Annotated in this window: 67 protein-coding genes and 1 tRNA gene (1 of these 68 cut by a window edge); 44 read left to right on the top strand and 24 right to left on the bottom strand. The window is 34.8% G+C overall.

The features are described from left to right. Positions 1-1,017, bottom strand: the 5' portion of a protein-coding gene (locus tag CWO92_RS16740) for a tyrosine-type recombinase/integrase (protein WP_101355354.1). It extends 141 nt beyond the left edge of the window; 1,017 of the gene's 1,158 nt are visible here — the first part of the coding sequence; it begins with the start codon at positions 1,015-1,017; its stop codon lies off the left edge, out of view. A 16-nt stretch (positions 1,018-1,033) separates the two neighbouring features. Beyond that, positions 1,034-1,462, bottom strand: coding sequence for a helix-turn-helix domain-containing protein (locus tag CWO92_RS16735; RefSeq protein WP_101355353.1), 429 nt, complete (start codon positions 1,460-1,462; stop codon positions 1,034-1,036). 248 nt (positions 1,463-1,710) lie between these two features. Between CWO92_RS16735 and CWO92_RS16730 the strand changes: the two genes are divergently transcribed. The 9 genes from CWO92_RS16730 (at position 1,711) to CWO92_RS16690 (ending at position 8,268) form a co-directional block, all read left to right on the top strand. Next, positions 1,711-2,001, top strand: a complete 291-nt coding sequence (locus CWO92_RS16730) for a helix-turn-helix domain-containing protein (protein ID WP_101355352.1) — start codon at positions 1,711-1,713, stop codon at positions 1,999-2,001. Between the two features lie 27 nt (positions 2,002-2,028). Next, positions 2,029-3,888, top strand: coding sequence for a DUF5906 domain-containing protein (locus CWO92_RS16725; RefSeq protein ID WP_235851624.1), 1,860 nt, complete (start codon positions 2,029-2,031; stop codon positions 3,886-3,888). Positions 3,889-4,221: 333 nt separating this feature from the next. Then, the gene (locus CWO92_RS16720) at positions 4,222-4,458 is read left to right on the top strand and encodes a hypothetical protein (protein ID WP_101355351.1); all 237 of its coding nucleotides are present in this window, start codon (positions 4,222-4,224) and stop codon (positions 4,456-4,458) included. A gap of 185 nt (positions 4,459-4,643) precedes the next feature. Then, positions 4,644-4,838: a hypothetical protein gene (locus CWO92_RS16715; protein ID WP_101355350.1), complete on the top strand. Its 195-nt coding sequence runs from the start codon at positions 4,644-4,646 to the stop codon at positions 4,836-4,838. 226 nt (positions 4,839-5,064) lie between these two features. Beyond that, positions 5,065-5,337, top strand: a complete 273-nt coding sequence (locus tag CWO92_RS16710; protein WP_101355349.1) for a hypothetical protein — start codon at positions 5,065-5,067, stop codon at positions 5,335-5,337. Positions 5,338-5,357: 20 nt separating this feature from the next. Further along, the gene (locus CWO92_RS16705) at positions 5,358-6,005 is read left to right on the top strand and encodes a head maturation protease, ClpP-related (protein WP_101355348.1); all 648 of its coding nucleotides are present in this window, start codon (positions 5,358-5,360) and stop codon (positions 6,003-6,005) included. A 4-nt stretch (positions 6,006-6,009) separates the two neighbouring features. Continuing rightward, entirely contained in the window at positions 6,010-6,573 is a 564-nt protein-coding gene (locus CWO92_RS16700) for a hypothetical protein (protein WP_101355347.1), read from the top strand. A gap of 296 nt (positions 6,574-6,869) precedes the next feature. Continuing rightward, a complete protein-coding gene (locus tag CWO92_RS16695) occupies positions 6,870-7,772 on the top strand; it encodes a DUF4238 domain-containing protein (protein WP_101355346.1) in 903 nt (300 codons plus the stop codon). A 157-nt stretch (positions 7,773-7,929) separates the two neighbouring features. Further along, positions 7,930-8,268, top strand: a complete 339-nt coding sequence (locus CWO92_RS16690; protein WP_101355345.1) for a YolD-like family protein — start codon at positions 7,930-7,932, stop codon at positions 8,266-8,268. 144 nt (positions 8,269-8,412) lie between these two features. Here CWO92_RS16690 and CWO92_RS16685 read toward each other — a convergent pair whose 3' ends face one another. From CWO92_RS16685 to CWO92_RS16675, 3 genes are all read right to left on the bottom strand, one after another. Beyond that, a complete protein-coding gene (locus tag CWO92_RS16685; protein WP_101355344.1) occupies positions 8,413-8,709 on the bottom strand; it encodes a hypothetical protein in 297 nt (98 codons plus the stop codon). 201 nt (positions 8,710-8,910) lie between these two features. Next, on the bottom strand, positions 8,911-9,951 hold the full coding sequence (locus CWO92_RS16680) for a restriction endonuclease (protein WP_101355343.1): 1,041 nt from the start codon (positions 9,949-9,951) through the stop codon (positions 8,911-8,913). 22 nt (positions 9,952-9,973) lie between these two features. Next, positions 9,974-10,237, bottom strand: a complete 264-nt coding sequence (locus CWO92_RS16675) for a helix-turn-helix domain-containing protein (RefSeq protein ID WP_101355342.1) — start codon at positions 10,235-10,237, stop codon at positions 9,974-9,976. A gap of 221 nt (positions 10,238-10,458) precedes the next feature. Here CWO92_RS16675 and CWO92_RS16670 point away from each other — a divergent pair, with 221 nt between their 5' ends. Then, complete coding sequence (locus CWO92_RS16670) at positions 10,459-11,046, top strand: DNA-3-methyladenine glycosylase family protein (protein WP_165786696.1); 588 nt, start codon at positions 10,459-10,461, stop codon at positions 11,044-11,046. 97 nt (positions 11,047-11,143) lie between these two features. After that, positions 11,144-13,393, top strand: a complete 2,250-nt coding sequence (locus tag CWO92_RS16665; RefSeq protein ID WP_101355340.1) for an Eco57I restriction-modification methylase domain-containing protein — start codon at positions 11,144-11,146, stop codon at positions 13,391-13,393. 101 nt (positions 13,394-13,494) lie between these two features. Here the strand turns inward: CWO92_RS16665 and CWO92_RS16660 are convergent, their stop codons facing one another. Further along, complete coding sequence (locus CWO92_RS16660; RefSeq protein ID WP_101355339.1) at positions 13,495-14,565, bottom strand: restriction endonuclease; 1,071 nt, start codon at positions 14,563-14,565, stop codon at positions 13,495-13,497. Between the two features lie 1,273 nt (positions 14,566-15,838). Between CWO92_RS16660 and CWO92_RS16650 the strand changes: the two genes are divergently transcribed. From CWO92_RS16650 to yunB, 4 genes are all read left to right on the top strand, one after another. Next, positions 15,839-16,687 carry a DUF72 domain-containing protein gene (locus tag CWO92_RS16650; RefSeq protein WP_101355338.1) on the top strand — a complete coding sequence of 283 codons (849 nt, stop codon included), beginning with the start codon at positions 15,839-15,841 and terminating at the stop codon, positions 16,685-16,687. A gap of 11 nt (positions 16,688-16,698) precedes the next feature. Then, positions 16,699-18,069 carry a bifunctional metallophosphatase/5'-nucleotidase gene (locus tag CWO92_RS16645; RefSeq protein ID WP_101355337.1) on the top strand — a complete coding sequence of 457 codons (1,371 nt, stop codon included), beginning with the start codon at positions 16,699-16,701 and terminating at the stop codon, positions 18,067-18,069. An 89-nt stretch (positions 18,070-18,158) separates the two neighbouring features. After that, positions 18,159-18,461: a YunC family protein gene (locus CWO92_RS16640; protein WP_101355336.1), complete on the top strand. Its 303-nt coding sequence runs from the start codon at positions 18,159-18,161 to the stop codon at positions 18,459-18,461. A 59-nt stretch (positions 18,462-18,520) separates the two neighbouring features. Continuing rightward, positions 18,521-19,246 (top strand): sporulation protein YunB, encoded by a 726-nt coding sequence (gene yunB, locus CWO92_RS16635; RefSeq protein ID WP_158175256.1) that lies wholly within the window; start codon positions 18,521-18,523, stop codon positions 19,244-19,246. Between the two features lie 254 nt (positions 19,247-19,500). Here yunB and CWO92_RS16630 read toward each other — a convergent pair whose 3' ends face one another. Then, positions 19,501-20,484, bottom strand: coding sequence for a M23 family metallopeptidase (locus tag CWO92_RS16630; protein WP_199256850.1), 984 nt, complete (start codon positions 20,482-20,484; stop codon positions 19,501-19,503). A 139-nt stretch (positions 20,485-20,623) separates the two neighbouring features. Then, positions 20,624-21,331, bottom strand: a complete 708-nt coding sequence (locus tag CWO92_RS16625; protein WP_101355334.1) for a YhcN/YlaJ family sporulation lipoprotein — start codon at positions 21,329-21,331, stop codon at positions 20,624-20,626. Positions 21,332-21,516: 185 nt separating this feature from the next. Between CWO92_RS16625 and CWO92_RS16620 the strand changes: the two genes are divergently transcribed. From CWO92_RS16620 to CWO92_RS16610, 3 genes are all read left to right on the top strand, one after another. Beyond that, positions 21,517-21,786 carry a YutD family protein gene (locus CWO92_RS16620; RefSeq protein WP_101355333.1) on the top strand — a complete coding sequence of 90 codons (270 nt, stop codon included), beginning with the start codon at positions 21,517-21,519 and terminating at the stop codon, positions 21,784-21,786. Positions 21,787-21,927: 141 nt separating this feature from the next. Continuing rightward, positions 21,928-22,365 (top strand): DUF86 domain-containing protein, encoded by a 438-nt coding sequence (locus CWO92_RS16615; RefSeq protein ID WP_101355332.1) that lies wholly within the window; start codon positions 21,928-21,930, stop codon positions 22,363-22,365. A 117-nt stretch (positions 22,366-22,482) separates the two neighbouring features. Continuing rightward, positions 22,483-23,247 carry a TIGR01457 family HAD-type hydrolase gene (locus CWO92_RS16610; RefSeq protein ID WP_101355331.1) on the top strand — a complete coding sequence of 255 codons (765 nt, stop codon included), beginning with the start codon at positions 22,483-22,485 and terminating at the stop codon, positions 23,245-23,247. A 28-nt stretch (positions 23,248-23,275) separates the two neighbouring features. Here CWO92_RS16610 and CWO92_RS16605 read toward each other — a convergent pair whose 3' ends face one another. Further along, a complete protein-coding gene (locus CWO92_RS16605; RefSeq protein WP_101355330.1) occupies positions 23,276-23,773 on the bottom strand; it encodes a phosphatidylglycerophosphatase A family protein in 498 nt (165 codons plus the stop codon). A gap of 198 nt (positions 23,774-23,971) precedes the next feature. On the opposite strand from CWO92_RS16605, the gene yutH reads away from it, so the two are divergent. Beyond that, positions 23,972-24,985: a spore coat putative kinase YutH gene (gene yutH / locus CWO92_RS16600; protein WP_101355329.1), complete on the top strand. Its 1,014-nt coding sequence runs from the start codon at positions 23,972-23,974 to the stop codon at positions 24,983-24,985. Positions 24,986-25,047: 62 nt separating this feature from the next. Here the strand turns inward: yutH and CWO92_RS16595 are convergent, their stop codons facing one another. Continuing rightward, positions 25,048-25,284 carry a NifU family protein gene (locus CWO92_RS16595; RefSeq protein ID WP_101355328.1) on the bottom strand — a complete coding sequence of 79 codons (237 nt, stop codon included), beginning with the start codon at positions 25,282-25,284 and terminating at the stop codon, positions 25,048-25,050. A 140-nt stretch (positions 25,285-25,424) separates the two neighbouring features. On the opposite strand from CWO92_RS16595, the gene CWO92_RS16590 reads away from it, so the two are divergent. Both CWO92_RS16590 and CWO92_RS16585 read left to right on the top strand, forming a co-directional pair. Beyond that, positions 25,425-25,751: a YuzD family protein gene (locus tag CWO92_RS16590; RefSeq protein WP_101355327.1), complete on the top strand. Its 327-nt coding sequence runs from the start codon at positions 25,425-25,427 to the stop codon at positions 25,749-25,751. Positions 25,752-25,871: 120 nt separating this feature from the next. After that, complete coding sequence (locus CWO92_RS16585; protein WP_101355413.1) at positions 25,872-26,111, top strand: YuzB family protein; 240 nt, start codon at positions 25,872-25,874, stop codon at positions 26,109-26,111. A gap of 140 nt (positions 26,112-26,251) precedes the next feature. Here the strand turns inward: CWO92_RS16585 and CWO92_RS16580 are convergent, their stop codons facing one another. After that, complete coding sequence (locus CWO92_RS16580; protein WP_101355326.1) at positions 26,252-26,932, bottom strand: DUF2225 domain-containing protein; 681 nt, start codon at positions 26,930-26,932, stop codon at positions 26,252-26,254. 224 nt (positions 26,933-27,156) lie between these two features. Between CWO92_RS16580 and CWO92_RS16575 the strand changes: the two genes are divergently transcribed. Continuing rightward, a complete protein-coding gene (locus CWO92_RS16575; RefSeq protein ID WP_101355325.1) occupies positions 27,157-27,519 on the top strand; it encodes a HesB/IscA family protein in 363 nt (120 codons plus the stop codon). A 157-nt stretch (positions 27,520-27,676) separates the two neighbouring features. Here CWO92_RS16575 and CWO92_RS16570 read toward each other — a convergent pair whose 3' ends face one another. Next, positions 27,677-28,672, bottom strand: coding sequence for an NAD(P)/FAD-dependent oxidoreductase (locus CWO92_RS16570; RefSeq protein WP_101355324.1), 996 nt, complete (start codon positions 28,670-28,672; stop codon positions 27,677-27,679). A gap of 328 nt (positions 28,673-29,000) precedes the next feature. Here CWO92_RS16570 and CWO92_RS16565 point away from each other — a divergent pair, with 328 nt between their 5' ends. The 4 genes from CWO92_RS16565 to spsC all read left to right on the top strand — a co-directional run bounded on the left by CWO92_RS16565 (position 29,001) and on the right by spsC (position 31,953). Continuing rightward, positions 29,001-30,221, top strand: coding sequence for an NAD(P)/FAD-dependent oxidoreductase (locus CWO92_RS16565; protein ID WP_101355323.1), 1,221 nt, complete (start codon positions 29,001-29,003; stop codon positions 30,219-30,221). 187 nt (positions 30,222-30,408) lie between these two features. Then, complete coding sequence (locus CWO92_RS25490; RefSeq protein ID WP_158175261.1) at positions 30,409-30,537, top strand: YuiA family protein; 129 nt, start codon at positions 30,409-30,411, stop codon at positions 30,535-30,537. A gap of 214 nt (positions 30,538-30,751) precedes the next feature. Next, positions 30,752-31,075: a YuiB family protein gene (locus CWO92_RS16560; RefSeq protein WP_101355322.1), complete on the top strand. Its 324-nt coding sequence runs from the start codon at positions 30,752-30,754 to the stop codon at positions 31,073-31,075. 149 nt (positions 31,076-31,224) lie between these two features. Continuing rightward, positions 31,225-31,953 carry a stationary phase survival protein SpsC gene (gene spsC, locus CWO92_RS16555; RefSeq protein WP_233269702.1) on the top strand — a complete coding sequence of 243 codons (729 nt, stop codon included), beginning with the start codon at positions 31,225-31,227 and terminating at the stop codon, positions 31,951-31,953. 86 nt (positions 31,954-32,039) lie between these two features. On the opposite strand, the gene CWO92_RS16550 is transcribed toward spsC, so the two are convergent. Beyond that, a complete protein-coding gene (locus tag CWO92_RS16550) occupies positions 32,040-32,846 on the bottom strand; it encodes a cobalamin-binding protein (protein WP_101355320.1) in 807 nt (268 codons plus the stop codon). A gap of 121 nt (positions 32,847-32,967) precedes the next feature. On the opposite strand from CWO92_RS16550, the gene CWO92_RS16545 reads away from it, so the two are divergent. Beyond that, complete coding sequence (locus tag CWO92_RS16545) at positions 32,968-34,470, top strand: leucyl aminopeptidase (RefSeq protein ID WP_101355319.1); 1,503 nt, start codon at positions 32,968-32,970, stop codon at positions 34,468-34,470. Positions 34,471-34,527: 57 nt separating this feature from the next. Here CWO92_RS16545 and CWO92_RS16540 read toward each other — a convergent pair whose 3' ends face one another. Further along, positions 34,528-34,752, bottom strand: a complete 225-nt coding sequence (locus tag CWO92_RS16540; protein WP_101355318.1) for a YczF family membrane protein — start codon at positions 34,750-34,752, stop codon at positions 34,528-34,530. A gap of 162 nt (positions 34,753-34,914) precedes the next feature. Here CWO92_RS16540 and CWO92_RS16535 point away from each other — a divergent pair, with 162 nt between their 5' ends. From CWO92_RS16535 to ymaG, 4 genes are all read left to right on the top strand, one after another. Next, complete coding sequence (locus CWO92_RS16535) at positions 34,915-36,522, top strand: spore germination protein (protein ID WP_101355317.1); 1,608 nt, start codon at positions 34,915-34,917, stop codon at positions 36,520-36,522. Next, positions 36,512-37,723 carry a Ger(x)C family spore germination protein gene (locus CWO92_RS16530; protein ID WP_101355316.1) on the top strand — a complete coding sequence of 404 codons (1,212 nt, stop codon included), beginning with the start codon at positions 36,512-36,514 and terminating at the stop codon, positions 37,721-37,723. The genes CWO92_RS16535 and CWO92_RS16530 overlap by 11 nt, the downstream gene beginning before the upstream one ends. Positions 37,724-37,738: 15 nt before the next feature. Then, positions 37,739-38,848, top strand: a complete 1,110-nt coding sequence (locus CWO92_RS16525; RefSeq protein WP_101355315.1) for a GerAB/ArcD/ProY family transporter — start codon at positions 37,739-37,741, stop codon at positions 38,846-38,848. 79 nt (positions 38,849-38,927) lie between these two features. Beyond that, a complete protein-coding gene (gene ymaG / locus CWO92_RS16520) occupies positions 38,928-39,110 on the top strand; it encodes an inner spore coat protein YmaG (RefSeq protein ID WP_101355314.1) in 183 nt (60 codons plus the stop codon). A gap of 87 nt (positions 39,111-39,197) precedes the next feature. Here the strand turns inward: ymaG and CWO92_RS26750 are convergent, their stop codons facing one another. Together CWO92_RS26750 and CWO92_RS16515 are read right to left on the bottom strand one after the other, a co-directional pair. Further along, positions 39,198-39,293 carry a hypothetical protein gene (locus tag CWO92_RS26750; RefSeq protein WP_496197111.1) on the bottom strand — a complete coding sequence of 32 codons (96 nt, stop codon included), beginning with the start codon at positions 39,291-39,293 and terminating at the stop codon, positions 39,198-39,200. A gap of 7 nt (positions 39,294-39,300) precedes the next feature. Beyond that, complete coding sequence (locus CWO92_RS16515) at positions 39,301-39,567, bottom strand: YuzC family spore coat inner layer protein (protein ID WP_101355313.1); 267 nt, start codon at positions 39,565-39,567, stop codon at positions 39,301-39,303. A 137-nt stretch (positions 39,568-39,704) separates the two neighbouring features. On the opposite strand from CWO92_RS16515, the gene CWO92_RS16510 reads away from it, so the two are divergent. After that, complete coding sequence (locus CWO92_RS16510; protein ID WP_101355312.1) at positions 39,705-40,091, top strand: PaaI family thioesterase; 387 nt, start codon at positions 39,705-39,707, stop codon at positions 40,089-40,091. A 69-nt stretch (positions 40,092-40,160) separates the two neighbouring features. Here CWO92_RS16510 and kapB read toward each other — a convergent pair whose 3' ends face one another. After that, entirely contained in the window at positions 40,161-40,544 is a 384-nt protein-coding gene (kapB, locus tag CWO92_RS16505) for a kinase-associated lipoprotein KapB (RefSeq protein ID WP_101355311.1), read from the bottom strand. 155 nt (positions 40,545-40,699) lie between these two features. Here kapB and CWO92_RS16500 point away from each other — a divergent pair, with 155 nt between their 5' ends. Next, positions 40,700-41,302 carry a peptidylprolyl isomerase gene (locus CWO92_RS16500; protein WP_101355310.1) on the top strand — a complete coding sequence of 201 codons (603 nt, stop codon included), beginning with the start codon at positions 40,700-40,702 and terminating at the stop codon, positions 41,300-41,302. Between the two features lie 134 nt (positions 41,303-41,436). Continuing rightward, positions 41,437-41,646 carry a hypothetical protein gene (locus tag CWO92_RS16495; RefSeq protein ID WP_101355309.1) on the top strand — a complete coding sequence of 70 codons (210 nt, stop codon included), beginning with the start codon at positions 41,437-41,439 and terminating at the stop codon, positions 41,644-41,646. A 146-nt stretch (positions 41,647-41,792) separates the two neighbouring features. Here CWO92_RS16495 and CWO92_RS16490 read toward each other — a convergent pair whose 3' ends face one another. From CWO92_RS16490 to CWO92_RS16480, 3 genes are all read right to left on the bottom strand, one after another. Further along, entirely contained in the window at positions 41,793-42,317 is a 525-nt protein-coding gene (locus CWO92_RS16490) for an NAD(P)H-dependent oxidoreductase (RefSeq protein ID WP_101355308.1), read from the bottom strand. Between the two features lie 87 nt (positions 42,318-42,404). Further along, positions 42,405-43,838 (bottom strand): ABC transporter permease, encoded by a 1,434-nt coding sequence (locus tag CWO92_RS16485; RefSeq protein ID WP_101355307.1) that lies wholly within the window; start codon positions 43,836-43,838, stop codon positions 42,405-42,407. Between the two features lie 409 nt (positions 43,839-44,247). Beyond that, positions 44,248-44,454, bottom strand: a complete 207-nt coding sequence (locus tag CWO92_RS16480; protein WP_101355306.1) for a helix-turn-helix domain-containing protein — start codon at positions 44,452-44,454, stop codon at positions 44,248-44,250. A gap of 240 nt (positions 44,455-44,694) precedes the next feature. Between CWO92_RS16480 and yugI the strand changes: the two genes are divergently transcribed. Then, positions 44,695-45,087 carry a S1 domain-containing post-transcriptional regulator GSP13 gene (yugI, locus tag CWO92_RS16475; protein WP_101355305.1) on the top strand — a complete coding sequence of 131 codons (393 nt, stop codon included), beginning with the start codon at positions 44,695-44,697 and terminating at the stop codon, positions 45,085-45,087. Between the two features lie 19 nt (positions 45,088-45,106). On the opposite strand, the gene CWO92_RS16470 is transcribed toward yugI, so the two are convergent. Then, positions 45,107-46,450 carry a sigma 54-interacting transcriptional regulator gene (locus CWO92_RS16470; protein WP_101355304.1) on the bottom strand — a complete coding sequence of 448 codons (1,344 nt, stop codon included), beginning with the start codon at positions 46,448-46,450 and terminating at the stop codon, positions 45,107-45,109. A gap of 363 nt (positions 46,451-46,813) precedes the next feature. On the opposite strand from CWO92_RS16470, the gene CWO92_RS16465 reads away from it, so the two are divergent. Both CWO92_RS16465 and CWO92_RS16460 read left to right on the top strand, forming a co-directional pair. Next, the gene (locus CWO92_RS16465) at positions 46,814-48,013 is read left to right on the top strand and encodes an ornithine--oxo-acid transaminase (protein WP_101355303.1); all 1,200 of its coding nucleotides are present in this window, start codon (positions 46,814-46,816) and stop codon (positions 48,011-48,013) included. A gap of 50 nt (positions 48,014-48,063) precedes the next feature. Next, entirely contained in the window at positions 48,064-49,308 is a 1,245-nt protein-coding gene (locus tag CWO92_RS16460) for a Glu/Leu/Phe/Val family dehydrogenase (RefSeq protein WP_101355302.1), read from the top strand. A 43-nt stretch (positions 49,309-49,351) separates the two neighbouring features. On the opposite strand, the gene CWO92_RS16455 is transcribed toward CWO92_RS16460, so the two are convergent. Next, positions 49,352-49,579 carry a DUF378 domain-containing protein gene (locus CWO92_RS16455; protein ID WP_101355301.1) on the bottom strand — a complete coding sequence of 76 codons (228 nt, stop codon included), beginning with the start codon at positions 49,577-49,579 and terminating at the stop codon, positions 49,352-49,354. 168 nt (positions 49,580-49,747) lie between these two features. Between CWO92_RS16455 and CWO92_RS16450 the strand changes: the two genes are divergently transcribed. Beyond that, positions 49,748-51,097: a glucose-6-phosphate isomerase gene (locus CWO92_RS16450; protein ID WP_101355300.1), complete on the top strand. Its 1,350-nt coding sequence runs from the start codon at positions 49,748-49,750 to the stop codon at positions 51,095-51,097. A gap of 79 nt (positions 51,098-51,176) precedes the next feature. Beyond that, positions 51,177-51,578, top strand: coding sequence for a YugN-like family protein (locus CWO92_RS16445; RefSeq protein WP_101355299.1), 402 nt, complete (start codon positions 51,177-51,179; stop codon positions 51,576-51,578). 3 nt (positions 51,579-51,581) lie between these two features. Here CWO92_RS16445 and CWO92_RS16440 read toward each other — a convergent pair whose 3' ends face one another. Then, on the bottom strand, positions 51,582-52,574 hold the full coding sequence (locus CWO92_RS16440) for a potassium channel family protein (protein WP_101355298.1): 993 nt from the start codon (positions 52,572-52,574) through the stop codon (positions 51,582-51,584). Between the two features lie 113 nt (positions 52,575-52,687). On the opposite strand from CWO92_RS16440, the gene CWO92_RS16435 reads away from it, so the two are divergent. The 5 genes from CWO92_RS16435 to CWO92_RS16415 all read left to right on the top strand — a co-directional run bounded on the left by CWO92_RS16435 (position 52,688) and on the right by CWO92_RS16415 (position 56,235). Next, positions 52,688-52,760, top strand: a tRNA-Ala gene (locus CWO92_RS16435). Positions 52,761-53,121: 361 nt separating this feature from the next. Then, a complete protein-coding gene (locus tag CWO92_RS16430) occupies positions 53,122-53,517 on the top strand; it encodes a hypothetical protein (protein ID WP_101355297.1) in 396 nt (131 codons plus the stop codon). Between the two features lie 253 nt (positions 53,518-53,770). Then, positions 53,771-54,469 (top strand): DsbA family protein, encoded by a 699-nt coding sequence (locus CWO92_RS16425; protein WP_101355296.1) that lies wholly within the window; start codon positions 53,771-53,773, stop codon positions 54,467-54,469. 1 nt (position 54,470) lies between these two features. Then, positions 54,471-54,872, top strand: coding sequence for a disulfide oxidoreductase (locus tag CWO92_RS16420; RefSeq protein ID WP_101355295.1), 402 nt, complete (start codon positions 54,471-54,473; stop codon positions 54,870-54,872). A gap of 469 nt (positions 54,873-55,341) precedes the next feature. Further along, complete coding sequence (locus CWO92_RS16415) at positions 55,342-56,235, top strand: DMT family transporter (protein ID WP_101355294.1); 894 nt, start codon at positions 55,342-55,344, stop codon at positions 56,233-56,235. On the opposite strand, the gene CWO92_RS25485 is transcribed toward CWO92_RS16415, so the two are convergent. Further along, entirely contained in the window at positions 56,232-56,399 is a 168-nt protein-coding gene (locus CWO92_RS25485) for a hypothetical protein (RefSeq protein ID WP_158175273.1), read from the bottom strand. The genes CWO92_RS16415 and CWO92_RS25485 overlap by 4 nt on opposite strands. Positions 56,400-56,695 lie beyond the last annotated feature (296 nt).

The raw sequence follows: 56,695 nt of genomic DNA, 5'->3' as shown, positions 1-56,695 counted from the left end.
AAGAAGCAGAACAGCATGTGTATGTCTAAAACCATGTGTGCCTTTATATTCAACTCCGGCTTTTTTACAATAATCCTGCATTGTTTCACGGATGATAGAAGGTGTTAAATAATGACCGTTATAATTTTGAAAGATAATACCATCTTCGTTTTTGCGAAACCTTGGATTTCCTAATATCAATTCATTTTGCTTCATTTTAAACTTCTTCAATTCACGTATTACGTCAGGTTCAATTTTAATTATTCGATAAGATGAAGCGTTTTTTAAAGTTGTTAGTTTCACTTTATTATTATCATCACGGCTTGTTTGTTTGTTAATGCTTATTTTATCACCATCAACATCTTCCCATCTTAAAGCCAATGCTTCAGAAATTCTCAAGCCGGTTTTGCTTAAGAAAAGCATTAAGGTGTAGTAAAGCTGATATTCCGGAAAACGCTGATGCTTGTATGTTTTCATAAAATCTAATAAGCGATTTAATTCTTTAAGGCTGAAATATTTTACTTTTTCCTTTTTTATAGCAACAGAATCTTGTATAGGAACTTTTAATTTATCTGCCGGATTTTTTTCTAGCACATCAAGTTCATGAACAGCATAATGTAGGATGCTTTTCATAACAGAAAGATATTTTAGCCTTGAGCCAAATGAATATTTTTCTTTTCCGTTTTCATCAAGCTCACCAAATTTTGCAATCCATCTTTTTATTTCAGGTCTGTGGATCATCATGATTTTTTTGTGTCCAAAAGTGGGCAAAACGTGATTCCTTATAATTACTTCAAGCTGTACAAATGTTGATTCCTTTACATTAGCGTTTTTATGTTCAAGCCAATCTTTCACAACTTCATCAAAAAGCATATTTCGATCATTTATTGTTTGTCCATAATATTTTCTTTCCTCAACCTTTGCCGCTTCAATTTCAGCTTCCTTTTTTGTTCTGAATGTACCAAGGCTTACTAATTTACCATCTTTATGAACACGTGCTTGCCATTTCCCACTAGCAAGTTTTCTGAAGTTTGCCATGCTGTTTTTTCCCCTTTCAATCCTTTAACATGATTTCAATTATCCTTTTTATTTTTGTTACTTCTTCACTAGTTAGAAGCCTGTCCTGAGAAAATATCTTGTGATTGGAATCTAATATATAATCAAGATCAAATTGTTCTTCTCCTTCTTCTTCTGCCTCTGGTGGCATTGGGTTACGAGTTTCAATGTTTTCCCCTTGTATGCTTCTTCGTAATTCCACGATATGATCCTCCGCAGGAATATATCCTGCTACCATCATTAAATCCTCGTATGGTTCATTTAAACCTTCTGCCAATTTTTCTATTATTTTTGGTGACGGCGTTACTCGTCTCCCCCCTTCAATTTGTGAAATATACATAGCTGAAACGCCAGATAATTCACCAAGCTTGTTCATTGATAGTTTTTTTTCCTCTCTTTTTGTTTTGAGATAATTCTTAAAATCCATTAATATCACTCCCTTTCATTAAGATTATACAATATATTACAGTAATTATAAACAAATGTTTATATGTTATTTTTAACACTTAATGACAGGTTTTTGTCAGAAAAGGTACTAGTTTTTTGACAGAAAGAGTACCTTATTTTGAATGTTTTTAATGTCAATAATAGTTATTGTAAAATGTTGCAAAAAAATTTTTTTAAACAAATGTTTACAATTGAAATAACGTAAAACAACTAAGGAGGAATAAACAGATGCTTAATATTTCTTTAGATGAAAAAGAGTTAAAAGAACTATTTTTAGAAGAAGTTCGTAAACGTGTAGGAGAAATTGAAGAACAAATGTTGCTTATAGACACCAAGGAACTTTGTAAAATGCTTTCGTTAAGTAGACCCACGGTAGAAAAATTATTTATATATAATCCGAATTTTCCTTCCATGCGAGTGGGCAAGAAATGGTTATTTAATCGTAAAGAAGTAGAGGAATATATCAATCATTGGTCAATAGATGTTAGGAAAAAAGGTGGAAGTGTGGATTTCGAGTAAACTTGAAAGTAAAGGAGAACATCACGAATGCAAGCAATGTATATCGAGTATGTTGAAGGTGGAAAACATGCAGCAAGAAACGCTGAAATAGCAGATACTCCTGATGTCTTTGATGACGCAGGTTATCTATTGAACGAAAACGATTTAATTATCGATGTTGACAATATCGGAAAAAATCTGATTGAAAAAATCATCAGTATGTTCAATATCAATACACAAATTGTATGGACAAATAGAGGGGCGCATTTTTATTACAAAAAGCCAAAAGGTTTTAAAGGTAGCAAAAAAGTGTGCCCACTTGGTTTTGAAGTCGAATATAAGCACGTAAAAAATACACCGCATGGGGTTTGCATTAAGCAAGATGGCATAATGCGAACAATTCAAAATGAGGGATTCCGTGAAGATTTACCTGATTTCTTTTTTATAAATCGGAAATTGGAAAGCCTACTTGGAATGGATGAAGGTGAAGGGCGGAATCAAGCACTTTTTCAACATAGAATGAAGATTCACAATTTAAATCAATGGCAAAGCATAATGCGGTTTATTAACAATCATATCCTTGCAACTTCTTTAGACGAAAAGGAGTTTCAAAATATCATTCGTGATAAGGGCAATATAGGAACAACAAGCAATGATCCTTTCGAAATTGCTCAAGATCTGATTAAGAGATTGAAAGTACATAAGTTTGGAGGAAATTTATATACTAACGATGGTCAAAAATTTGTATCAATTAATGATGATGATTTTATTCCTATCGTTACACGTGAAGTTCTAGGAAAACCAACTAGATTTATCGATGAAATTATTAAACAAATGAAATATCAGTTGTTTAATAAAAAGACGCCTGAAAATGGTTGGGATATAAAACTAAAAAACGGCATATTGAGAAGTGGTAAGTTTTATGAGGTAGATTATCAAGAATTTACCCCTTATTTTATTAATCTTAAATATGAACAAAATGCAGTACCTGTTCCCATTGTTGACGAATATCTAGATTTTTTAACTGATGGAGATAAATTGTATAAGGATTTAATTCTTGAATCATTGGCTCATATTTTGATTACAGACCCAGATTTTAAACGTAGTTTAGCGAAATTTTTTATATTTGTTGGTGGTGGTGGAAACGGGAAAGGGACGTTGATGACCATTATTAGAAAAATAATTGGTGCAGAAAATTGTTCATCTCTTTCTATTGAGGATATGACAAAAGAACAATACTTTTATTCAATGCAAGGTAAACTAGTTAATCTCGGAGATGACATTCACGATATACCAATTAATCATAAGCAAATGAAGCTTTTGAAGAATATCAGCACGTGTGATTCTGTAGCTATAAGGCAGTTATTCAAACAATCCTTAGATGTAGTTATGACGACATCGTTAATATTTACATCTAATCATTTGCTAAAAAGCTTTGAAAAAAGTGAAGCATACAAACGCCGTGTTGATTGGCTGCCAATGTTTGGTGTTCCTAGAAAAAAAGATCCTAAATTTATCTCAAAATTAACTACTAATGAAGCGTTAGAATATTGGCTGAAATTGATCATTGAAGCCTACAAACGATTATATGAAAATGGTGTTTTTACCGAATGTCAAAAAGTGCAGGAATTTAATAAAGATTATCATGAAACTAATAATAACTGTCTAGCATTTCTTCATGATTATGATAAACATCATTTTATTGGTAAAAGAGCGCCTGAAGCTTATGGAGAATATGAAGTTTGGGCTGAAGAAAATTTCGGTGTAGATTCAGCAATAAGTTCTCGTATTTTTCAAGAAACATTGAAAAAAGAATTTGATCTAGTTGTCTATCCCAAAAAAATTAATGGTAAAACTGCAAGAGTATATATGGCTAAAGAAGAAGCAGATGCCAAAGAAAAGCAATAGAAAGAAGAAAAAAAGAAGGGATAAAAAGTTACATTACTAATAAAAAGTAACCAAAATACAACCAAAATGTAACCCATTCAAATCCTTGGCATTACTAGGTTTTCATTAAAAAAGTTACAAGTTACAAAATATATTTTAAATGTTGTAAATATATTTTATCTATTATTACTTTTGATAAGAAGAGCGAATCGATAAAAAAATAAAAATAAAAGTGAAAAATAGAATTAGCAAATAACTTGTAACTTGTAACTTTGAAGGTCAAAACCCATGAGAGAGTATGGGGTTAAGGGTTACATATTGCTTAGGATTTTGTAACAAAGGAGTGAAGATTAAATGCAGCACACTTTCTATTGTAATAAATGCAACGATGATTTTTCAATTTACATAGAAGATTATTATCCAGCTGATGAATTACTGGAAATAATGTTGCAAATATCAGCAATGGAACTGGAAAAAGCATGGGTTCATGGTGTGAATGGATTGCTTTACTGTGGTTCCTGCAAGCCTAAAGGAGCAAAGATATATGAATTTAAAAATTACTATTCAAAAGACAGATATAAATTACGATAGCCCCCATGCGTGCTACTAAAAAAAGAACCTACTTTATGTAGTAAGTCCTTTTTGTTGGTGGATTGTGTATATTGAATGTTAACTATGGAGAACACACTTTTATTATTATGCCCAAAACCCTTTATTTATAGCATTTAAGTGGCTTTTTAGTCGCATAATACAAAAACAAAGGAGTCTGATACATAATGAATAATGGTATAAACATTGCTTATATTCTTGAAACAGAATCTTATATCGAAGAACGGAAAAACGAGATGCCAAGAAACGTTTATGAGTTTATTAAACAAGTATGCCAAGATGAGAGAAAATATCTTGATTTGGTGAAACAATGGGGCGAAAGAAAAGGGGCTTTGAAGGTTCCTGCACCAAAGGGAATTTAGTATTAAGGTGGTTTGTGATTAGTTTTGTATACTTCTATTAAATCGGCTTGCATTAAAAGACCAGTTCCATATCGGCACTGGTCTTTATGTTTTGGCGGTGATAAAAAATGATCAAGATCTTCAATAAAGGAGTATTAATAGGATGCCTTAAAGCATAAGTGATTAACCTGATTGGAATAATAAAATTAATGATAAACGATAAATAATACGAGGTGAGGTGTGTGTTATGGATGAACTTAAATTAATCAAAGAAGCGAAACGGACTTACCATCGAGAATATATGAGAAACTATCGAAAGCAGAATCCTGAAAAAATACAGGAGTATCGGAACAATTGGTATCTGAAAAAAGCACTGGAAGCAAAAACGAATGAAGAAAAGCAGCCAGTGACACCCAAAGAAAAAGCCTTATTTGAACTAGAACAATTGAGAAATAAGCAACTTGAAATAGAGGCGAGAGAAGCAATGAAATACGAGCCTTCCGTCCCGACATTTTACTGAGGAAAGAAGAGGACAACTAAATGGCGAAAAAAATCATGATCAAAGGCGCTATAGTCTCAAACAATGATTATCCCGTTTACGAATGGCTTGATATAGAAGCAACAAGTCCTAAAATGATTCACAGCCAACTTGCCGAGGCTAATGGTCAACCTGTGGAAGTGGATATTAATTCTGGTGGGGGAGACGTATTCGCCGGAAGTGAAATCTATTCTGCTTTAAGAGCCTACTCGCTCAATGGAGGGCGTGTAACGGTCAATATTGTCGGCTTGGCGGCAAGTGCTGCATCAGTTATTGCTATGGCTGGGGACGTGGTGCGAATTACCCCTGTGGGGCAGATTATGGTTCACAATGCCCATATTAATGGCGCAAGCGGTGATTACAGGGACATGAATCATATGTCAGGCGTGTTAAAGAACGTGAATCAAACTCTGGCAAATGCCTATCGATTAAAGACAGGGAAAACGGAAGCCGAGCTATTGGCAATGCTTGATGATGAAACATGGCTAACACCGGAACAGGCATTACGACATGGCTTTGTGGATGAAATACTGTTTGATGATGGAGCGCAGCCGGATTTAAGCATTGCTAGTAGAGGTCAGGCAACTTCATATAAAGCAAAAAAGATGGCGGCACAATTAAATCTAATGAAATTGAAAGTGGGTATCTAGACTAATGAAAATTACAAAAGAGAAACTTGAAAGTAATGAAGCAAAAAAGCGTGGCTGGATATGGCATAAGAAAGAAGAACCTGCAGAGAAGCCCTATGATGGGAAAGTTAAGGTACGGATAACGGAGGAGGAATATAATGCGGTTATCTCTGCTTGCCATATAAATAGCCAAGGGTATAAAACCTTTGCTCGGACAGCGATTGAAGGCTTTGATAAGGTGGATGAATTAATCCAACCACAAACAGAGAAAGATCCACAGGATTGGCTAACGCTTGAGTTTAATAAGGAAGTAAAGGAACCATTGGATCAAGCTGCTAACAAGGCGAGGATGACGCTTGAGGAGTTTGTAAGAGCATTGGTTTGGACAAAGGTGAAGCAGACGTTTAAGGATCAGAAGGAACAAGATGAACGACGAAGGGAACAACGGAGGAAAGAAAGCTATCGGGCTTTTATGATTCGATTGGAGCCAGATCTGATTCAACAATATGAATCCAAATACGGAAAAATCAATAATACAACTGATATTGAAAACACATTAAAAAATTTATTACAAAAAGAACTAGCATAGCCCCCCCTGATAAAATGAGCGGGCTTCGCTTTGGGTACCGGTGGCGGAAGAAGAATTTTTCTGCGTGATGCTTTCATGTATTTTTTTGGATTTAATGAAAGATGTAAGGATAAAAAGTGAAATACCCAAACCTCCGATTTTTTAGACAGCTATGTAAAAAGTAGCTGCTCTTTTTTTTGCACAGAAGGTATGTGTGAATCGTCATGAGATTAATTATATTTGACATCGATATTATCCATCAATTGATTGGGGATTTATGGTAAAATATTTATATTAATTCTTTGTAGGTGAAAATAATGAAATATAAAAAACAGCATTATATTCCCCAATCTTATCTGGAGAGTTGGTGTGACCCAAACATTCCAGATGGCTATGATGAATACGTATGGATGTTTAGTGCTGATGGAGAATCCGTCAAAAGGAAAAATCCCAAAAATATATTTTATGAATCAGATATGTATACCATTGTTGATGAAAATGGGAATCGAATTTTAGATATTGAACATGGGCTGTCAGGTCTTGAAGGAAAATTCGCTTTAATAAGGGACAATAAATTAGCATCCCAACAGAAACTTTCATTAGAAGAGAGATACTACATACTAATTTTCGTTGCAGCGATGAATAACCGAACAGCAGCAAGTAAAGAACATTTGTCTTCAGAGTGGGGCAAAGTTGTAGAGTTAGGAAATATGCTAAAACAATCCTATGAGAATGGAACTCCTGAGCAAAGGAAAGCCTTGGAATCTATTGGTTCGTTAAATAAGGATGGTCATTCTTTTTCTTTAGATGAAGTGGAAAAATTCCAACAAGAACCAATGCAGACAATTATGATACCAAGGATCAATGCAGAATTTAACCATTATAAAAAAATGCAACTATCCATTTTGAATACTGATGATGAAGTTGGATTTATTACCTCTGACGATCCTTGTGTCTGGTTTGACCCAGAAGCTTATAAAAGACCACCATTTTATCGCTCCGTTGGGTTGGGATATAGAAGTGTTGAGGTTACATTGCCCATATCACCAAATCAAGCAATATTAATTTCGCATACACCATTACCAATGTATCTAAACGTTGATATGGGTATTGTCGATAGCATCAATAGAAAAACGAGATTTCATGCGGACAAGTATTACGTTGTAAATAAGAACTATAAAAATGATTTTTGGTTCAAAGTTTTAGAACCTCCTAAATAAAGGAAATAAAATTGACTTCATAATATGGCTTGGGTTTTCTTCCAAGTGAGCTTTAATTGAATAAGAAATCTAATGACCGCTGTAAAGGTGGTCTTTAAATTTATTCACATATGGAACATTAGTTCGTATATAATGGTATCAAAGGAGATGATTCATTTTGAAAATACGTGACCGCGGTAAAATTAAATGGCAGTCGGCTTCTTTTATACCTCTTGTATTCGAAATGACCAGCGAAATGTTCAAGGATCAATCTCGGACTGCTATGCCAATTTTAGACGAAAACCAGAAGGAAGAGTTTGATCTTCGAATTGCATACGCAACAGAATACAATCATGCGATAAAGCTAACCGTATGGGATGACGGATTTACTCACGACATTACTGGTCGTGTCCATTACGTCGATCCAATAACGGATGAGGTGCGGATTGAAGTGAAACCTGGAGAATTTGAACGGGTAACATTTAAAAGTGTTGTCGAGGTCGAGATTTTGAATTAGACTGTCATCGTGATGGTATTCTTTCTATTATCTAAAGGCTGCTCTTTATAAGATAGGTAATAAAATTCAGACCATAAAAAATGGACTTTTATAGGCGTAAGTAAAAAATCAAAGAGCAGCATCCGTACCTAGAATGGGCTAAAGTCAGTAAATCCTCTCTTTTTTAGGTTTCAAACGTGCGAAATAGCCAGACCTCAACATTTTATGAAGCTCATCGCTTGGTTTGCCTTTTAAAACTGATTTTGCATAGGATTGGTCTAGGGTTATACCTTTGGCATTTGCCCTTTTAACAACTTCTGCAATGCTGTTCGTGTAAGCATACTCCTTTATAATCCATTTTTCCAAAGTATCTACCTGATATTCCTCCACCAAAGTTATGTATGCTTGTAGCCTTTTTATCTCAGCTTGAGCCCTTGAAACAGTTATTAGTTTTGTTGACATAAATTCACCTCCACCTTAGAGGTTTTCGGCAAGGTTCCTCTGATTCCTTTCGACAAATTTATGAACGAGATAGCGAATGCATTAATAACCTTTTTGAATAACACAAAAGTGAGAGGACTTATTTGAAAATTTATTACTAAGGCTAATTATTTAAACGCCAACTTTCTTGCTGGCGTTTAAATAAATTAGTTTATTGCTGTATCACAAAAAATTAGATGGTAAAGGAATTTGTAATTTTTTATTTACCTTTTTTCCTCCAAATTGAGTAAAGTGTTGAAAGAAATCCATACCTGTTACTAAATAGAACTTTTTTATACGTACTTCATCATTTTCTATATCACCATAGAAGATTGCATAACGTACATCACACATACGAATAGATCGACCGTTTATTTGCGGAATATCTAAATATTCTTCATTGCTTGGTAAAAATAATCCTAAATCAATTGTGGGTGAGGTTTGAAGTTTTACTTCTAAAAGTTGATGTTTTACGTCAGGAAACTGACCATCATCTTTGAAGTCTGAATATCCTAATGCTTTACAAACTAGACTATGAAGCATTCCTCCACGATTTCTTTCTTGGAGGGCACCTAAATAAGGGAACTTCTTTCCGATTATTGATTGTAGGCGCTGATAAACTTCATTTATTGGCATTATTTCACCAGGCTGCGGGTAATCAGCCGGTGAAGTACTTTTGTTAAAGCCATAGAAATCTGAAATAATATCCATCATGTCCTTGGTATCAGATTCTGATAATAGTTTAATGTTGTCAGGAATAGCGACTAATCTTGCTTGGTATTTTTGAGTTAATGTACCAGTTTTATCTAACTCAGCGATAACATCTCCAGTTACAACTTTTACTTTTGTTATAACATCATCTTCTGAAATTCTAATTAGTACATATCGGCGTGCAGGAGAAACCTCCTCATTCCATATTTGTAGGTTATTTGATTTTTGAGTATATACATCAAAGTTTTGACCTAAAAAGCGGGGTTGGGTTTTTTTGAACGACTTTGGTACAGGATATCCGAGTCCATTACAAACTTCTGTTTTTACAACTTTGGAACGTGTTCTTAATGGAAGCCCATCTAGGCTAAGACCTACTAATCGTTTACTTAATAATTCTTCTAATTCATTTGAAGGAATCCAATAATTTGGATCCCCTATTGTAATAACGTCATAAATAGTTAAATCACTTGATTCAATGTTATTTTTAATATTTATAGCTAATGGTGATACCATATCTTCCACTCCGTTCTTGTAACTATTTCGAGCCTTCAGAAAACAACTGTTCCACAGAAACACCCAAAGCGTCGGCAATTTTTTTTAGGTTTAATACAGTGGGATTTCTTTCCCCCCTTTCAATTCCACCGATATAGGTGCGGTCAAGATTACACTCAAGACCTAATGCTTCCTGCGACATATTGTCATTTTCGAATCGTAGTTTTCTGATTTTTTTTCCTAAAGCTTGTAAGAATTGTTGTTCAATCTCTTTTTGCTTTGATAAGGGAATCCTTTTGTCCTTCATAAATTTATTATCTACCGATTATGTAAAATCTACGACCGAAAATAAGTATCACTTTGATGTTAATGAGTATCACTCAGAGGATAAAAAGTATTTCAGTTGTGGTATAATTCCAATAGTGTTAATAAAGAAAATATATGGGGAAGGGGCTAGAGCAAGAGTTGACTTATTTATTTAATATACATGAGGAGCAAACAAAGGAAATTTGTAAAAGAGATGTAAAAATGAAACAATTAGTTTCATTAATAGGTGATATAAAACTAAATGTTAATAAAAATAATTTCGAGCAGTTGGTAACATCCATTATCGGTCAACAATTATCAGCAAAAACTGCAGCATTAATAATATCTAGGCTAAGAAATCTTGTAGAAGGTCAAATTAATATAACTTCCATCGAGGTTCTGGAAGACGAACAATTACGGAATTTAGGGATTTCATTAAGGAAAGTTTCTTTTATTCGAGACTTGTGTTCGAGGATTAAATCTAATCTATTCGATGTTGAGCAATTACATAGCTATAGTAACTCTGAGGTTATTGAAATTCTTACTGAGGTTAAAGGAATAGGAGTTTGGACAGCACAAATGTTTTTGATTTTTTCATTAGGTAGGTTGGACGTATTACCACTAGGTGACCAAGGGTTACAAAGAGCATCTTTATGGTTATACAGCCAGAGTGATAAAAATGGAATAGAGGTACTAGAAGATTCTTCCAAAATGTGGAAACCGTTTTATACAATTCCTTGCTTATATTTATGGAAAGCCGTCGATTTAAATCTCTTATCAAAGTCTTCAAATATTGAGGGAAATTATTGAAAGAAATGAAGGAAAAAAAGCTATAAAAGATTGTCCAGACATCGTGTATAATAATACTTGAACCTTCTTAATGATTGGAGAAAGGAAGCATTAATTCATGAATTCAGTAATTGAAATAAAGAACATATCATCTAGGGATGAATTATTACAAGGCTTATCAATATTGACTGATAATATAAATAAAATTGATGAATTATATCAAGGTGATTATTATAGGGATATTAGTGAGGAAGATGTTGAATTTTTAAACGATGTAGATGCATTGTCGAGTTTAGAACCTTCTACAAAGATGAAGGTATTCCATTGTTTTGTTGAAATTATTAGTATTTTGGTTTTTAAAAAGGTAATTGGTGCAAATGAGGAAATAACACTTAATTTACCATCTTCTAATATAGATTTTAATGTAAACGAATTTCTTAATATTATTGATATTGAATTTAAAGTCGGGGATTATGAAAAGACCCATGCCTTTTTTGAAACATTATACACAGATTTAGTCAGTAGTTTGTCCAGAAAAAGTTCTGGAACTGAGTTTACTTCTATTCAAATAGTTAATTTTATGTTAGATGAAATAGGTTATAACAATAATTTGTTAGATAGGAAGTTAATTGATCCAAGTGCTGGTTCGGGAGTGTTTATAATAACAGCCCTTGAAAGGTATTTAAGTGACTGTAAGGTTTCCTTCGAAATAGTAAAACAAAAGCTTATTGAAGAGAAAAAATTAGTCGCAATCGATATTAATCCTTTTAACGTGTTAATAACAAAATTTAGGTTCATTTTGAAATTAAAAGAACACTTTGTTGATATAGATAATGATGATATTCCCCTTCTTTTGAATGAAGTTCCAGTTATTGCTGGAAATACAATTGAGGAACCTTCATTATTTAATGATTGTTCTCCATTTTTAGCAAATAACGCTTACGATTATGTAATAGGAAATCCGCCTTATATAAGACTCCATAGGTTGCCTCTTAATACAAGAGAATATATAAAAGACAATTTCCAAAGCGCAACGGGAAGATTTGATTTATATGTATGTTTTATGGAGAAGGCAGTAAACCTCTTAAAAGATGGGGGTAAAATAAGTCTAATAACCAGCAATAAATTTTTAACCACAAATTACGGTGTTGGGATTAGAGATTTTTTATTAGAAAGTACAACAATAGAACATTTGGTTGATTTGCATGATACACAATTTTTTGAAGCAGCAGTCTTACCAGCAATATTAACTGCAACAAAAACGAATAAAGAGAAAAGTGATACTTTGCTTTACACTTCTATTAAACAAAGTAATAATGATTTATCCGTTGATAAAAAACTAAATAATGTATTTGATTATATAATTGGTTTGAAGCTAGACAAAAAGAATATTACAGAGCAAATTGAAATTAATAATAATCGTAGGGATATGAAGGTTGAAATTTCACATGCTGTGGTTAACACACCAAAGAAAAATTCTACTTGGAATTTCTCATCTTTTGATGAAGCAAACATTAAGTCACATATCGAATCCATGCCTCATTATAAAATGAAGGAAGTTGCTCATGTATGTGTTGGGGTTAAACCAAATCCAAACGAAGTATTTGTCGACCCTATGACAAAACAATTTGTTGAGGAAAGAGGATTTGAACAAGATGTTATTTTTCCTATACTTAGAAAAGACAATGTTGACAAGTGGCATGTAAATTGGTCGGAAGAGAATAAAAATGATCGTTACATTTTGTATCCGCATAAAATGGAAAATGGAAAAGGCGTAGCAGTTGATATAAACCTATATCCTAATGTTAAAAGGTATATTTACGAGCATGAAGAAATATTGAAGAGTAGAGATTATCTTACAAAATCAAAAACCAGACAATGGTATGAAATCTGGGTACCTCACGATCTAGAAAAATTTGCGAAGCCTAAAATTGTGACAAAGGACATTTCAGAAAAAAATAATTTCGCACTTGATACAAATGGGTTTATTTGTTTAGGCTCTATTTTCTGGATTTATTTAAAGGATGGTTTTGCAGACGAACAATTGACAGAGCAACAATCGTTATATTTTTTATTAGGTTTATGTAACTCAAATGTCTTGGAGTTTTACCAAAAAACAATAAGTGGCAGTCTTTATTCAAAGAAAGTGAGATACACTTCTTCAAATATAAATAAATGGATTGTACCGAAAGTAAATAACGATAATTTAAATACTGTGATTGAGATTGTTAACACTGTTTCTGAAATATTAAATGGAGAAGATGTTGAAAGAAATGAATCAAATTTAAACCAACTCGTGTATAGGATGTTCAATTTAAATAACGAACAGGTGCTTTTAATTGAGCAATTTCTTAAAACTAACAGCTAAATAAACTAGCCAAAGCTGTCGAGATTATCGACAGCTTACCCTTTATTTTAAAATCAGATTTGAAATATAGGTGGCTACAATTTGATCTACTAATTATAAATTTAATCGAAGAAGTCTTTTTTTAGCCAAATCTGTAGCTTTGTATTTTGTACATTTCCTTGGGTTTGGGGAAAGCGACTGAAAAAGTCCTCTCCTGTAGTTAAATAAAAATTTGTAATAGTAACTTTCCCATCTTCGATTGAACCATAAAATATTGCATATCTTACATCGCAAACTCTAATATTAACTCCATCAATCTGAGGAAGTTCTAATTTTTCAATACTACTAGGTACATCTAATCCCAAATCAATGGTAGGAGAGGTTTGGAGCTTAACTTCCAAAAGTTGATGTGTTAAATCAGGAAATCTACCATCATCTTTATAAGAGGAATAACCAAGACTTTGACAAACTAAATTGTGTAATTGAGCTCCTCTATTCCTTTCTTGGTCAATTCCCGCATCATTAAAAGATTTACCTACAACTGTTTTTAGTTTTTCGTATATTGTCTGTATGGACATTATACAATCTCTAGAAGGATAATCAATCGGACTTACTATACTAGGGATAGAAACTGTGCTTGAGACTAAGGGTTTTAGTACATTGGTATCCTCTTGTGAAACCAATTCAGTTGCTGTATTTTGATTAATATGCAAAGTTGCTTGATGTTTCACTGTTAATTTGCCAGTAGTATCTAATGCAGCCAGCATCGTACCAGGTACTACTCTTACTTTTTGAATTATATTATCTTTTGAAGGACGAATGAGAACATAACGTCGAGATGGTGAAATACTTTCATTTACAGGTTGAAAGTTATTTGACTTCTGAGTAGCGACATCAAAATTCTGTCCGGGGAACCTAGGCTTAGTTTTTTTAAATGAACTAGGACAAGGATAACCAATAGCCTTACAAACTAATTGCTTAACAATTTTAGAACGGGTTCTATTCGGATAGGATCCAAGGTCTATGCCGCAAAGTTTTTCATTCAACAATAATTCTAATTCTCTTGACGGAATCCAATAGTTAGGGTCTCCGACTGTTATTTCGTCATATATGCTTAGTTCACTTTCAGAAATGTTATTAACTAGGTTATTTGCAAGTTTTAGAATAGACTGTTCATTATTTGTCACAGACATTTTTACTCCTCCTATAAATCGGTTGATAATTTCGTAATGTTCGGATAATTTTTTCTAGAGATATACAAACAATTTTCCTTCCTTAGTTATTTGGTGTTATCCTGCTATTGGGTAAAAATGTTATTATCCATGAATTTATTATCATATGATTCCTATTAAATGACGACCGATAATAAGTATCATTTTGTTGTTAATAAGTATCAAAATGGTGATAAATAGTCTTACTTAGGGGATTGATTAATGCATTTATGATGTAGGTATCTTAGAAGGTGATCCTTCAAATATGACAGGGGTATTCTCTTTGAGAGTAGGTTTCAAATAGGGGAAGAGATATAAAAGAAAAAACAGCCACTTTTAAGTAGCTGCTGCTATTGGCAGATTAACATGAAAAACTCCCTATGAACCAAACGTTTTATGAGTAAATGAAAAGTACTCCTAGTCCTTTCAATATATGGTTACTAAGTGAATTTTCGTGCCATCACCGTGCCAAGTCCATGCCAAGTTGAAATTATAAACCATTTTAACCCATTTGAAGGAATGGCTTTATATCAAAGGTTTGACCGGGTTTATTGTTAATCAGTTCGTGCCATTTCGAGCAAAATTAATCAAATTCGAAATGGAAGGTAGCATTGGCTAAACCTTGATATATGCGATTTTTAAAGCGTATATTGGTGGCTTGCTCACCATTTGATATAACGAGAATATAGATCTAAAGCCGTTTTCAATCTTTTCAGTAATAGGCAAATACGTATCTGCAGTGACTTTAACACTTGTGTGTCCAAGTCGCTCGGATACGTATTTTTTAATTTAGCTCTGATTTAAGGAAGATGGACAGCATGATTTTCCCTTCACACCGTAGGATAAATATTGTTTTCACTTGAGCGGATTGTATAGGTTTAAAATAATTTTTTATGGGATAATGGCATTTCATAAAGGTGTATTATTAAATCGATATTTTATGATGTAATAAGTTTTTTATTTTCGAACAATGGAATTAAAAAAAGATATTGATAATACTAACTATATTTCTTTAGATATACATACAAATATTGATTTAAAGAAAACTATCGATTACGAGGAATCTATAATGCATGTTGATTCTTTATATAGCTTTTCTCCAATTAGTAAATGTTAAGTAGTATGTAAATAATTAAATTCGAAATGCAAGGTTCTATTGATTAATAGAAAGGCAAACTCGCTTAAACAATAGCTCCGGCGAGTTTTTTTATCCTTTAATATGATAAAATGGTTTCTAAGAATTGCAGGTGATTTTATGATATACATTGGTCTTGCTGGTTGGGGCGATCATGAATCTCTCTATAAGAATGGTGTAGCCCCAAAAAACAAATTAAGAGAATACGCCGGTCATTTTCCTATAGTTGAGGTCGATGCCTCTTTTTATGCCATCCAACCAGAAAAGAATGCGATGAAATGGGTAGAGGATACAACAAGCACCTTTCAATTTATCGTAAAAGCCTATCAAGGCATGACTGGGCACGAAAGAGGCTCCATACCTTATCAGACAAAAGAGGAAATGTTTCAAGCGTTTATACAATCGCTCATTCCGTATCAAAAGTCTAAAAAGCTGGCTATGGTGCTATTCCAATTCCCGCCGTGGTTCGAATGTACAAAAGCAAATGTAAATTATTTGCGATATTGTAAACAATTGATGGGTGAAATCCCTTTAGCTCTCGAATTTCGCCATCAATCATGGTTTACTCCGCAATATAAAGATGGCACCCTTCACTTTATGAAAGAAGAAGGATGGATCCATAGTATTTGTGATGAACCTCAGGCAGGTAATGGTTCTATCCCCACTATATTAACTGCCAGCCAACCTGATAAAACACTTGTACGTTTTCATGGAAGAAATGTGTACGGATGGAAAAGACCGAAGCAGGGGGACTGGCGTGAAGTTCGCTATTTATACCGTTATAATCAAGAAGAATTGATGGATTGGAAGGAAAAAGTTCTGGTTTTAACGGAGCAATCTAAGGATGTTTATATTATTTTTAACAATAATTCCGGCGGAGATGCGGCAGATAATGCGAAGCAATTTATGGAGCTGTTAGGTGTGGAATACGAAGGATTATTGGCGCCTCGTCAATTAGATTTGTTTTAAGGAGTATGTAAATGATTGAACAAGTCCATATTTATCATACAAATGATATTCATAGTCATTTTGAAAACTGGCCGAAAATAAGTTCTTTCCTAAATAAGGAAAGAAAGCTTTATGGGTATAAAGCAGATGAGAATTTTTTTCTGTTCGATATCGGGGATCATGCAGACCGCTGGCATCCGTATACGGAAGGTACGCTTGGAAAAGGAAATGTCAGGCTATTGAACGAATTGGATTATACAGCTGTAACCATTGGCAATAATGAAGGGATTACTTTAGCGCATGATGAATTAGATACACTCTATGAGGATGCGGCATTTGATGTGCTTATTGCTAATTTATTTGACCGGTCGGGAAAAAGACCGGAATGGGCAATTCCTTCGAAAATATATAATACGAAAAACGGAATAAAAATCGGGGTTGTCGCTGTAACTGCTTATTTTAGAAAATTATATGAAATACTTGGCTGGCAATTAACAGAACCAATTCCAGAGTTGGCAAAGGAATTACAATCTCTAAAACAAGAAGCAGACATTATAATTGTTTTATCCCACTTAGGCATTCACGATGATGAAAAGATTGCGATTCTTCATCCGGAAATAGACGTTATATTAGGAGGTCATACACATCATGTACTTCCTAAAGGGAAGGTTATTGCCCAAACATTGTTAGCAGCAGCAGGCAAGCATGGAAATTATGTTGGAGCGGTAACCTTGGAACTGGATACAGAAAGAAAAAAAATATTAACTAAGAAAGCAAGGTTATTTGAAACTAAATATTTGCCATCACCCGCTGATGAGCTGTTTGAAGTATCCTTATTACATGAAAAAGGGAAAAAAATATTAGAGACATTTCTTGTTGATATCCCTGAAGATCTGCATACCCAATGGTTTGAGCCATCTCCATTACCAAAAATGTTATGCGAAGCAATCAATGAATGGTGCCATTCGGATTGTGCTCTTATTAATGCAGGCCTTCTTCTTGGAGATTTAAATAAAGGCACCGTAACAAGATATGATATTCATTCTATTCTTCCACATCCGATAAATCCTTGTCTAATTGAACTATCCGGTACAGAATTAAAAGAGATTTTGCATCAGACTTTAGACCCTAAGTGGCCGCCATTCGAGTTAAAGGGATTAGGTTTTAGAGGAAAAGTTCTCGGGAATTTTGTCTATCACAATATCCATTTGGATAATGATGTTTTTTATATAAACAATCAACCTTTGGAAGAGGGGCAAATATATAAATTAGGAACCGTGGATATGTATACTTTTGGACATTTGTTTCCTATTCTTTTGAATGCAAAGAAACAGTACTTTATGCCGGAATTTATCCGTGATGTAATGACGTGGAAATTACAAAAGGAGTTTGGAGAAATATAAGATAGCCATGCAACCAATTATTGTCCTTTACATACAGATGTTAATATGGTTAACTTATAAGATTTTTTCAGTAAAGGAGCGCGAATAATTTGGTTACGATAACACCAGTAGAAATTGGTGGTCATACATTTATCGCAACATCTGTAAAACTTCCTAAAACAACACTTCTAACCGTTTCTAATGATAAAGGGTATATTATGTGTGGCGCATTAGATGTATCACTTTTAAATAATCGCCTTAAGGATCGTAAAATTGTTGCTGGAAGAGCGGTTGGAGTGAAAACGATAGAAGAATTATTAAATGCTCCACTCGAGTCCATCACATGGGAAGCTGAAAATCTTGGAATACAAGTTGGAATGATTGGTAAAGATGCACTTTTAAAAATGATATAAAACATTAATAATTTTATCCCCCAAACAAGCATACACATAGCTTGTAAGGGGGGATTTTTTTGGCTAAATTTCGAGCTCGTAAACCCCGGCGAGGAGGTCCTTTGCCGTTACGATATGTCTTACTTTTGACATTTGTATTTTTTATATTATCCACTGTTTTAGGTATTTGGATTGTGAATAAAGGCCTTGCACCAACCTTGATAAAATATGCAGAAAGTCAAAATCGAAAAATTGCAGAAGAAGCAGTAAACTATGCAAAAAGGCAAATACAGGATGAAATAGACCCTGATAATATTGTGGTTACAAATAAGGAAAATAATTATTTTATTACTAATCCCGCAATTAGTAATAAAGTCGAGGCAAAAGCTCAGGATATTATCCAATCTGTACTTAATGGGCATGAAGAAGGGATTACAGAGGCATTTTCAAAATATGGAATTACTCATGATTCAGAGGGACTCGTATATTCGATTCCAATCGGACGTGCAACAGATAATGCTTTATTAGGAAACCTAGGTCCCAAGATTCCTATTAAGCTCCAAGTAATTGGGGATGTGCAAGCAGATTTAGTTTCTCATTATAAGCAGGTAGGTATTAATCACATTTCGGCGGATGTCTATATTCAATTTACCGTCAACGTACAAACTATTATTCCATTTGATACAAAGGAGAGTCCATATAAGCAAAAAATTCCTCTCTTCAATGGAGTTATCCCTTGGGATCCACCGCAATATTATAATGGCGGATCATCCACTCCAACCATACAATTACCGCCACAAAAATAATAAAGCTTAGCTGATTTGGTTCAGAGGTACAAAACAATAACACTATAAAATTGGACTTCAATGCATATAATTTGGAGTCCGTTTTTTTTATTGAGGAATATGAAAATAACCCTTGTAAACATGGAGTTTTTTACATAAAATCCCTAAAAATAAAACTAGAGAAAACGCACAGTAAATGGTTTACTGCGCGTTACTTATGTCCATTTATTTACATTTTGATAACTAAATGATGCGAATTGTATTTTGTCTTAGCCTTACTTCTTTCTCCTATCTGACCTTTCCCATTGTCTTAAAAGTGGATAAGGATCAAATGACCATTCACCATACCCGTTATCTTTATACATTCCGTAATGGAGATGCGGCGGGAATTTACCGGAAGTACCAGGTGGTCCATAACCAGTGCTACCTACACTTCCTATCAGCGTTCCTGGCTCCACTATTTGTCCAACATGTAAATCCTTTGCATACCCATTTAAATGCGCAAAATAATGATACGTATTATTTATATCGCGAATTCCAACTCTCCATCCGCCAAACTTATTCCAACCCTTCATTTCGACAATTCCGTAACAGGTAGATCGAACTGGAACGCCATATCCGGCGAAAATATCTGTTCCTTCATGGATACGCCTTCCGCCCCAGCCGCGACGGTCGCCCCATGTATCACGATAACTGTAATTAAAACGGAGTGGAATTGGAAAAGATTTGTCATTTAAATCTAACTTTCCAAAATGTCTATATAATTTTGCTTTCTCCATAATTAAGCCTACTGCTTTATCTCTTTTATAATAATCCCATAAGGCAATTCGAAAATGATCCTCATCTACTCCATATTTCAAAATATGGTTAGCAAAGGTATAAATAATATCTTCATCATCGTTCAAATTTGCTTTCCCATCACCATTGCCGTCCACTCCAAATCCATTAAAAAGTTCAACAGAAAGTGGGGATGGGTCTGTTTGATTAGGATTTAACCAACCTGCCCATTGAACTGGTTTGATATATATACCGGTAACACCGCTAGGTTTTGGAATATCCTTTCTTGCATATCTGATGCTTCTTTCATAATGATCAACAGCTGCGATGTAATACCAAGGAATTTGTGTAGTTAGCTCTACTCGTTTATAAAGATCCATTCTTTTTTGGTATGCTTCTTCTTCGGATACTTCTTTTCCAAAGGTGGTATCTGGAGAAGCAAATAACAAGAAAAATATAAGAAAACTTATAAAAATGCGCAACGGTTTTGCCTCCTTGTTTCAAATCCTAAACATAGTTTGTGTCGGAGGCTATTTTTCATTTATATCAAATAATGGAAGGGCATAATAATAATGTTAAATATCATGAAAAAACTGCGTCTACATAAGACGCAGTTAAAGATTACAGGTTTCCATTATCATGCTGTTCATGGAGATCATCTTTGTTTTCCATATTACCATTATTTATATCTTTTGTTTCTCCGTTTTCATTTTCTCCAGTACTCATTTTATGGCCCTGTGGGGAACTATCTAACATCATTTTTATAGTTTGTCTAATAACCCTCTCCTTATTAGCATCACTGGATTTCATATAGGAAATATTCTCAACATATTGCTTTAGTGTTGGGTTATCTGTAACATAAACATGATACCAACGAGGTACTACTGAGAAGGCAGTTTTCTTCACTTGATCTGCCACGTTATTTCTGTCCTCTTTAGATTTGGCGTCTGTTCTATAGGAAATTAGAACTTCTTCATCTGTTACCAGTGTTGCTGCATCATGTACTTTTGGGTTGGTTACCGCAATCTTACTAATGGTATCAGCCACTTTTTCCCGATTAATCGTATAAATGTCTTGATATTTAATATTTTGGCCGGGAACTGGACTTTTAACATGACGGACATATCCAAATTCATTTTGTTTATCTGCACTCGTTTTTTCGAGACCTTTATTGTTCATATCCACACGTTCGTATTTATTAACCGTGTTTCCCGATTTTTTATACACTGCAGGATTTTCTGCAACATTTTTTCCATTATTATTATTACTACTGCAAGCGGCAAGCAGCGCTAAGCTAAGCATGGTTGCAGTGATCAATTTTTTGTCCATAAGTAGCACCCCCTTAATGAATATGGTGTGCACGTTTTTTTATTTTTCTCTTAGTAATTGATGGGGAATTAGTTATAATTTAATTATATAGTGAGATATTTATATTCGATTCTAATGGTATAAGGATCGGAATTTTTTTGGTAAATATTGAAAATGGCTAAAGCAAAAGGATGAGGTGACCCATATTGATATGTATTAATAATTTTTGTTATGAAATAATAAAAGATTTTCGCGATGGCTTTAATGAAGAGGCGTTTCGCACCCGCTACAGTGATATTTTAACTAAATACGATTATATAGTAGGGGATTGGGGTTACGGCCAGTTGAGACTTAAGGGCTTTTTTGCAGACGATAATCCGAAAGCGACTTTTGATACTAAAATAAGTGTACTAACAGAATACTTGTATGAATATTGCAACTTTGGCTGTGCGTATTTTGTTGCACAGAGAGTTTGAAAATAGTCTCCGCAATCTGGAGACTTTTCTTATGGGTTTATTATGAGGTATTCAAACTTAAATAATACGAGGCAAGATATCCTATTATTATTGTGTTAAAATATAATATGGATGAAGTGGAAAACGGAAGGGTGTATGTAAATGTATTTTGTAGACCGAGATAAAATAGAGGAAACATTGCAATACTTTGAGAACAAATTAACAATACTTCAATCCAATAATAATTGGGAAGATCAATTAGCAGAAATTGCATTGGAACGAATAGCACATATGCTTATTGAATCTATTCTGGATGTAGGGAATGCAATCATAGATGGATTTATTATGCGCGATCCAGGAAGTTATGAGGATATTGTCGATATTTTAACGGATGAAAAAGTAATAACGGATGAAATGTCTAAAAGTTTATTAAAGATTATTCTATATAGAAAAGTACTTGTACAGCAATATTTAAATGTTAATCATAGCGAATTGCTTGAAACATTGAAGGACTGTACACCTTCTTTAAATGAATTTCCAAAACGAGTAAGAGATTACTTAACAAATGAGTTAGGCCCTGTTTCGGCCTTTAAAAGCTAAACAAGCGCTTTCATAAAGAAAGCGTTTTTCTTATTGTAAATGGCAATTATATAAAATACAGAAACAAAAAAACCGTGAGAATGCACGTTTATTTGTACTGATAAAGGAGATAGCATAATGAAAGAATATCAAGGATATTTAATTGACTTAGATGGAACGATGTATCGGGGAACGGAAAAAATTGAAGCCGCAGCTGATTTTATTCAACGATTAAATAAAAAAGGAATTCCCTATTTATTTGTAACCAATAATTCTTCCAGAACACCAGAACAGGTTGCAAAAAAACTTAATGATTTTGAAATTCCTGCAACTCCAACTCAAGTGTTTACAACTTCCATGGCAACTGCCCAATACATGTATCATTTAAAACCGCAGGGCTCTGTTTATGTGATAGGAGAAGAGGGAATACGGGATGCTTTACAGAAGAAAGGATTTCATTTTAAGGATGAACAGCCAGACTTCGTGGTTGTTGGAATTGATCGTGAAATTAATTATGAAAAATTAGCACTTGCTTGTCTTGCGGTAAGAAGTGGGGCTACTTTCATCTCTACAAATGCCGATATTGCACTTCCAACAGAAAGAGGTTTTTTACCTGGTAATGGATCAATAACATCAGTCATTACAGTGTCCACCCAAACAAACCCTATCTTCATTGGTAAGCCAGAACCTATTATCATGGAGCAAGCGTTGGCCTTTTTAGGAACCAACAAAGAAGAAACGCTAATGGTCGGGGATTTTTATGATACGGATATTCTGGCTGGAATACGCAGCGGGATGGATACATTATTAGTGCATACGGGTGTAACAACAAAGGAACAACTAAAAGAAAAAGAAATTCAACCTACGTATTCATTAAATTCTTTATCCGAATGGATTTTATAAAAAACAGGGCGTGTATTTACACACGCCCTTAATCATTTTCAGCGCGATGTGCTAACCGACTGGAAGCTGCGGCAGCAATCGCTCCAACAATGTCATCTAAAAAGGTATGGCAATCCCCACCTGAATGGTCATTTAATTTCTTTAGTATTCCTGGTTTTAACTTATCAATATAGCCATAATTCGTAAAGCCGATAGAGCCATACACATTGACAATAGAAAAGGCGAGAATTTCATCCACTCCATAAAGGCTCTCGTCTACTGCAATGATGGACTGCAACGGTTCATCTAAAAGTCCTCTTTCTGCTAACATATCTAACTGAATACCAGTCAAGATTGCATTTTGTACCTCGCGCTTTGAAATTACACGATCTACATTTTCTATACATTCCTCTATCTTTAAATTAGGGTGATATTTTTGCTGTAAAAACAAAACAAGCTCCGCAATATCTTCAATCTCAACTCCTCGTTTTTTAAGCCAAAGTCTTGCTGTTGTTTCGGATACACTCATTGCTTGATTATTGTCCATATTGTTCACCTTTTTCTCTTTTTTATATTCCTCATTCTTCCCTAAAATGGTTCATTTACAAGGTGAAAAGAAAAATTTATCATTCTATTCCTTGTAATATACAACGTGATAATTAAAGGAATTACTTCATATATATGATTGAATACGGTTATATGCAATATTCTTCTGATATTATTATTCCTTGAAAGGGGTGTTAGAGTGTCGGTTGAGATATTAAAGCAATATTTTCAGATTGAGCCGGAAACTTCTTTCCTAGATGGGAAATATTTTAGATATCTAAAAGAAGGAAAATTATATACTCTGGTCCCTGTAACCCACATGAAGGAAGATGTCCTTGTGGAATTATATTTAATGGCAGAACATCTTTCCCGTCAAGGAGATCGAAATGTCTCGACATTTTGCGCTTCGAAGGATCAGAAATTTCTCATTACACATCAAGAGGAAGATTATGTTCTATTATTAAATGCATATACGAGAGTACCTTCCAAAAGAAATTTGGGAAGAAAATTGGCAAAGTTTCATCGACGTGGGCGTTCAATAGAGGTGCAAATTCAACATACGAGCAGCATTGGTCAATGGAAAATATATTGGGAGAAGAGACTGGAACAATTGGAAAAGGTATGGTATCAGGTCGTGCAAGAAAATCCGAATAATGAGTTTGATCATATGTTTGTCGAGACCTTTCCATATTATATGGGAATGTGTGAAAACGCCATTCAGTATCTGGTGGATACCGAATTAGACGAGGAAACGTTTGATATCGACGCGGGTACCGTTTGTCATGAACGGTTTAATAATGAAGTGTGGGGAAACCGAATGTGGATTAGAAATCCATTTGATTGGGTATTTGACCACGCCAGCAGAGACATTGCTGAATGGATACGCCATCAGTACTTTAAAAAAAGCAAATCATTTTTACCGGATGTGCAAACTTTCTTAGAGGATTACCAAAGTGTTACACCATTATCAAATTTTTCATGGCGATTAATATTTGCAAGGCTTTTATTTCCACTGCATTATTTTGAATGCGTTGAACAATATTACTTAACAAACTCTGAAAAGCAGCATAAACAATTGGAAGAACGCCTTCATAAATATAAAAGGGATTCTACAGAATATGAAAGCTTCTTAGGAACTTTTTATCGTCTAATGGGTAGAGATCCAAGTATATGGAATATTCCTGAAATTAATTGGTTTAATATCTCTACATAAAAAAGCGATCCCAAAAGGAATCGCTTTTTTTATCAGCTCCAGCGCTTGCTCTCGCATTACTATTAGAATACTTGCTCTACTTCCACTACACCAGGAACTTCTTCAAAAAGAGCACGTTCAATACCGGCTTTTAACGTAATGGTGGAGCTTGGACATGTTCCGCATGCGCCAAGTAAGCGGAGTTTTACAATGCCATCCTCCACATCAACTAATTCACAGTCACCGCCATCACGTAATAAAAATGGACGCAATTTATCTAATACTTCTTGAACTTGGTCAAAAATAGTTTCTTGAGACATTTGAAATCGACTCCTTTCCATAATCTTATTATAATAAGTTCAAGTAAAAAAATCTATTATCGAATTCGCATGTTTTAAAATGATTTCTTCTTCCTTTTCCTAAAATCTTGTGTAAAATAAAAAAGAAGGGGAGAAAAAAAGTGAAAAAACAAGTAAAAATCGTGGTTTATGGTGCGGAGCAATTATGTGCAAGCTGTGTAAATTTACCGTCATCGCAAGAAACCTTTGAATGGCTGCATGCGGCAATATCTAGAAAATATCCGAATCAACCTTTTGATATTATACATGTAGATATCTTTAATCCTCCGAATGAAGAAGAGCTTTCACAGTTCGCGGAAAGAGTGATTGAAGAGGATATGTTCTATCCTGTAGTGACATTAGAAGGGAATATTGTTGGAGAAGGAAATCCAAGGCTAAAGGATATTTACAAAGAATTAGAAAAATATGGGTATAGTCAAGCAGAATAAAACTAGAATTTTGAGGACTCTAATAGGGGATCCTCTTTTTTGTAGGGTTATTATCCTAATACGGTTTCATTGACGTTAAACCGGAAATGAAGTAGGATAATGATTGGTAGAGAGGTGATTATCTTGAACCCAATAATTGAGTTTTGTGCAAGCAACTTAGCAAGTGGTTCATATAAAGCTTTAGAAATATTGGAAGAAGACCCAAATCTGGATATTGTAGAGTACAGCTGTCTAGATTTTTGTGATATATGTGGAGAAGCTATGTTTGCATTAGTGAACGGTGAGTATGTGAAAGGTGATACTGCTGAAGAACTAGTGGAAAATATTTATAAATATTTGGAAGAAAATCCAATGTATTAAAAAGGAACAGAAATCTGTTCCTTTTTACTTTGAAAAGAAGGTAAAAATACTTTATTATATAAATCTTTATCTCAGTCCAAGACAACGAAGGTGAATTTACACTTATCCGTACACCGATGGGCAAGCCCCTTTCGTTTTTTTTAATTCATGACTTTACGCAATTCATTCCATTGATCTCGAGCCATTTCTATAATGGTTCTTTCGGAAACGGATGCTTGCTTCTCAATAACCTTCGAGAAGTAAAAGACCGCTTCTTTGTATGCTCCAGTTCTTCGTAATAACTCTGCAATCAAATATAGCATTTTTAATTCTGTCATCTGTGAACTTCTGAAATCATCATTGTGATAGGAATTGATATATTCTTGAACAGCCATTTGGAGAAAACGTTGTTCTTCCTCTTCTCCTTTCATGCGATAAAGCCATGCAATTCTTAGAAATAAACCAGCCAATGTAACCTTCTTCTCTTTTTTAATTACCGCACAATAGGAGGCAAGCTTATATGCATTGATTGCTTGTTGAATGGAGCGTTTTTGTCCGAAATCTTGAGGCTTCCAATGCTTTGTTACCTTTTCAATCAGTTCTGCCTTAATAACCGGAATAATATATTTCGAAAATTCATCGGAAAAAGAAAATCCACAATGCGGGCAAACATAAATATTGTATAATACAGGACTTATTTCCTTTGCCTTATAGTTAGGGCAGAAATCCTTATCATAGGATTCGACTTTCACAAAGCTAGAGCGTATTTTTAAAGAGGTGAATTCATTCTTGCATAAAAGACATTCAATATGCTTTTCATAAAAAGGTGATAAATGGTCCATTATAATCAGCACCCTAAATAGATTTCTGTGACATTAGAAGTATGTCTATATACTTATTATAAAGGTAAAACGGAAAAATGGAATATTAATCTAACTTGCTTTAACCCAAGTCCAGATAGTTGAGGGAAGTTTTTAAAGGGTATATAATAAAGGAAAGTTACATCAAATGAGCATATTATATGATGATAAATATACGTTTGAATGAAAAATGGAGGTGCTACAAATTGAGCGAAATTATCACTTTATCTCAATCGGCTGCAGATCAAGTAAAAGATATGATGAAACATAATGAGGAAGAAGGAGCATTTTTGCGAATTTCTATTAATGGCGGAGGCTGCAGCGGTCTTTCTTATGGGATGGGATTTGATCATGAGAAAAAAGAAGGAGACCACGAGGACGAACAATATGGTATATCCATCTTAGTTGATTCAGAAAGCGCTCCTCTATTAAAAGGCACGAAGATTGACTACAAAAATTCGTTAATGGGCGGAGGATTTACAATCGACAATCCTAACGCACTGGTTACCTGTGGCTGCGGTTCATCTTTTAAGACGGCTACTAACGCTGGTACTCCGGAATCTTGTTAATAAAAAACGCTGTTGATTTGCATAATCAGCAGCGTTTTACTTTCAAAATAAGAAAATATAAAATTTTTATAGAGTAGCTTATATTGTAATATAGTTTTCTGTCTAGCTCCAGCGCCTATTAGCAAGGGCTGGAGCTTTTCTTAATTTTAATACTTAATTACGTAAATAGTGATGTACTGTGCATTGGCTGCAAACGAGATTTTGGATCGATGAATGCCTTCGCATTGCTTACGGCTGTGGGAGCCTCACCAAAACCTGTAGCAATTAGTTTGATTTTTCCTTCAAATGTACAAACATCACCTGCAGCGTAAATTCCAGGTATATTTGTCTCTAATTTTGAATTTACAACGATTGAGTTTTTCTCGATTTCTAAGCCCCAATTTTTAATCGGACCAAGGGAGGAAATAAATCCGTAATTAACAATCAAATCGTCAAAATCAACGACTTCTTTTCTATCCCCTTTTACTTCTTCTAGTACTAATTGTTTTGCTTCTTTTTCATCTCCAATTAATTCAACTGGAACGAAAGGAGTTTTAATTTCTACTTTCGAAGCCTGAAGCGTTGCCACGCTATGTTCATGTGCGCGGAATTTATCTCTGCGATGGATAAGTGTTACCTTCTCCGCAATCGGTTCTAACATTAAGGCCCAATCAACTGCAGAATCTCCTCCACCAAGGATAGCGACTTTTTTGCCAGCAAATTGATTCATATCATTAACAAAATAATGAAGATTTTTCCCCTCATATTGCATGGCATTATCCAATTCGAGACGTCGAGGCTGAAAGGCACCTACGCCAGCAGTTATAATAACTGTTTTGGAATAATGGATTTCTTTGTCCGTTATAAGTTTAAAAGTTCCATCATCTAATTTTTCCAACTCGTTAACGGCTTGATCGAGACAAATAGTAGGAGAAAACATCGCAATCTGCTCTTTTAAATTTTCGACTAGATCTTGGGCTTTCACTTTAGGAAAACCTGCAACATCATAAATATATTTTTCAGGATAGAGGGTTGAAAGTTGTCCGCCTAGTTGTGGTAAGCTTTCTATTATCTTAACGCTTGTTTGGCGCATACCACCATAAAAGGCTGTAAACAATCCTGTTGGGCCTCCTCCGATAATGGTTATATCATAAACTTTTTGATCCTCTCTCAAAAGAACCCCTCCAATAATACATTTATTCCTATTTATCATATCACATCCCGTCCAGTACCACGAAATCTAAGATAACATGAATTTTCGGACGATGTTTTTAGAATTTTCCCAAGTTTCCCTATTCCTAAATAGATATTGAAAAACAAGGGTAAAAGACATATCATTAAATAGGGAATTATGTTAATTTTTTGTGACATTTTATTTGCCTATTATAATGGATATGTGCGGATTAGTGAAAAAATTCACAAACTGAATTGTAAATTGCTTATATATGGATGGAAAAACTTATTATCATCACTAAATAAATAAAAAGGTGGAAGTGATACAAGTGAGAAAGCCCAAAATCGTTGTTCTAGGTGCAGGATATGGCGGATTAATGACCGTCACTCGTCTCCAAAAACTAATTGGAGGCAATGAGGCTGAAATTATTCTTGTAAATAAAAATGAGTATCATTATGAAACAACCTGGTTACACGAAGCATCTGCAGGAACTCTACATCACGATCGTGTTCGCTATAATATAAATAAAGTAATTCAGCGCAATAAGGTGCAATTTGTTAAGGCTACGGTGGAAGAAATTAAATTTGATAAACAGCAAGTTATTTTAGATAATGGAGAAATCGATTATGACTATCTAGTCATCGCGTTGGGTTCAGATTCTGAAACTTTCGGTATTCAAGGACTTGAAAAATATGCTTATGCTATTACAAATGTAAATGCTGCCCGTCAAATTCGAGAACATATTGAATATCAATTCGCAACATATCACAATGAAAATGAAAAAAACGATGACAGATTAACCATCGTTGTAGCTGGTGCTGGATTTACAGGAATTGAATTTTTAGGTGAACTTACCAACCGAATACCAGAACTTTGTAAGGAATATGATGTGGAACGTTCAAAAGTTCGGTTAGTCTGTGTGGATGCATCTCCGATGGTATTGCCACAATTTGATCGTGATTTAGTAAATTATGCGACATCTCTTCTAGAGAGCAAAGGCGTTGAGTTTTATCCAGGAACCATTGTTCAACAAGTGAAGGAGGACAGCGTCCTAATATGTAAAAAAGGGGAAGATCAACTGCAGGAAATAAAATGTGGAACTGTAATTTGGTCTGCCGGTGTTCGAGGCAATTGCATTATTGAGAAATCAGGGATTGAGAATATGCGTGGACGTGTAAAAGTTAACCATGATTTACGCATACCGGATAAAGATAATGTTTTTGTTATTGGTGATTGCTCCCTTATTATCAATCAAGAAAGTAATCGCCCATATCCGCCTACTGCGCAAATCGCTATGCAGCAAGGAGAAGTATGTGCCAAAAACCTTGTGAAGCTTGTACATGGTCAAGATAATTTAGAATCATTTGTTTTTGATGATAAGGGTACGGTATGTTCTCTCGGTGAGGATGATGCAATTGGTGTTGTTTTCGGTAAGAAAATAAAAGGATCTAGTGCTTCTATTATGAAAAAAGTTGTCGATAACCGTGCGTTATTTATGGTAGGGGGCACCTCACTTGTATTAAAAAAAGGTAAATTTAAATTATTTTAATTAGCTAAAGTCGGTGGAACCTACCGGCTTCTTTTTTTGTTTTTAAAATATTTAGAAAATTAGAGATTGGATGTGTATGAGTGAAAAAACAGTACTTGTATTCGCTTACATTACAGAAATTAAGTGTTTACTGTTTAGGTAAAAAGATGATATATTATCAGAAAATTTAAAAAGGAGTGGATATACAATGAAGAGGAAAACATCGGCTCCAGATACTGATAATTGTACTTACTGTTCAGGAAAAGGATACTTTCAGTTATTGTTAGGCGGGTCTGAAACATGCCCGTGCTGCAGTGGAACGGGCAAAAAAAATTAGCATCTATACAAGTTTTTGGAGAGTACCATGAAGGTGGTACTCTTTTTATTTAAGTCTCAGTGAAATTACCATTCAAATATGACTCAGTCGTAGATTGAGTTCAATGAACTTCCGCATTTCTGATAAATTGTTCAAATCTTCTTCATTGACTCACAATACATCTATTTAGTACACTTTATTTTAGTGTGCATTGCTAGTGTAGGAGGTGTTATAGATGCCAATGACGATTCCGGTTTTGATTATTTCCATGCTATTGTTTTTCGTATTATTTTTTGGAATTGGCTTTATTTTAAATATGCTATTGCGAATGACATGGTTAATGTCCTTTATCTACCCGATTATTGCCTTATTAATTATTGATGATGTTCGTTTTATTGATTATTTTACCGATACGAGTAATGCCTTTCATAAGCTAGGTGTTAAATTAACATCTCTGCATCCATCCGATATTATTATATTAATATGTGGATTTATTGGTGCAATTGTTGCAGGTATTACAATGAAAACATTGCGAAAAAAAGGATATCGAATGTTTTAAGCCTTTACCTTTGTAATGGCTTTTTTATTTATAAAAATTAAACAGATTATTTAAATTCATTAGAATTTTATGTTTTTTTCACTTCCGATGAATATTTTAAATGAGATTGGGAAAGTAATAGATTTGGGAGGAGTGAAGAAAACATGAAAATGAATAAAACAGTAAAACGAGTATTAATGAGTGTACTTTTTTGTCTAGCAGTAGTGACAACCTTTCAAACACTTTCTGGCATTAAAGCGAAGGCAGCAACAGCAGATCTAGAAACAGAGGACATCTCTAATGGACAAGCTGCTCAAAATAACAACCAAGCGGACAACAGGACTTATCATAATAATAGTTATAAATCTTTAGATATTTCATTAAAATCGTTAAATCATATTGACACTATAAAAACGCAAATTTCATCGAGTGCATCTGTTAAGGGAAATCCACCAAAATTAGAGGATGCTTTTAATTGGTCGGAATATCCAAAAGTAACGGTTACAGCAACAGGTTACACAGCTGGAGTGGAATCGACAGGGAAATACGCGAATGACCCTGAGTATGGTATTACTTATTCGGGCGTAAAGGTTAAAAGGGACTTGTATTCAACCATTGCTGCAGATCTTAATGTATTTCCGATTGGGACCATACTGTTTATCCCTGGATATGGTTATGGAGTGGTAGCAGATAAGGGTGGAGCTATACAAGGAAATAGGTTGGATTTATATTATGAAACAGTAGATGATGTTTATCAACAATGGGGTAAAAAGACTCTAGAAGTATATGTTGTTCAAAAAGGAGACGGCAAGCTGACAGAAAAGGAACTGACAGCATTAAATGATAATAAAAAAATGCAAGTATTTAGACAGCAATATGTAAAAATGAAAAAAGAATAATGGCTGATTGTATCGTCTATGATTCGCAGTGAAAATTATATTTAGGATGGAAGGCAGGTAAGGGATAGTCCTTACCTGTGTTATTTTTATCTTCTGAATGAATCATGCTGAATATCAGCGTAATATTTAGGATGAAGGAGTTTTCCTAATCGGTTAATTCCTGTAAGTAGCCGGGGAGAGGGTCGGCAATATAGGGATTCTTCAAGCACAAGAATATGATTATTTTGTACTGCTCGCATCGTTTCCCAATGTGGCCTTTTTTTTACTAAATTAGGATTTACCTTTGCTTGCTGAATACCAACCCAGGCAAGACATATATAATCTGGATCTCTTTTGAATACATCCTGCCAGTCTGTTTGAACACTTGCCAAATGAATATCAGCATATACATTTTGACCGCCGGCAAATTGACTGACCTCTGTTAGCCAATTTATTCTGCCAGGTGTAAAAACTGGTTTCGGCCACCATTCCCAATAAAGTGTATAGGGTTGAGGAATCGCAGAAGATATTTTTCCGTACTTTTCAAGTTCTTGAAGAAATTGTCCAGATGCAATCTTTCCTCTCTCAGACTGCCCAATTGCTGCACCGACTTTAACTAAATCATCGGCTATGTCGTGCAGACTTTGCGGATTTAAAACAATATGGGGAATGTTTCGATTTTTTAATTCCTCCACATTCTTTTCCATCCCAGGTACGCTTAATGAAGCTAAAACCAGATCGGGCTTGAGTGCTTCTAGATCATCCATTCTAATCGATAAATCTGGTCCCAATTTCGGCAATGATTGGATGGTTTCTGGCCAATCAGAAAAATCATCAATTCCCACAAGCAAGTATAGGGAGTCTAAATAGGCTAAAAGTTCAGTGTTACTTGGACAAATAGAGATAACCCTCATCATACACCTCGATTAAGAAATAGAATATTATCATTTTATCATTCTTTAAATTCTGACAAAAGTTCACTTTTATTCGAAAATACCTCTTTATTCCTTTATAATAGTATGGAGGTGATTTAGGATGTTTCAATTTGAAAATAAAAATAATCCTTTTGAAAATGAACAGGAAGCTATTATTGTAGGCTTGAAAGATCAACCAGAAAAGTTTTCTGGGAAGTTGGAATTTTTAGATACAGCATTTGATCATCAATTAACAGAGCTTGTGAAATCAGGAGATATTTCTGCTAAGCTAAAGGCTGTGTCAAAAGTACATACATTTGGAAAAATTGCCGCAAAACGAATCTTTTTTGCTGGACTGGGAAAAGAGAAAAAATTGAGCTTTGAAGAATTAAAGCAAGTATTTGGGAAGACATTTAAAGAGGTAAATAAATTAGGAGTTAAGAATGTTGGGGTAGCATTGGACACATTTGTGACGGGAAATTTTTCGCATGAAGATGTTGCCCATGCATTAAGTGAGGCTTTTATTTTAGCTACATATAAATTTGATGGCTATAAGCAAAAGTCCAATGCGCCTGAAAAGAGTATCGAGAAAATCAGTATATATAGTGAGGCAGAATCTGGTGAATTAGAAGCTGCAGCAACAGTTGGTTTTGCTTATGGAAAAGCTACCAATTCGGCCAGATCCTTAGTTAATCTGCCTGGAAATATGTTAACTGCTACGGATTTAGCAAATTATGCTGTGGAGCTTGCGAACAGATACGAATTTGAAGTAGAAATACTCGAAAAAGAAGATATGGAAAGGCTCGGGATGGGTGCACTTTTAGCGGTCAATAAAGGATCGGTAGAACCGCCAAAAATGATTGTATTAAAATATCAAGGTAAAGAAGAATGGAAAGATGTTATTGGTCTTGTTGGAAAAGGTATAACTTTTGATACTGGTGGTTATTCCTTGAAAACAAAGGCAGGAATCGTTGGAATGAAAACGGATATGGGCGGTGCAGCAGCTGTATTAGGGGCTATGGAAGTAATTGGCGAGTTAAGACCTGAGCAAAATGTCGTAGCGGTTATTCCATCGACAGATAATATGATTAGTGGTTCGGCTTTTAAGCCAGATGATGTTATTACTTCCATGAATGGTAAGACGATTGAAGTGTTAAATACAGATGCTGAAGGCCGTTTGGTGTTGGCAGATGCTGTTACTTATGCCAAGCATCATGGTGCGAACTATTTAGTAGATGTCGCTACTTTAACCGGAGGTGTCATTACAGCACTTGGATTAGATAAAACAGGTGCTATGACCAATAATGAAGCATTCTATGAGCAAGTATTAGAAGCCTCTTTTGAAGCAGGAGAATTTATTTGGCTGCTTCCTTATACAGAGAATGATAAAAAACGGATACGAAACAGTAAAATCGCCGACTTAAATAATTCACCTGGCAGTGAAGGACATGCGATTATGGGCGGTGGTTTTGTCGGTGAATTCGCGGAGGATACTCCATGGGTACATCTAGATATTGCCGGAACCGCTACAACGAAACAGGACCATGATTTAGGACCATCTGGAGCAACCGGTGTGATGGTGCGTACTTTAGCCTTGCTAGTGGAACGCTTTGAAACAATATAATTTTTTAAAGGAAGCTGATGATATCATTGGCTTCCTTTTTTTTTGAGAAGAGTTAGATTATCCTTTTTGTTTTCGCTTTTTACGAAAATCAAGGATCATAGAAAAAACTAAAATAAGAAATAGCAATAAAAGTAACAGCTTTTCAACCGGTTCCATTACAAAAAAAGAATGAACAGGGTTAAGTAATGCACTATGTAAAGAATAGCCTAACAATCTATCTAGCACGACTGTAATCATAACTGGGAAAATAAGCATCACTATCATGGAAAGTATTATTTTCATGCTTTTCTCCCCTTTCATTCGAGATGAGTGCTATTTGTTTTTATCCTTGCCGAGGAGAAGAATCATATACGAATACGTTGTCATTTTCTCTTACTATATTTTGTATAATTGACCGCTTTATAACAAACAATTTTAAAGAGTAAATGAAATAGTAAATGGGGAATGACATTGCCTTCTTTTTGGAAGATGAATAGAAAAAAGCGGATAAACAGCGCAAATCGGGAAAAAAGTGGACAGTCAAATGATATTCCACAACACATTCTTGTAACCAATTTAGAAAGTAACTTAAAAATCCTTAGAAACATTACAGGAAATAGTTCTGATATTATAATTCGCAGATTAATGATTGAGGCTATACATAGACAGGGAGCTATCGTTTATTTAGACGGACTGGTAAATACAGATATTATAAGCGAATCATTAATGGAATCCCTAATTCATGAAAAAAGTGTTATGAATGAATATTCAAAAGCGAATCTTTTACAAATAATCCAAGAAAAAATCATTACAGTTGGAGACATTAAAACAGTTCGTCAACTGGATGAATTATTTCATCATCTTTTATCTGGAGAAGCCATTATATTGATTGATGGATTTGACACCGCATTAAGCGCGAGCACCAGAGGGGGGGAAATACGACAAGTACAAGAGCCAAGCACCGAGCTTACTGTAAGGGGACCAAGAGATGGCTTTACAGAATCTATTCGCACTAATACTGCATTAGTAAGAAGAAGAATTAAAAATCCAAATTTATGGTTAGAATCAATGAAAATTGGAAAGGTAACAAAAACAGATGTAAATATTATGTATATTCACGGTATTGCAGATGAAGCTGTTGTCTCAGAAGTTCGAAATCGCTTAAAGAAAATTGATATTGATAGCATACTGGAGTCGGGCTATATAGAACAGTTTATAGAGGATAAAACATTTACAATATTCCCAACGATTTATCATTCCGAAAGGCCAGATGTTATAGCGGCCAATATATTGGAAGGAAGAGTTGCTATTTTTGTAGACGGTACTCCATTTGTAATGGTTGCACCAGCGTTATTTATCCAGTTTTTTCAAGCAGCTGAAGATTATTATTCCCGTTCCGATATTTCTACTGCGATTCGCTTTTTGAGGGTTATCGTTTTTTTTATTTCTTTAATTGGACCTGCCACATATGTAGCGGTTACAACGTTTCATCAGGAAATGATTCCAACCCTTTTGGTAATCACCATAACAGCCCAACGGGAGGCGGTACCATTTCCCGCCATCATTGAAGCTATTATTATGGAAGTTACCTTTGAAATTTTAAGAGAGGCTGGCCTTCGTTTACCAAGACCGATTGGGCAAGCAGTATCGATTGTAGGAGCGCTCGTAATTGGACAGGCAGCTGTTCAAGCAGGGCTAGTGTCGCCGGCAATGGTTATTGTTGTTTCGATTACTGCTATTGCAAGTTTTGCTACTCCATCTTTTGCCATTGCTATTTCCGCCCGTCTGATTCGTTTTATCATAATGCTGTTGGCAGCAGTATTGGGTTTTTATGGGGTAATGATTGGGTTAATATGGATGGCTATTCATTTATGCAGTCTCCGTTCATTTGGAGTCCCATATATGTCTCCAGTTGCTCCTTTAATCAGAAAAAATTTATTAGATACCGTCATTCGTGCTCCAATTTGGCTAATGAAAGAGAGACCTAGATTAATTAGTCAAAAGAATATGAACCGAGTTGGAAGGGCCCAATACCCTCCAGAAATAAATAAAGGTGAAAAAAATGAAGACTAAATATCCATTATTAATCATTTGTATTATTTCGACAGTATTGATTTCCGGTTGCTGGGGTAAAAAGGAATTAACGGATATTGCTTTTATTATTGCGGTAGGACTGGATAAAGCAGAAGATGGTGATTACATCGCGAGTTTCCAAATTGTAAATCCGGGAAACGTAGCTGGATCGGCACAATCGGGTGGCCAAGGACTGCCTGTTGCGGTATATAAAACAAAAGGAAAAGATTTGGTTTCCTTGGCCAAATTGGGATCAAAGCGGGTATCAAGAAGATTATATTTTGCACATACCAATTTGGTTGTTATCGGAGAAGAGTTGGCTAAGGAAGGGATGCTTGATCTTTTTGATGCATTAGAAAGGGACAAGGAATTCAGAATTACGACAAGTATAGTGATTGCAAGAAATGGAACAGCCGAAGATTTGTTAAAATTATTAACACCCATTGATAAAATACCTGCAAATAAAATCATTAAAACAATTCTTTTTACAGAAAAGACAATTGGAGAAAACATTGATGTTAATGTCAATGACGTTATTACAGGCTTTGTTTCCCCAGGACGCGAGCCAGTGATTAATGGTTTTTCTATTTATGGAGATAAAAATATAGGTGGCACTATGACAAACCTAAGCTCCACAGAGCCTTCAGCTTATTTAGGAGCAAATGGACTGGGATATATTAAAAATGGGAAATTAGTAGATTGGGTCACAGGAGATAATGCAAAAACGGTTGGATTTATTCAAAATAAAACAAGATCTACTTCCGTTCAAATACCTTGGAAGGGTAAGGAAAATGCAATTGTATATTCTATTCAAAATCAACATACGGATTCAAAACCTTCCTTACAAAATGGAAAACCATCTATAACTGTAAATATTCAAAGTGAAGGGATTATTGCTCAAGCAGATTTACCTATAGACCTTACCGACCCATTAGTTCTAAATAAGCTAAACCAGCAATTAGAAACAGCTATTGAAGAAAAAGTCCTGCAAGGGATAAAAAGAGCACAAAAAGACCGCTGTGATGTATTTGGCTTTGGAGAAATGTTTTATCGTAAATATCCACGGATGTGGAATGACATGAAAAAGAATTGGAATGATGCGGGTTTTAAAAATCTACAAATAAAAGTGAAAGCAAAGGTATATATTCGCCGTTCGGAATTACGAAATAAACCATTTTTGCCCAATATGGATAACAATTAAAGGCTGTGTGTTATATTGGAAAATGCAAAGCTTACTTTATATCAATTATTTGTATTAATACTTTTATTCGAAACAGGAAGTTCGATTGTTATAACCCTGGGAATCGATGCAAATCAGGATGCATGGATGACAATTCTGCTTGGTCTTGCTCTGGGACTGATATTATTTTTAGTATATTATCAATTATCTTCCTACTATCCAAATAAAATCTTGACTCAATATACGAAAAATATTGCTGGTCCTTTTTTAGGAAGTATTATTGGTTATTTATATGTCATATATTTTATGTATTTGGCCGCAAGGGTATTAAGGGATTTTGGGGAATTACTGTTAACCTTTGCGTACAGTGAAACCCCTTTAATTATTATTAATGCAATAATGGTCTTAACTATTGTATATGGTGTTAGCAAGGGTATTGAGGTAATGGCGCGAACAGGAGAATTATTTTTTATCTTTCTTTACCTTCTTGCAATAGTTGGCTTTTTTCTTATTTTGTTTGCAGGATTAATTGATATTAATAATCTTAAGCCGATGTTTGCAAATGGGATTGAGCCAATTATTAAAGTTACGTTGAAACAAACGATGTATGTTCCCTTTGGAGAAGTAATTGTCTTTTCTATGATTCTCCCCTATCTTAATCATTTTAAAAAAGGGAGAAAAATTGGGTTATACGCGATTTCCTTAAGTGGTATAAACCTAGCTCTTACCACTGTAATAAATGTTGCAGTATTAGGGGTAGATGTTAATAAACGTTCGCCGTTTCCGCTTTTATCTACCATTCAACTAATAAAGGTTGCTGAATTTTTGGAAAGATTAGATGTGTTTTTTATGTTGGCATTAATTATGGGGTGCTTTTTTAAGATAAGTATTTATTTTTATGCCTCTGTCGTGGGGATATCTGATTTATTAAAAGTAAAAGAGCATAAGAAATTAGCTTTTCCATTAGGAATAATTTTAATTTTAGTTTCCATGATGATTGCAACAAGTTACCCCGAGCATATTAAAGAAGGCTTAAATTTTGTCCCACTTTATTTACATTTGCCTATGCAAGTAATTTTGCCGCTATTTTTACTTGTGGTTTCCTTTTTTAGAAATAGGAAAAAGGGGACAAAGGCTGATAAATGACCACCGGGCTTGTGCCCAGTCCAATTAATGTGCAAATGCATATAGTAATGGTATAGGAGAAAGAAGGAGGTAACCTTAATTGAATTATTATCATCATGCTCCTACTGCATATCAGCATAGACAATTCCCATTTTTCTTCGGTGCACCGCTTCTTGGTGGTTTTGTAGGAGGCTTACTCGGAAGTGCGTTATTGAGACCACGTCCTCCATTTTATGGTGGATACCCATATCCACCATATGTTGGATACGGCCCATATTATTAAAAAGAAAGCAAGTGTTAGACAGAGGGGAACTCTGTTTGATACTTGCTTTTTTATGTACTCAATCATGATAATCATGTTGATCGATGTCTACATCCACCTTATCCTTAATTCAACATCACAGCAATCGGTAGGATCATCTTTTCTTGAAAGAGTAACGATGAATCCGCTTGGATTAAAGCGAATATTAGATTTACTTTTTATACCGGTTTGAGAAAGAAATTATCCTGTTGACTTCCGTTACATTTGAATGTTGGGCTGCAATCATTATTTTTTTAGCAAATGCGTCAGAATTTGAAATACGCTTCATTAATATTTGAGCATCTCTTAAAATTGGATCCATTTTTCTGGCAGAGTCCATAAACATTTTTGGATTTACTGGAAGGAATTGACGATGGGGAAAAACGTAATTTGGAATTGGGGGATATGCATGATAATAATGAAACGGATATCTATTCATCCTTTCATCCCTTCCCTGATCTTAATCATCTTTAAAAGAATATGTATAAAATCGCAAAATATGAAAAGGATTTTATAGCTGGTTCCTTGAATTCTTTAAAGGTATACATAAAAATAAACGATAGAGGAGTGAATACCATGGAGATAAAAAATACATTGATGGAAGCACTTGGCATAGAAATAAAGGAGGTTTCGGATGGGAAAGTTGTTGCGACCATGCCGGTTAATGAACATACACGGCAGCCATTCGGATACCTCCATGGTGGGGCATCCGTTGCGTTAGCGGAAACAGTCGCAAGCTTAGGGGCAGCAAATTCAATAGATTTAGAAAACGAAATTTGTTTTGGTCTAGAGATTAATGCCAATCACATCCGTTCAAAGCGGGATGGGGTAGTTAGTGCAACTGCTGAGGTTGTACATAAAGGGAAAAGCACACAGGTATGGCAAATTCATATTAAGGATGAAGAAGGAAATTTAATTTGTCTATCGAGATGTACAATGGCTGTTGTTCCGAAGAAAAAGTAAACTAAAATGACAACAATTTTTCGAATGAATGATTGTTGTCATTATTATTATCCATGCATTTAATTAACCTTATAAGGAATACATTGATTCATATTCTTTTAGAATGTTATCTAAGCATTCAATACTTCTTTGATTAAAAGGAGTATCGGACGATTTTAATTCACTATAGAGCTTATTAAATGCATCTCGCAAGGATTCTGTATAATCCGGAACCTCTCCATCAAAAGGTTTTACCATTTTTAATGGAATATTCGTTTGTTCTCTATAAGCCAATGCTTTTCTTTCATGAAAAAAAGCGACATCTGTTTCTTTTGGATGATGTAAATCACCTTGCATTGGATGTTTTAATACTGCCAATGTTTTTACTAGATAGCGATCTGGATGACATGCTGTGATTTCACCAACATATTTCCCTGTTTTATTAAAAAAAGTTACAATTTCTCCAGTTTGCATGATAAATCTACCTCCGCTTCTTTCAGTGACCTATATCCATTATGAAAGGAAATGTTATAAAAAGCAAAGACAATGGTATGGAAACTTGGCTAATGGAAAAAATTCTAGTAAAGTAGGGAAGAAGGAATGACATACATAAAAAGGAGAATTGGAAAATGACAGAACAAAATACATATCCTCAATTAACAAAGGAAGTACTTGAAAATGAAAAACTTGTTGAAATGAAAACCAATATGGGGAGTATTAAAATTAAATTATTTCCTGAATTTGCTCCAAAAACAGTGGAAAACTTTGTAACCCATAGTGAAAATGGCTATTATGAAGGCATTATCTTCCATCGTGTCATTAATGGCTTTATGATCCAAGGTGGGGATCCATCTGGAAATGGAACAGGCGGACAAAGTATTTATGGCGCTACATTTGAAGATGAGTTTTCTCCGCAGCTTTTCAATTTCCGTGGAGCATTGTCAATGGCAAATGCAGGTCCAAATACAAATGGAAGTCAATTTTTTATCGTACAAAGCAAACAAATCGATCCAAGTATGAAAGCACAATTAGAACAAGCAGGTTATCCAGAGCAAATTGTAAATGAATACATGGAAAAAGGCGGTACACCTTGGCTTGATTTCCGTCATACTGTATTTGGCCAAGTTGTAGAAGGAATGGATGTAGTAGATAAGATTGCAGAAGTAAAAACAAATATGCGTGATAAACCGGAAGACGATGTTGTTATTGAAAAAATTACGGTTTTAAAATAAGATAAAAGGCTGCCCTTGTGGCAGTCTTACTTTTTGTAAAAAAGTTTTCATCTTTCCGATATTGGTTTTCATCTTAAGAAGTTGATATAATTTATGTTAGGATAATTGATATTTAATTGAAAGGGAGTTCGCATATGTTTAACCCTTTACATGCAATGGTATTTAATCTGTTCTTATATTTTCCAGAAGATAAAAGAGAATATATTCCAGCAGTAATTTCCTTATCTATTTTCATGATTCTTGCTGTAATTACGTTTATTATTATTTTAAAGGTAAATAAAAAACAATTATCAAAAGCACATCAAATGGAAGAACAAATTAGGAAGAACATGGAAAATGAATGAATTTCAGTGGGCCAACAATAGATGTTGGTCTCTATTTTTAATCAATATGCTAACTAGGATACCTCACACTAAAAGCACAAGAAAAGATACGATTATCATAAATGGCACGACATGTAAGTGGAAAATGGCCAATGAAGCCATTCTTTCTACTTTTTGAGCTGAGTTGTTACTTGAACAACGCGTTCTCCTAATGCTCTTCCGAGTGCCTGATCCTGCTCATTTAATAGGGAGGAGCTTTCAATGGGGCAAGATATTCCAACGCCATAATAGGAACCGTAAAGAGCGTTTTCTGGTATATTTCCTGGTAATCCTACTATAATCATGCCCTGATGTAGCATTGGAGTAATAAGGTTTAGTAATGTTGCTTCTAATCCCCCATGTGTGGTGGCTATTGTACAAAAAACAGCGCCAACTTTATCTACGAGTTTTCCTCGTGCCCATAGATAACCAAGCTTATCGATCCACTTTTTTAATCCCGAACTAACACTTCCGAAATGGCCTGGGCATCCCCAAATAATCGCATCCATTTCCGGAAGTGTATGGACATCAGCTTCATCGACATGTTTCACATATACGGTTGCTTTGCCGGTATCTTCTGCTCCACGGCCAATCGCTTTTGCTAAAGCTTCTGTATGACCGCCTTCGCTATCATATACAATATATACTTTCATTTACTATCTCTCCATTACTTTAATGAGTATGCATACCATTAACAGGACGTTGATACAAATTTTTTCTATTATTCACATCCACTTGTTTCATTTATTTTTCTTATGTAACGATTTTAATGCATTTCGGAACTCTTCATCTTTCATTTCGAGTTGTTCTTTCTTGAAAAGACGAGCCTCTTCTGGATTTCCTTTTGCTAAATTACTTAAAGCTTGACGAAACATCTCATCTTTTCCTCTTTTAGCATGTTGCGCCTCTGCTTTATGGTCAGATGATTGATGAGGAATTTCATTGGTCACTTCTACTTCTATTTTCTTGCCGCTTTCATCTACAACCGTTTCTTTCGATACTTTCGTCAAATTGATAAATGCGATAAGAATCGCCAAAGTCAATATAAAATAGATGGATAGTGCATATAAAGCATTTCCAAGTCCTGCTTGTAATCTTCCGTCATAATAAAGTAATGCCCTTATACCGTCTACAATATATCTTGTAGGTAAAATAAAACTGAACAGTCGATGAACGATTGGTAATGTCGATAAAGGAAATGCGCCTCCGCTTGAAAATATTCCCATAAAATTCAACGGGAACATTACTAACATTCCCCATCCACCTAAAAAAACTGCAATAGTTTTGAATAGTAGAAACATTGTGGTGATACTAAAAAAAGTGAATAAAAATATCATCAAAATGCTTGAAGAATGTGCGCTCGCGAAAAGCCCAAATACGCCAAGCTGGATTACAATGGAAACACAAAAGGTTAAAATTATACCAAAAATGATTTCTGATTGAAGAACTTCAGACTCACTTAACGCAGATCCCCTTTTCTTCAGCGTGCCATTTCCCCGCAAAAGATATCCATGGATCATATTTGCTCCCAACATCCCGGTGATGGATGAGATTAAGGCCATAACGAACGGTGTCATTCCTTTATTAAGATTAACCGGCAGACCCAGTACATTCTTGGAAGTAACCACTACTGGTTTGTCTAGTAGGGAAGCATTTTCCGGTACTACTCTTATTCCTCTTTGTGCAAGCTCTTTTTTTAGTTGACTGCTAATTCCATTAGAAGCAGATAAAGCGACGGTTTGAAGGGTATTACTCGCAATCATGGATGCAGTTTGCCCAATCCCTTCGTTCAAGAAAATTTCTAATTTAGCAGGTTTCCCATTTGTAATACCTGTTATTAGTGTGTCGTGTACATTGCCCAGACCTTTTGAATAGTTAGAAGGAATGATCAATGCGCCGTATGCTTTGTTATTTTTTAAATCCGTCAATGCTTGCTGTCTGCTTTTATCGACAACCCATTTAAAGGAATTTCCATTTTGTTTCTCAATAAGATTTAATAATATAGCATCGCCAACTTTTCCCTTATCTTCATTTACAATAATGAGGGGAACATCAGACATATTTTGCTTTGCGCCTTTGAAGATTGGCAGATACACGCATACCATGACAAGCATCAATAATGATATTAACCAGATAGGAAACCAAGAGGAGCTTAATTTAAACAATTGCTTCACGATTCTATTCCCCTTACAAAGGATATTTTTTCATTTTCATTATGTCCATGTTAGTACCAATTATGAGAAAAGTATTTGTCTAAATATTGGAGACAGAAAATCGAAGAAATTTACGTATCATCATTTAATAATTGAGTCCGATAGATGCTGTAAAGATGGTAGAAGGTGGTAGGGTATCTACAGGGACGGTGTATTCATATGAATTTCCGCCTTAAATTGACTAAACAGAAGGGCATAAAAAAGGACGAGGCAAAATTGTCTCGTCAAAAAATAAAAATAAAAAGGGGGAATACTAGTGTAGCTTCAGCTCAAAAGTGAGCCTCCACTAACAGAAAGCCTTGTGGTATAAGGATAGCCAAAAATAAATAATAATAAACTAGGCAATGAAAAAAATAATTCCAAAATCTAATTATTTTTGATTTTCATCTGAAAGGGACGATGCTGGAACATCTAAAATGGTCGAAAGTTTGAAGATAGTCTCTGTATTTGGAATTTGCTCACCAGATTCATATTTTTCAATCACAGCCGTACCTAATCTTGCTTTTAAGGCCAATTCTTCTTGTGATAAATTTCTTTGTTCACGGTAAAATTTTAGATTTTCTGCAAATGAAGCCAATGTTATTCCTCCTTATCCATTCCTATTATTGCTATTGTACCACAATAAGATAATAGTCATTTATGGGGAATCTTGAAAATTTTGTTCCAATTTGTTGTTAAACATAGAATGATGATTCTGCAAAATACAAGATGGTTATTCTTTACATGGGCTTATTTTTGCGTGATATTAACTGTTATGATATAATTTTTTATTGCGTATATACACGAGAAAAACACTAATAAAAATAGGAGTGGTTCCATGACAACAAATTATGAAATTGGATCAGTTATAACGGGAAAAGTAGCGGGAATTCAACCATATGGTGCATTTATTGCATTAGATGATAATACTCAAGGTTTAGTTCATATTTCCGAGATTAAGCACGGTTTTGTAAAAGATATTCATGATGTTTTAAGCATTGGAGATGAAGTAAAAGTAAAGGTCCTTTCTGTTGATGAAGAGAACGGAAAAATTAGCTTGTCCATCCGTGCGACAGAAGAAGCACCAAAAGCTACACAAGCAACTTCTAAACCACGTCGCCGTCAAGCAAGTGTAAAAACAGAGGAACCGACTGAAGGCTTCAATACATTAAAGGAAAAATTACAAGAGTGGATTTCACAATCAGAACGGGAAGATTTAATTAAAAAATAATCCAGGCATATGCCTGGATTTATTTTTTTACGATACCATGTTTTCTTATTCGATATTGCAAATTTTGTCTGCTCATTTGCAGAGCGTTAGCTGTTTTCGTAATATTGTAATCGTGAAATTGTAAAGCTTTTTGAATATAGTAAGTTTCTGCTTCCTGCAAATATTCCTCAAGAGGTTTTATTTCCTTATCCCTTTGAAATAAGAACTCATTTTCCTCTGCAATTCTATGATTGAAATTGGCAGGCAGGTGATGATACTCCATTATTTCTTCGTTCTTCATTAATTTCATAGTTTCTTCTATGATATGTTCCAATTCTTTGATATTTCCTGGCCAATCATATTCAACGAGCTCTTTAAGCGCTTTTTCGGAAATATTGGTAACATTCATCTTGAATCTTTCATTAAATTTATGAATAAATGCATTTACCATTTCGGGAATATCCTGTTTTCTATTTCTTAATGGTGGAAGGACGATAGAAGATTGACTCAAATAATAGTATAGATCCTTTAGTAATTTTCCCTCTGTAATTGTTTCAATGGGATCATCACTTATACTCCCCATGATTCGGACGTGAAAAGATCTTTCACTTGCCTCCCCATTTCGTCTTACTTTATTGTTCCTTAATGTATGTAATAACCTTGATTGAATTTCTAATGGCAAATAGTGTACTTCTTCTAATAAGAGAGAACCACCGTTTGCCATTTCGAGAATTCCTTCCTGATCCTTTTCCCCAAATAATATATTTTCTAAGTAAGATCCGGAAAGTTCAGCACAATCTTGATAATAAAAATTCCCTTGTACTTCACTATGATAATGGATGCTTTGAGTAATAATATTTTTATATGTTCCATGTTCACCAATGATAAACAAAGGAGAGGACATGGCAGAGGCTTGTTTTGCTATCTGAATCACTTCTTCCGGATACCATTTGTTGGTCTCTAATTGTTCAAATGTATAGGAAGCAAATTCATTCCTTACCAGCTTACTGCCAAGAATTCTTTCGAGCTTTGTCACATCTTGAACAATTTCAACAGCCCCGATTATTTTACTCTCCTTTTTTAATGGATAGGTACTATGGACAGTATTAATCTCTAATCCACGATTATTAAAATATTTTTGTTTACTGTTAAGAATAGGTTCTCCTGTCTTTAATACTTGTATTAAAGTACTTCCTTCATCTTGAAAAAATTGAAAAACATCCAAAATGTTCTTGTCCAATACATCCTCAATGTCCATTCCTTCAATTTCCATCATTTTCTTGTTATAAATGACTGTCCTGCCATCCTGATCAACAGCGTGAATCCCTACATCCAAAAAGTCAAGAACCATTTTATAAACAGTTAATAAGGTTTCGTTATCCATTAGAAATCACCCCCCTTAAAAATTTTCGAAAAAGCACTTGAAATATGCAATCTATTTTTGCATTATTATATTGTAAGGGTTTTCTAAATGCAAATTTTTTTTGCACTAATGTCATGTTTTGAAGTAAATATATGTCATTTAAGGAGGCGGTCTAATTATTCCATTACAAAGAGTAGGCAACTCAGTAAGTGATAAAATCTTTAAAGGTCCTGTTGTGGACCAAGCTGCATATAATAAAATACTAAGCCATTTGGTGATGGAAAACTAGAAGGACCTTCATACGCAAAGTATCTAGTAAACTTTAAATAGGAGTCTATCTATTTAGGAGAAGGCTTTGTTATATAACGATAGGGGGATAAGAAATTGGAGACATTAACAAAATCACAACAACTAATCGAACAAACTGAAAACTATGGTGCACATAATTATCATCCGCTGCCAGTCGTTATTTCGGAGGCAGAAGGTGTTTGGGTCAAGGACCCAGAGGGTAATAGGTATATGGATATGTTAAGTGCATATTCTGCAGTTAATCAAGGACATCGCCATCCAAAGATTATTGCTGCATTAAAAAAACAAGCCGATCGCGTAACCTTAACCTCCCGTGCGTTTCACAGTGATCAGCTTGGGCCTTGGTATGAAAAAGTATCTAAACTAACAAACAAGGATATGGTATTGCCTATGAATACAGGAGCTGAAGCGGTGGAAACGGCTGTAAAAGCGGCACGCAGATGGGCGTACGATGTAAAGGGAGTGGCTCCTGATCAGGCTGAAATCATTGGATGTGAAGGTAATTTTCATGGTCGTACCATGACAGCGGTTTCGCTATCTTCTGATGAGGAATATAAGAGAGGCTTTGGACCAATGCTGCCAGGCATCAAATTGATTCCTTATGGAGATATTGAAGCATTGAAAAAAGCGATTACTCCAAATACAGCTGCATTCTTAATGGAACCAATTCAAGGGGAAGCTGGTATTGTTATTCCACCGGAGGGCTTTCTAAAAGCTGCATATGAGTTATGTAAAGAAAATAATGTATTGTTTATTGCGGATGAGATTCAATCAGGTTTATGCCGCACTGGAAAACTATTTGCTTGTGATTGGGAAGAAGTTACTCCGGATGTGTATATATTAGGGAAAGCCTTAGGAGGCGGTGTTTTTCCTATTTCATGTGTAGTAGCTAATAAAGACATTTTAGGAGTATTCAATCCGGGTTCTCACGGCTCTACATTTGGTGGAAATCCGCTTGCATGTGCAGTTTCTATAGCAGCCTTGGACGTTTTACTGGATGAGGAACTTGCAGAACGTTCTCGTGAGCTTGGAGAGTATTTTATGCAAAGTCTAAAAGAAATTGAGAATCCAATGATTAAAGAGGTTCGTGGCAAAGGGTTATTTATTGGAGTCGTTCTAGATGAACCAGCTCGAAAGTATTGTGAGTTACTTAAGGCAGAAGGGTTACTATGTAAAGAAACTCATGAAAATGTAATCCGTTTTGCCCCTCCGCTAGTAATTTCTAAGGAAGATTTAGATTGGGCAATTGAACGGATTAAAAAAGTATTATCTTAATGGTACAATTCAAGCGTCACACGATTATTTACAATAAAGAGGCGAAATCGATGGAAGAGAATCTAAATTTATTTACGTCAACGCAGGATATTATAAAAGAGGCACTAGAAAAATTAGGTTTTAATGATGAAATGTATGAGCTTTTAAAAGAACCATTACGAGTTTTGACTGTAAGAATTCCTATACGGATGGACGATGGTACGGTAAAAGTTTTCCAAGGCTACCGCTCTCAGCATAATGATGCTGTTGGACCTACAAAAGGGGGAGTGCGCTTTCATCCCGAAGTGAATGAGGATGAAGTGAAGGCTCTATCCATGTGGATGACTTTGAAATGCGGGATTGTAGGTCTACCGTATGGCGGGGGAAAAGGTGGAATTGTGTGTGATCCAAGAACCATGTCCATGAATGAAATTGAACGTCTTAGCCGCGGGTATGTGCGCGCAATCAGTCAAATTGTTGGTCCTACAAAAGATATACCTGCACCAGATGTCTATACTAACTCACAAATAATGGCATGGATGATGGATGAATACAGCCGTTTACGTGAAAATGACTCACCTGGTTTCATTACTGGGAAACCTATAGTTTTAGGCGGATCAGAAGGACGTGAAAAGGCAACTGCTCAAGGTGTAACCATTTGTATTGAAGAAGCTGCTAAAAAGAAAGGAATCAATTTGAATGGGGCCAGGGTTGTAATTCAAGGGTTCGGAAATGCAGGAAGCTACTTGGCAAAATTCCTCCATGATTACGGAGCAAAAGTAATAGGGATTTCTGATGCTTATGGTGCTTTACATGATCCTGACGGTTTAGATATCGATTATTTGCTCGATCGTCGTGATAGCTTTGGTACAGTAACAACACTATTTGAAAATAAGATAACAAATAAAGAGCTTTTAGAGCTGGAATGTGATATTCTTGTTCCCGCTGCTATCTCCAATCAAATTACTGCAGATAATGCACATAATATTAAAGCGTCCATCATCGTAGAGGCCGCAAATGGTCCTACCACGATGGAAGCAACCAAAATCTTAAATGATAACGGTGTATTATTAGTACCAGATGTTCTTGCGAGTGCTGGCGGTGTAACTGTTTCTTATTTTGAATGGGTGCAAAATAATCAAGGATACTATTGGTCTGAAGAGGAAGTAAATGATAAGCTTCGAACCAAACTGGTAGCATCTTTTAACAATGTATATAAAACTGCAGAAACACGCCATGTTAATATGCGATTAGCAGCCTATATGGTTGGATTGCGCAATGCTGCAGAAGCCTCTAAATTTAGAGGTTGGGTCTAATAAGAAAAGCAACTCTCGTTCAATGAGAGTTGCTTTTCTTTTGTTAACGAGTTGTCCTCGCCTCTGAGCGTTCAAGTTCTGGATTAGGTTTAAATAGTAATCCAAGGTTGATAAGACCAGCGATTCCAACAATTCCATATATAATTCTTGTTAATGCACTTGCATGCCCAAATATTGCTGCTACTAAATCAAATTGAAAAAATCCGATGAGACCCCAGTTAATAGCGCCAATAATGGTAAATACTAATGCGATTCTTTGAATGGCACTCATCCTTTTTTCCTCCTTTTTATGATGATTCGTTTATAGATTGCATTACTTTCTAAAAAATTATTCATACTAATGATGGGGTTAAGTAAGATTATTTGATGTACCATTCTTGAAAAATAGACTTTCTTTCGATAAAGTGAAACAGTAAGAGCTCAAAAGGAGGAATAGAATATGTCGCATATTCGTTTTGATTATTCAAAGGCATTAACTTTTTTTGGAGAACATGAAATTACATATCTGAAAGATGCAGTAAAGACAGCTCATCGTACTTTGCATGATAAATCAGGAGCAGGTAATGACTTTTTGGGATGGATTGACTTACCGGTAAACTATGACAAAGAGGAATTTAACCGTATTCAAAAGGCTGCTGAGAAAATTCAGAATGACTCGGATGTATTGCTTGTTATTGGGATTGGCGGTTCTTATTTAGGCGCAAGAGCAGCGATAGAAATGCTTAATCACAGCTTCTATAATGTTCTTTCAAAAGAAAAACGGAAGACACCGCAAATTATCTTTTTAGGAAACAATATTAGTTCTACCTACATGACAGACGTCATGGACCTTTTACAGGATAAAAACTTCTCTATCAATGTGATTTCTAAATCAGGAACTACTACAGAGCCAGCTATTGCATTTAGGATTTTCAAAAAATTACTGCAAGAAAAATATGGAGAAGAAGAAGCCAGAAAACGTATTTATGCAACCACAGACAAGGCTAGGGGAGCGTTAAAAACACTAGCGAATGAAGAAGGATATGAATCCTTTGTGATTCCAGATGATGTTGGTGGCAGATACTCTGTATTAACGGCAGTCGGTTTACTTCCTATTGCAGTAAGTGGTGCTAACATAGAAGACATGATGAAAGGAGCAGCACAAGCAAGAAATGATTTTGGAGCGGAGGGGCTTGAAAATAATCTTGCATATCAATACGCTGCAGTAAGGAATATCCTTTACAATAAAGGAAAAACAATTGAAATGCTCATTAACTATGAGCCAGGATTACAATATTTCTCTGAGTGGTGGAAACAACTCTTTGGAGAAAGTGAAGGTAAAGATCAAAAAGGTATCTTCCCATCTTCTGCTAATTTCTCAACTGATCTTCATTCATTAGGTCAGTATATTCAAGAGGGACGTCGTGATTTATTTGAAACAGTGATTAAGGTATCTAAACCACGTCATGAACTTAAGATTGACAAAGAACAGAATAATCTTGACGGACTAAATTATCTTGCAGGGCAAACAGTAGACTTTGTAAATAATAAAGCATTTGAAGGCACTCTTTTAGCTCATACAGATGGCGGAGTTCCAAACTTAGTGGTAGAAATCCCTCAAATGGATGAATACACATTTGGATATTTAGTATATTTCTTTGAAAAAGCTTGTGCGATTAGCGGGTATTTATTAGGCGTTAATCCATTCGACCAGCCTGGAGTGGAGGCATATAAGGTAAATATGTTTGCTTTACTCGGCAAACCAGGTTTCGAAGAGAAGAAAAAAGAGTTAGAAAAGAGATTAAAGTAGAGTTAATCAAGTTACTCTAAATAAAGAATATTAAGCCACTCCTTTGGAAAACTATAAAAAACAAAGGAGTGGCTTCTTTATGTATAAAATTCCATCACAAATTGAAGGGGAACATTTTGAATTATATAAATTAGAACAGATGCTAAAACCAATCGGCTATTCGATTGGCGGTGGATGGGATTATGATCATGGATTTTTTGATTTTAAAATGGCTGATGATGATGGGTATCACTTTTTACGATTGCCTTTTAGTTCTATAGAGGGTGCACTGGATACCGATGGAACGATAGTGGAGTTGGGAACACCTTTTATCTTAACGCATGTATACCAAAATGATCTGGATGATTTTGCAGGGATAGGAAATGTATCTGCATCCTTCGATCAATTTGCCGAACCGAAGGACGAGGATGCAGATATCCCTAAAAAATATGTAGACTTTGGAAAAGAACTTGTTCGAGAATTAGAGCAAATTTTACTATAAAATTTAATTTGCTATAACAAGTAATTGATCAGAAGTAAGGATTTGAAAATGGCTTGGGGGGTTAATGATGGTTTGATCCCCTCTTTTTAGCCCAATTAGTAACTTTCTTTCTTCTTTTAGATATGTGCTGATTTCCTCGAAATATTTCCCATTCCATCTCTCTGTCATCGGAATATACTTTAGATGATTGCCTTTTATATGATCTAGCATCATTAAAATGGTATCTGACATACCATGGGATAATAATGAATTTATCATAATATAACTCGATTGCGCATTCGTTTGTATCACTTCGTCAGCACCAGCGCGCTTTGCATTAATTACATTTTCATTCATTAAAATTTCTACTACACAATAGATATCAGGATGGAACCCCTTTACAGCGAGTAGTATCAAAATAGATCCCATATCTGCATGTGATTCATTTTCATTTTGATCTGCCGTTATTAATATATACTTTGCACTTTTTAACCCCGCTCTATAAAGGGTTTCATCGACTGATGCTTTCCCTTTTACAAAATGTACCTGATGAGTAGGGTATGGATTTCGATCTAGTGTATCATCTATTAGCACAATAGCCTGATTCTTATCTAGATCCAGCCATTGGTCAATGACATTTTTAGAACGTCCATTCCATCCGACTACAATAATATGATTTCGTCCTGTAAACATTTTTGTTCCTTTCACCGCCGCATTTTGAATCCGAATTGTAGAAGCTGCAATAGAGGCGAAATATGCTGAAACCACTCCTGCCCCGGTTAGGACAAGGAAAATGCCTAAAATTCTCCCCTTAACGGTTATGGGGTATACATCCCCATATCCAACCGTGGCAGTAGTAATTACTGCCCACCATATCCCGGTAAAAATCGTTGGAAACTGTTTAGGCTCTACATAATGTATGGCAATACCGAATGAAATAATTAATCCGAAAATAAGCAGCAGCAGTTTTATAATAATTGGCCAGCGAAGAATGCGGAAATATACGTTCTGAAGCATTTTATCAGCTCCTCAAATTTCCATTATTTCCTCATTTGATTTAGTGTATAACTATTTTGAAAAAATACACTTGAAGTTTTTGCAAAAGCTACTATAATTTTAAATATAGTGAAGGGGCATTAGCTCAGCTGGGAGAGTGCTTGCATGGCATGCAAGAGGTCAGGGGTTCGATCCCCCTATGCTCCATCGATATTCTAAACGACATTATTTCTCGTATTTTCGAGGGAATGTCGTTTTTTTGTGTGATTGGTGAGAACTAGTATCTTCGCTGAATAAGGTTCCGTAATGCGCAGTTACCATTGAATGGATGTTGCCATCACAATTGACTTCGCTTGGTAAATTTACCAATGATCTCTTATAGATTAAGCTAAATAAGCAATAATAGGATTGCCCAACCATTAAGCTTTGACAAGGAATGTTTCCAACATAAATATTTAAATCATCTCGCATTAAGGGTTCTGCAGGTGGACCAATAACAATTCCCCTTGTCATATTTATTGCTTTATTACCATATGATGAACTATCTAGTAAATATGGGGGAAAAGGCATGAGAAAACAGGTGGATCTTGTTACAGAAGAAATGGTAACGCAATATTTTGAATGGAGCCAACAAAAAAAAGAAATTGAAAGTAAAATGGAAGAATATAAAAAGGCTTTCCATCATTTTTTTGATCAACAGGTAGGGCTCAATACAAAAGGACAAGTTAAAATCGGGGACTATAAATTACAAAGGCTTATTCGAAAAACAGAAAAGTATGATGAAACGCAGACAGTTCAAAGATTGGAAGATTTAAAATTACATGATTTAATACAAATAGTAAAACGGCCAGATGAGGAAAAAATTAAATCTGCTATTCATTTAGGATTTTTAAAAGAATCCGATTTAGAAGGATGTTTGAAAGTATATTCTTCACCGGCTATTTCTGTAAAACTGGATAAATAGCACTTGGAATGGGATCACAATGAGTGGTCCCATTTAATTATGTTATTACTTGACTCAATTCACTTATTATTATACAGTTACTTACATAAAGTTACTAATCGGATTGAAGGATATGGCAATTTTACGAAAATACAAAGGGAATTATACAATTGTCATAGAAGTATAGTATGATTTGTTAGAAGAGTTTAATTGTTAAGTTTTATAATTCTATAAAAGGCAACCTGAAATAGAAATGGATTATTGAGGTGAAATAATGGCAAAACAAATGAGTAATTTAAAAAAGGCAAACAATTCATCGAGAACCTTCTTTTATTGGGTAGTAGGACTTGTGGTGATTTGTATTGTTGGATTGGTCTTATTAAGTAAGCTATCGGGTAAAAATAGTACAGACTTTGATTTTGACTATAAAAATCAGCCATATTTAGGTAGCAGCAGTGCCCCAGTTAAAATTGTGGAATTTGGCGATTATAAATGCCCTGTGTGCAAGAATTTTACAGAAAATGTATATCCTGCAACGATAAAAAGTCTGGTTGATTCAGGAAAAGTAAAGTTCTACTTTATGAATTATCCATTTATTAATACGGATTCTAAACGAGCTGCATTGTTTTCAGAGGCAGTATACGGCGAGCTAGGAAATGATGCTTTTTGGAAATTCCACGATTTGCTATATAAAAAGCAGCCGGAAGATGAAAAATATGAGCGTATCGACTTATATACAGATTCTTTTTTACAAGATACTTTAAAAGAAATTGTTAGTGATAAAGACGTACAAAAGGTAGAAAAGGCTCTTGCGGAAAAACGTTATAAAGATGCGTTAGCTAAAGATAAATCCTATGTGGACAAACTCAAAGTAAATTCTACTCCAACGTTTTTTATTAACGGTAAACAATTTACAGGGAAAACATACGAGGATCTTATGAACATGATAAATGATGCAACAAAGGGGAAATAAAATGAATAAAGCTCTTGGTTTCGCGTGGGTGACAGCTATAGTTGCAATGTTAGGAAGCTTGTACTTCAGCGAGATAATGAAGTTTATTCCCTGTACGCTGTGTTGGTACCAACGAATTCTAATGTATCCTTTGGTAATTATATTAGGAGTTGCAGTTTTTCATCATGATAATAAAATATATAAATATGTCCTTCCTTTATCCATAATTGGAATGATAGTATCTATATACCACTACAGTATACAAAAAGTACCGTTCATGAAAGAAGTTCAGGTTTGTTCCAGCGGAGTTCCTTGTTCCGGACAGTATATAAACTGGCTTGGTTTCATTACAATACCGCTGCTGGCCTTCATAGCCTTTACATTAATTACTATAGCAATGTTTAAAATCAAAAATTCTAAATAGCTAAAAAAGCGAAGCCTATGTTTTGTGCGGCTTCGCTTTTTTTTTACATATAATCTTGCAACCACCGATATCTGTACTCAAAACTTCATTCATGTCTGATATTTCATTATAGATTTCCGAAACCGATATTTGATATCCAACCAAGGCCATTTACTTTATTTAAATTACCTTTCTCTTATAAATCTCTGATTCTATCTAAAACAATTTGTGCAGCTAGTCGTAGCGGATCCATACTTATCGGGATATCATGATAATCAGGAAATGTATAGGTAGATTTAAATGGGAATGATTGTAAGAGAACTACAATCGAAATTACAAGGCTAGTCGTCAACTCAAGTGGTTTTCTTTTCAATTCTAGAATTGTTTGAATAAAGGAAGTAAAATTATTGGTTGGTAATTATATAGAAAAGGGTTACAATGATGTATGTCATTTCATATACAATATTGTAATAGATAGAAGGAGAATTGTATGAAAACTCCGAAAGTAAATCCGTACTTTGCATTGATAGTAGGGGTAATTGCTGTTTCCACATCTGCAATTCTAGTAAAATTATCATCTGCTGATTCTGGTGTAATAGCATTCTACCGTTTATTTTTTACTGTAGTAATGATGCTGCCGTTTTTTTTGGTGAAAAACGTAAGGGAAGTAAGGGCTATTACGTTGGGAGATTGGGTCAAGTCCATTATTGCAGGGATTTTTTTAGCATTTCATTTTATCTTGTGGTTTGAATCATTAAATCTTACATCTGTCGCAAGCTCAACCGTCCTGGTTACTTTGCAGCCGCTTTTTGCATTTATTGGTGCTTTCCTGATTTTTAAGGAGTCTTTCTCTGCCAAGGCTATTCTTAGCGGGGTTATTGCTGTAATAGGAAGTTTTATTATTAGTTGGGGAGATTTTGCGATAAATGGAAAGGCTCTGCTAGGTGATTTTATTGCACTTGCAGCATGCGCACTTGTTACGGGCTATTTGTTGATTGGTCAAAATATCCGAAAAAGGCTTTCGCTAATGACATATACGTTTATCGTTTATGCGATTAGTTCTATAGTACTATTTCTATACATTTTAATGAAAAAGGAGCCTTTTTACCATCTACATACTCAAGACTGGATTTACTTTATTCTATTAGCTATTTTTCCGACCTTATTGGGGCATACAATTTTTAATTGGTGTATAAAATGGATTAGTACAGCCACCATTTCAATGGCAATACTTTTCGAACCTATTGGAGCCGCGATATTAGCTTACTATATATTTAATGAAAAGATTGTCATAACACAAGTAATTGGAGGGATTATCATTATAGTAAGTGTAGTATTTTTTGTCTTAGACGGTAAATCCCCAAAAAGAAAAGTTAACCATTAAATAAATATATAAGCTAAACCGGAGAAAACAAATGCCATAACTACTACTAATAAAATATGGAGTGAAAGAACAGGCGATTTTTCTCGCTTCATTTCCATAACTACATAATAAAAAAGAAAAAATGTCATGATCATGGATAAAACAAGTGCAAAATTTCCAACCATATTAAATTACACCTTTCATTTATGAATGCTTTTTGTTAATATATTTATATATGGGACAAAGTATGTTTCATAAGAAAAGACTTAATAAATTTATTAAAATTTATATTGCAATGATATGCGAATCATGTTATATTATTATTCGTCCGATAGAGTTCAATGTTATCAAAAGTTAAACTTAAGAAAATTCTTTTTAAAAAAAGAGTTGACAAATTATCAGGCAAAATGATAAGATGTTTAAGTCGCTTCTGAAAGATAGTTGCGTTGATCTTTGAAAACTGAACAGAACGAAACGTCAA

It is taken from the genome of Heyndrickxia camelliae, assembly GCF_002844575.1.
Classification (GTDB): Bacteria; Bacillota; Bacilli; order Bacillales; family Bacillaceae_C; genus Margalitia; species Margalitia camelliae.
Note: the sequence above shows the minus strand (reverse complement) of the source record. Positions and strands in the feature narration are given on the sequence as shown.

What these genes read in the sequence shown, in the direction of transcription:
- CWO92_RS16735 (WP_101355353.1), bottom strand. Translation starts at nt 1,462, where the DNA reads ATGGATTTTAAGAATTATCTCAAAACAAAAAGAGAGGAAAAAAAACTA.
- CWO92_RS16730 (WP_101355352.1), top strand. Translation starts at nt 1,711, where the DNA reads ATGCTTAATATTTCTTTAGATGAAAAAGAGTTAAAAGAACTATTTTTA.
- CWO92_RS16725 (WP_235851624.1), top strand. Translation starts at nt 2,029, where the DNA reads ATGCAAGCAATGTATATCGAGTATGTTGAAGGTGGAAAACATGCAGCA.
- CWO92_RS16720 (WP_101355351.1), top strand. Translation starts at nt 4,222, where the DNA reads ATGCAGCACACTTTCTATTGTAATAAATGCAACGATGATTTTTCAATT.
- CWO92_RS16715 (WP_101355350.1), top strand. Translation starts at nt 4,644, where the DNA reads ATGAATAATGGTATAAACATTGCTTATATTCTTGAAACAGAATCTTAT.
- CWO92_RS16710 (WP_101355349.1), top strand. Translation starts at nt 5,065, where the DNA reads ATGGATGAACTTAAATTAATCAAAGAAGCGAAACGGACTTACCATCGA.
- CWO92_RS16705 (WP_101355348.1), top strand. Translation starts at nt 5,358, where the DNA reads ATGGCGAAAAAAATCATGATCAAAGGCGCTATAGTCTCAAACAATGAT.
- CWO92_RS16700 (WP_101355347.1), top strand. Translation starts at nt 6,010, where the DNA reads ATGAAAATTACAAAAGAGAAACTTGAAAGTAATGAAGCAAAAAAGCGT.
- CWO92_RS16695 (WP_101355346.1), top strand. Translation starts at nt 6,870, where the DNA reads ATGAAATATAAAAAACAGCATTATATTCCCCAATCTTATCTGGAGAGT.
- CWO92_RS16685 (WP_101355344.1), bottom strand. Translation starts at nt 8,709, where the DNA reads ATGTCAACAAAACTAATAACTGTTTCAAGGGCTCAAGCTGAGATAAAA.
- CWO92_RS16680 (WP_101355343.1), bottom strand. Translation starts at nt 9,951, where the DNA reads ATGGTATCACCATTAGCTATAAATATTAAAAATAACATTGAATCAAGT.
- CWO92_RS16675 (WP_101355342.1), bottom strand. Translation starts at nt 10,237, where the DNA reads ATGAAGGACAAAAGGATTCCCTTATCAAAGCAAAAAGAGATTGAACAA.
- CWO92_RS16670 (WP_165786696.1), top strand. Translation starts at nt 10,459, where the DNA reads ATGAAACAATTAGTTTCATTAATAGGTGATATAAAACTAAATGTTAAT.
- CWO92_RS16665 (WP_101355340.1), top strand. Translation starts at nt 11,144, where the DNA reads ATGAATTCAGTAATTGAAATAAAGAACATATCATCTAGGGATGAATTA.
- CWO92_RS16660 (WP_101355339.1), bottom strand. Translation starts at nt 14,565, where the DNA reads ATGTCTGTGACAAATAATGAACAGTCTATTCTAAAACTTGCAAATAAC.
- CWO92_RS16650 (WP_101355338.1), top strand. Translation starts at nt 15,839, where the DNA reads ATGATATACATTGGTCTTGCTGGTTGGGGCGATCATGAATCTCTCTAT.
- CWO92_RS16645 (WP_101355337.1), top strand. Translation starts at nt 16,699, where the DNA reads ATGATTGAACAAGTCCATATTTATCATACAAATGATATTCATAGTCAT.
- CWO92_RS16625 (WP_101355334.1), bottom strand. Translation starts at nt 21,331, where the DNA reads ATGGACAAAAAATTGATCACTGCAACCATGCTTAGCTTAGCGCTGCTT.
- CWO92_RS16615 (WP_101355332.1), top strand. Translation starts at nt 21,928, where the DNA reads ATGTATTTTGTAGACCGAGATAAAATAGAGGAAACATTGCAATACTTT.
- CWO92_RS16610 (WP_101355331.1), top strand. Translation starts at nt 22,483, where the DNA reads ATGAAAGAATATCAAGGATATTTAATTGACTTAGATGGAACGATGTAT.
- CWO92_RS16605 (WP_101355330.1), bottom strand. Translation starts at nt 23,773, where the DNA reads ATGGACAATAATCAAGCAATGAGTGTATCCGAAACAACAGCAAGACTT.
- CWO92_RS16595 (WP_101355328.1), bottom strand. Translation starts at nt 25,284, where the DNA reads ATGTCTCAAGAAACTATTTTTGACCAAGTTCAAGAAGTATTAGATAAA.
- CWO92_RS16580 (WP_101355326.1), bottom strand. Translation starts at nt 26,932, where the DNA reads ATGGACCATTTATCACCTTTTTATGAAAAGCATATTGAATGTCTTTTA.
- CWO92_RS25490 (WP_158175261.1), top strand. Translation starts at nt 30,409, where the DNA reads ATGAAGAGGAAAACATCGGCTCCAGATACTGATAATTGTACTTACTGT.
- CWO92_RS16560 (WP_101355322.1), top strand. Translation starts at nt 30,752, where the DNA reads ATGCCAATGACGATTCCGGTTTTGATTATTTCCATGCTATTGTTTTTC.
- spsC (WP_233269702.1), top strand. Translation starts at nt 31,225, where the DNA reads ATGAATAAAACAGTAAAACGAGTATTAATGAGTGTACTTTTTTGTCTA.
- CWO92_RS16550 (WP_101355320.1), bottom strand. Translation starts at nt 32,846, where the DNA reads ATGAGGGTTATCTCTATTTGTCCAAGTAACACTGAACTTTTAGCCTAT.
- CWO92_RS16545 (WP_101355319.1), top strand. Translation starts at nt 32,968, where the DNA reads ATGTTTCAATTTGAAAATAAAAATAATCCTTTTGAAAATGAACAGGAA.
- CWO92_RS16540 (WP_101355318.1), bottom strand. Translation starts at nt 34,752, where the DNA reads ATGAAAATAATACTTTCCATGATAGTGATGCTTATTTTCCCAGTTATG.
- CWO92_RS16535 (WP_101355317.1), top strand. Translation starts at nt 34,915, where the DNA reads ATGACATTGCCTTCTTTTTGGAAGATGAATAGAAAAAAGCGGATAAAC.
- CWO92_RS16530 (WP_101355316.1), top strand. Translation starts at nt 36,512, where the DNA reads ATGAAGACTAAATATCCATTATTAATCATTTGTATTATTTCGACAGTA.
- CWO92_RS16515 (WP_101355313.1), bottom strand. Translation starts at nt 39,567, where the DNA reads ATGAATAGATATCCGTTTCATTATTATCATGCATATCCCCCAATTCCA.
- CWO92_RS16510 (WP_101355312.1), top strand. Translation starts at nt 39,705, where the DNA reads ATGGAGATAAAAAATACATTGATGGAAGCACTTGGCATAGAAATAAAG.
- kapB (WP_101355311.1), bottom strand. Translation starts at nt 40,544, where the DNA reads ATGCAAACTGGAGAAATTGTAACTTTTTTTAATAAAACAGGGAAATAT.
- CWO92_RS16500 (WP_101355310.1), top strand. Translation starts at nt 40,700, where the DNA reads ATGACAGAACAAAATACATATCCTCAATTAACAAAGGAAGTACTTGAA.
- CWO92_RS16495 (WP_101355309.1), top strand. Translation starts at nt 41,437, where the DNA reads ATGTTTAACCCTTTACATGCAATGGTATTTAATCTGTTCTTATATTTT.
- CWO92_RS16490 (WP_101355308.1), bottom strand. Translation starts at nt 42,317, where the DNA reads ATGAAAGTATATATTGTATATGATAGCGAAGGCGGTCATACAGAAGCT.
- yugI (WP_101355305.1), top strand. Translation starts at nt 44,695, where the DNA reads ATGACAACAAATTATGAAATTGGATCAGTTATAACGGGAAAAGTAGCG.
- CWO92_RS16470 (WP_101355304.1), bottom strand. Translation starts at nt 46,450, where the DNA reads ATGGATAACGAAACCTTATTAACTGTTTATAAAATGGTTCTTGACTTT.
- CWO92_RS16460 (WP_101355302.1), top strand. Translation starts at nt 48,064, where the DNA reads ATGGAAGAGAATCTAAATTTATTTACGTCAACGCAGGATATTATAAAA.
- CWO92_RS16455 (WP_101355301.1), bottom strand. Translation starts at nt 49,579, where the DNA reads ATGAGTGCCATTCAAAGAATCGCATTAGTATTTACCATTATTGGCGCT.
- CWO92_RS16450 (WP_101355300.1), top strand. Translation starts at nt 49,748, where the DNA reads ATGTCGCATATTCGTTTTGATTATTCAAAGGCATTAACTTTTTTTGGA.
- CWO92_RS16445 (WP_101355299.1), top strand. Translation starts at nt 51,177, where the DNA reads ATGTATAAAATTCCATCACAAATTGAAGGGGAACATTTTGAATTATAT.
- CWO92_RS16440 (WP_101355298.1), bottom strand. Translation starts at nt 52,574, where the DNA reads ATGCTTCAGAACGTATATTTCCGCATTCTTCGCTGGCCAATTATTATA.
- CWO92_RS16430 (WP_101355297.1), top strand. Translation starts at nt 53,122, where the DNA reads ATGAGAAAACAGGTGGATCTTGTTACAGAAGAAATGGTAACGCAATAT.
- CWO92_RS16425 (WP_101355296.1), top strand. Translation starts at nt 53,771, where the DNA reads ATGGCAAAACAAATGAGTAATTTAAAAAAGGCAAACAATTCATCGAGA.
- CWO92_RS16420 (WP_101355295.1), top strand. Translation starts at nt 54,471, where the DNA reads ATGAATAAAGCTCTTGGTTTCGCGTGGGTGACAGCTATAGTTGCAATG.
- CWO92_RS16415 (WP_101355294.1), top strand. Translation starts at nt 55,342, where the DNA reads ATGAAAACTCCGAAAGTAAATCCGTACTTTGCATTGATAGTAGGGGTA.
- CWO92_RS25485 (WP_158175273.1), bottom strand. Translation starts at nt 56,399, where the DNA reads ATGGTTGGAAATTTTGCACTTGTTTTATCCATGATCATGACATTTTTT.